The sequence below is a fragment of the Ensifer sp. ENS08 genome, assembly GCF_014852195.1.
Lineage (GTDB): Bacteria > Pseudomonadota > Alphaproteobacteria > Rhizobiales > Rhizobiaceae > Ensifer > Ensifer adhaerens.
In genome coordinates this window covers 1-57,671 of the sequence record NZ_JACVBF010000025.1, presented here as the reverse complement: position 1 = coordinate 57,671, position 57,671 = coordinate 1, and the positions used below count along the sequence as shown (strand labels likewise).

The 57,671-nt window shown below is 63.4% G+C and carries 52 protein-coding genes (1 of these 52 running past the window's edge); 24 read left to right on the top strand and 28 right to left on the bottom strand.

Going from position 1 to position 57,671, the window contains the following annotated elements:
- Positions 1-1,001: the 3' portion of a HAMP domain-containing methyl-accepting chemotaxis protein gene (locus tag IB272_RS32590; protein ID WP_060583439.1), read on the top strand. It extends 925 nt beyond the left edge of the window; 1,001 of the gene's 1,926 nt are visible here — the last part of the coding sequence; its start codon lies beyond the left edge, outside the window; it ends in the stop codon at positions 999-1,001.
- A gap of 108 nt (positions 1,002-1,109) precedes the next feature.
- Here IB272_RS32590 and IB272_RS32585 read toward each other — a convergent pair whose 3' ends face one another.
- Positions 1,110-3,281: a malate synthase G gene (locus IB272_RS32585; RefSeq protein WP_060583444.1), complete on the bottom strand. Its 2,172-nt coding sequence runs from the start codon at positions 3,279-3,281 to the stop codon at positions 1,110-1,112.
- 205 nt (positions 3,282-3,486) lie between these two features.
- Positions 3,487-5,490 (bottom strand): hydantoinase/oxoprolinase family protein, encoded by a 2,004-nt coding sequence (locus tag IB272_RS32580; RefSeq protein ID WP_060583447.1) that lies wholly within the window; start codon positions 5,488-5,490, stop codon positions 3,487-3,489.
- 92 nt (positions 5,491-5,582) lie between these two features.
- Between IB272_RS32580 and IB272_RS32575 the strand changes: the two genes are divergently transcribed.
- Positions 5,583-6,269, top strand: a complete 687-nt coding sequence (locus tag IB272_RS32575) for a hypothetical protein (RefSeq protein WP_143556420.1) — start codon at positions 5,583-5,585, stop codon at positions 6,267-6,269.
- Here the strand turns inward: IB272_RS32575 and IB272_RS32570 are convergent.
- From IB272_RS32570 to hslV, 5 genes are all read right to left on the bottom strand, one after another.
- Positions 6,223-7,617 carry a cytochrome P450 gene (locus tag IB272_RS32570; RefSeq protein ID WP_060521556.1) on the bottom strand — a complete coding sequence of 465 codons (1,395 nt, stop codon included), beginning with the start codon at positions 7,615-7,617 and terminating at the stop codon, positions 6,223-6,225. The genes IB272_RS32575 and IB272_RS32570 overlap by 47 nt on opposite strands.
- 73 nt (positions 7,618-7,690) lie before the next feature.
- Positions 7,691-8,635, bottom strand: a complete 945-nt coding sequence (locus IB272_RS32565; RefSeq protein ID WP_112977271.1) for a DUF1402 family protein — start codon at positions 8,633-8,635, stop codon at positions 7,691-7,693.
- 194 nt (positions 8,636-8,829) lie between these two features.
- On the bottom strand, positions 8,830-10,137 hold the full coding sequence (gene hslU, locus IB272_RS32560; RefSeq protein ID WP_034802146.1) for an ATP-dependent protease ATPase subunit HslU: 1,308 nt from the start codon (positions 10,135-10,137) through the stop codon (positions 8,830-8,832).
- On the bottom strand, positions 10,134-10,658 hold the full coding sequence (locus IB272_RS32555; RefSeq protein ID WP_060583448.1) for a GNAT family N-acetyltransferase: 525 nt from the start codon (positions 10,656-10,658) through the stop codon (positions 10,134-10,136). Before IB272_RS32555 ends, hslU begins: the two co-directional genes overlap by 4 nt.
- A complete protein-coding gene (hslV, locus tag IB272_RS32550) occupies positions 10,648-11,205 on the bottom strand; it encodes an ATP-dependent protease subunit HslV (RefSeq protein ID WP_051659613.1) in 558 nt (185 codons plus the stop codon). Before hslV ends, IB272_RS32555 begins: the two co-directional genes overlap by 11 nt.
- Before the next feature lie 227 nt (positions 11,206-11,432).
- Here hslV and hisB point away from each other — a divergent pair, with 227 nt between their 5' ends.
- The 7 genes from hisB to coaA are packed head-to-tail and all read left to right on the top strand — an operon-like array spanning position 11,433 to position 16,060.
- Complete coding sequence (gene hisB, locus IB272_RS32545; RefSeq protein ID WP_034802151.1) at positions 11,433-12,041, top strand: imidazoleglycerol-phosphate dehydratase HisB; 609 nt, start codon at positions 11,433-11,435, stop codon at positions 12,039-12,041.
- A 24-nt stretch (positions 12,042-12,065) separates the two neighbouring features.
- The gene (locus tag IB272_RS32540; protein ID WP_060521554.1) at positions 12,066-12,536 is read left to right on the top strand and encodes a DUF2628 domain-containing protein; all 471 of its coding nucleotides are present in this window, start codon (positions 12,066-12,068) and stop codon (positions 12,534-12,536) included.
- Complete coding sequence (gene hisH, locus IB272_RS32535; protein ID WP_060583450.1) at positions 12,536-13,186, top strand: imidazole glycerol phosphate synthase subunit HisH; 651 nt, start codon at positions 12,536-12,538, stop codon at positions 13,184-13,186. Before IB272_RS32540 ends, hisH begins: the two co-directional genes overlap by 1 nt.
- Positions 13,187-13,214: 28 nt before the next feature.
- The gene (gene hisA, locus IB272_RS32530; protein ID WP_060583452.1) at positions 13,215-13,952 is read left to right on the top strand and encodes a 1-(5-phosphoribosyl)-5-[(5-phosphoribosylamino)methylideneamino]imidazole-4-carboxamide isomerase; all 738 of its coding nucleotides are present in this window, start codon (positions 13,215-13,217) and stop codon (positions 13,950-13,952) included.
- Positions 13,953-13,955: 3 nt separating this feature from the next.
- A complete protein-coding gene (gene hisF / locus IB272_RS32525; RefSeq protein WP_034802161.1) occupies positions 13,956-14,732 on the top strand; it encodes an imidazole glycerol phosphate synthase subunit HisF in 777 nt (258 codons plus the stop codon).
- 15 nt (positions 14,733-14,747) lie between these two features.
- On the top strand, positions 14,748-15,071 hold the full coding sequence (locus IB272_RS32520) for a phosphoribosyl-ATP diphosphatase (RefSeq protein WP_060583454.1): 324 nt from the start codon (positions 14,748-14,750) through the stop codon (positions 15,069-15,071).
- Positions 15,068-16,060, top strand: a complete 993-nt coding sequence (gene coaA, locus IB272_RS32515) for a type I pantothenate kinase (protein ID WP_060521550.1) — start codon at positions 15,068-15,070, stop codon at positions 16,058-16,060. Before IB272_RS32520 ends, coaA begins: the two co-directional genes overlap by 4 nt.
- Positions 16,061-16,075: 15 nt before the next feature.
- On the opposite strand, the gene IB272_RS32510 is transcribed toward coaA, so the two are convergent.
- From IB272_RS32510 to IB272_RS32490, 5 genes are all read right to left on the bottom strand, one after another.
- Entirely contained in the window at positions 16,076-16,687 is a 612-nt protein-coding gene (locus IB272_RS32510; protein ID WP_060521549.1) for an alpha-ketoglutarate-dependent dioxygenase AlkB, read from the bottom strand.
- Positions 16,688-16,699: 12 nt separating this feature from the next.
- Entirely contained in the window at positions 16,700-17,137 is a 438-nt protein-coding gene (locus IB272_RS32505; RefSeq protein ID WP_060583456.1) for a hypothetical protein, read from the bottom strand.
- Positions 17,138-17,139: 2 nt separating this feature from the next.
- Positions 17,140-17,613, bottom strand: a complete 474-nt coding sequence (gene lysM, locus IB272_RS32500) for a peptidoglycan-binding protein LysM (RefSeq protein ID WP_034802175.1) — start codon at positions 17,611-17,613, stop codon at positions 17,140-17,142.
- A gap of 78 nt (positions 17,614-17,691) precedes the next feature.
- Positions 17,692-18,126: an alternative ribosome rescue aminoacyl-tRNA hydrolase ArfB gene (gene arfB, locus IB272_RS32495; RefSeq protein ID WP_034801693.1), complete on the bottom strand. Its 435-nt coding sequence runs from the start codon at positions 18,124-18,126 to the stop codon at positions 17,692-17,694.
- Between the two features lie 203 nt (positions 18,127-18,329).
- On the bottom strand, positions 18,330-19,940 hold the full coding sequence (locus IB272_RS32490; protein ID WP_034801700.1) for a phosphoenolpyruvate carboxykinase: 1,611 nt from the start codon (positions 19,938-19,940) through the stop codon (positions 18,330-18,332).
- Positions 19,941-20,264: 324 nt separating this feature from the next.
- On the opposite strand from IB272_RS32490, the gene chvI reads away from it, so the two are divergent.
- The 12 genes from chvI (at position 20,265) to trxA (ending at position 38,024) form a co-directional block, all read left to right on the top strand.
- Positions 20,265-20,990, top strand: a complete 726-nt coding sequence (gene chvI / locus IB272_RS32485; protein ID WP_060583475.1) for a two-component system response regulator ChvI — start codon at positions 20,265-20,267, stop codon at positions 20,988-20,990.
- Between the two features lie 239 nt (positions 20,991-21,229).
- On the top strand, positions 21,230-22,963 hold the full coding sequence (locus tag IB272_RS32480; protein ID WP_218685636.1) for a sensor histidine kinase: 1,734 nt from the start codon (positions 21,230-21,232) through the stop codon (positions 22,961-22,963).
- Positions 22,960-23,418: a serine kinase gene (locus tag IB272_RS32475; RefSeq protein ID WP_060583460.1), complete on the top strand. Its 459-nt coding sequence runs from the start codon at positions 22,960-22,962 to the stop codon at positions 23,416-23,418. Before IB272_RS32480 ends, IB272_RS32475 begins: the two co-directional genes overlap by 4 nt.
- Before the next feature lie 156 nt (positions 23,419-23,574).
- On the top strand, positions 23,575-23,976 hold the full coding sequence (locus IB272_RS32470; RefSeq protein ID WP_034801684.1) for a PTS sugar transporter subunit IIA: 402 nt from the start codon (positions 23,575-23,577) through the stop codon (positions 23,974-23,976).
- Positions 23,976-24,266 (top strand): HPr family phosphocarrier protein, encoded by a 291-nt coding sequence (locus IB272_RS32465; RefSeq protein ID WP_043624332.1) that lies wholly within the window; start codon positions 23,976-23,978, stop codon positions 24,264-24,266. Before IB272_RS32470 ends, IB272_RS32465 begins: the two co-directional genes overlap by 1 nt.
- A gap of 166 nt (positions 24,267-24,432) precedes the next feature.
- On the top strand, positions 24,433-25,833 hold the full coding sequence (gene ahcY, locus IB272_RS32460; RefSeq protein ID WP_110819723.1) for an adenosylhomocysteinase: 1,401 nt from the start codon (positions 24,433-24,435) through the stop codon (positions 25,831-25,833).
- A 306-nt stretch (positions 25,834-26,139) separates the two neighbouring features.
- On the top strand, positions 26,140-28,620 hold the full coding sequence (locus tag IB272_RS32455) for a PAS domain-containing sensor histidine kinase (protein WP_051659589.1): 2,481 nt from the start codon (positions 26,140-26,142) through the stop codon (positions 28,618-28,620).
- Positions 28,620-30,131, top strand: coding sequence for a tRNA (adenosine(37)-N6)-threonylcarbamoyltransferase complex ATPase subunit type 1 TsaE (tsaE, locus tag IB272_RS32450; protein ID WP_113135352.1), 1,512 nt, complete (start codon positions 28,620-28,622; stop codon positions 30,129-30,131). Before IB272_RS32455 ends, tsaE begins: the two co-directional genes overlap by 1 nt.
- A gap of 10 nt (positions 30,132-30,141) precedes the next feature.
- Entirely contained in the window at positions 30,142-30,873 is a 732-nt protein-coding gene (locus IB272_RS32445) for a nucleotidyltransferase family protein (protein ID WP_060583462.1), read from the top strand.
- A 2-nt stretch (positions 30,874-30,875) separates the two neighbouring features.
- A complete protein-coding gene (gene addB, locus IB272_RS32440) occupies positions 30,876-34,058 on the top strand; it encodes a double-strand break repair protein AddB (RefSeq protein WP_348646836.1) in 3,183 nt (1,060 codons plus the stop codon).
- Positions 34,048-37,614, top strand: a complete 3,567-nt coding sequence (addA, locus tag IB272_RS32435) for a double-strand break repair helicase AddA (RefSeq protein ID WP_060583477.1) — start codon at positions 34,048-34,050, stop codon at positions 37,612-37,614. The genes addB and addA overlap by 11 nt, the downstream gene beginning before the upstream one ends.
- 86 nt (positions 37,615-37,700) lie before the next feature.
- Entirely contained in the window at positions 37,701-38,024 is a 324-nt protein-coding gene (gene trxA / locus IB272_RS32430) for a thioredoxin (RefSeq protein WP_034801674.1), read from the top strand.
- 93 nt (positions 38,025-38,117) lie between these two features.
- Here trxA and IB272_RS32425 read toward each other — a convergent pair whose 3' ends face one another.
- The 5 genes from IB272_RS32425 to IB272_RS32405 all read right to left on the bottom strand — a co-directional run bounded on the left by IB272_RS32425 (position 38,118) and on the right by IB272_RS32405 (position 43,319).
- Positions 38,118-39,461, bottom strand: coding sequence for a folylpolyglutamate synthase/dihydrofolate synthase family protein (locus IB272_RS32425; protein ID WP_034801672.1), 1,344 nt, complete (start codon positions 39,459-39,461; stop codon positions 38,118-38,120).
- Positions 39,462-39,618: 157 nt separating this feature from the next.
- Positions 39,619-40,533 carry an acetyl-CoA carboxylase, carboxyltransferase subunit beta gene (gene accD, locus IB272_RS32420; RefSeq protein ID WP_034801670.1) on the bottom strand — a complete coding sequence of 305 codons (915 nt, stop codon included), beginning with the start codon at positions 40,531-40,533 and terminating at the stop codon, positions 39,619-39,621.
- Positions 40,534-40,583: 50 nt separating this feature from the next.
- Positions 40,584-41,423, bottom strand: a complete 840-nt coding sequence (trpA, locus tag IB272_RS32415) for a tryptophan synthase subunit alpha (RefSeq protein WP_060583466.1) — start codon at positions 41,421-41,423, stop codon at positions 40,584-40,586.
- Between the two features lie 4 nt (positions 41,424-41,427).
- Positions 41,428-42,648 carry a tryptophan synthase subunit beta gene (gene trpB / locus IB272_RS32410; RefSeq protein ID WP_034801666.1) on the bottom strand — a complete coding sequence of 407 codons (1,221 nt, stop codon included), beginning with the start codon at positions 42,646-42,648 and terminating at the stop codon, positions 41,428-41,430.
- Positions 42,645-43,319, bottom strand: a complete 675-nt coding sequence (locus IB272_RS32405) for a phosphoribosylanthranilate isomerase (protein WP_060583468.1) — start codon at positions 43,317-43,319, stop codon at positions 42,645-42,647. The genes trpB and IB272_RS32405 overlap by 4 nt, the downstream gene beginning before the upstream one ends.
- A gap of 156 nt (positions 43,320-43,475) precedes the next feature.
- Here IB272_RS32405 and IB272_RS32400 point away from each other — a divergent pair, with 156 nt between their 5' ends.
- Entirely contained in the window at positions 43,476-43,670 is a 195-nt protein-coding gene (locus IB272_RS32400; RefSeq protein WP_034801662.1) for a YqaE/Pmp3 family membrane protein, read from the top strand.
- A 25-nt stretch (positions 43,671-43,695) separates the two neighbouring features.
- Here IB272_RS32400 and IB272_RS32395 read toward each other — a convergent pair whose 3' ends face one another.
- The 9 genes from IB272_RS32395 to IB272_RS32355 form a co-directional block, all read right to left on the bottom strand.
- A complete protein-coding gene (locus IB272_RS32395; protein ID WP_034801660.1) occupies positions 43,696-44,448 on the bottom strand; it encodes a M48 family metallopeptidase in 753 nt (250 codons plus the stop codon).
- A 109-nt stretch (positions 44,449-44,557) separates the two neighbouring features.
- Positions 44,558-44,977, bottom strand: a complete 420-nt coding sequence (locus IB272_RS32390; RefSeq protein ID WP_034801651.1) for a DUF2852 domain-containing protein — start codon at positions 44,975-44,977, stop codon at positions 44,558-44,560.
- A gap of 146 nt (positions 44,978-45,123) precedes the next feature.
- A complete protein-coding gene (phaZ, locus tag IB272_RS32385) occupies positions 45,124-46,398 on the bottom strand; it encodes a polyhydroxyalkanoate depolymerase (RefSeq protein ID WP_034801648.1) in 1,275 nt (424 codons plus the stop codon).
- Positions 46,399-46,729: 331 nt separating this feature from the next.
- On the bottom strand, positions 46,730-47,752 hold the full coding sequence (locus tag IB272_RS32380) for a zinc-binding alcohol dehydrogenase family protein (protein WP_060583470.1): 1,023 nt from the start codon (positions 47,750-47,752) through the stop codon (positions 46,730-46,732).
- Positions 47,753-47,778: 26 nt separating this feature from the next.
- On the bottom strand, positions 47,779-48,756 hold the full coding sequence (locus IB272_RS32375; RefSeq protein WP_034801644.1) for an ABC transporter permease: 978 nt from the start codon (positions 48,754-48,756) through the stop codon (positions 47,779-47,781).
- 39 nt (positions 48,757-48,795) lie between these two features.
- Positions 48,796-50,349, bottom strand: a complete 1,554-nt coding sequence (locus IB272_RS32370; protein WP_034801642.1) for a sugar ABC transporter ATP-binding protein — start codon at positions 50,347-50,349, stop codon at positions 48,796-48,798.
- Positions 50,350-50,443: 94 nt separating this feature from the next.
- Positions 50,444-51,433 (bottom strand): ABC transporter substrate-binding protein, encoded by a 990-nt coding sequence (locus tag IB272_RS32365; RefSeq protein ID WP_034801640.1) that lies wholly within the window; start codon positions 51,431-51,433, stop codon positions 50,444-50,446.
- Positions 51,434-51,600: 167 nt separating this feature from the next.
- The gene (locus IB272_RS32360) at positions 51,601-52,620 is read right to left on the bottom strand and encodes an aldo/keto reductase (RefSeq protein ID WP_060583472.1); all 1,020 of its coding nucleotides are present in this window, start codon (positions 52,618-52,620) and stop codon (positions 51,601-51,603) included.
- 35 nt (positions 52,621-52,655) lie between these two features.
- Positions 52,656-54,161: an altronate dehydratase family protein gene (locus tag IB272_RS32355; protein WP_113135351.1), complete on the bottom strand. Its 1,506-nt coding sequence runs from the start codon at positions 54,159-54,161 to the stop codon at positions 52,656-52,658.
- Positions 54,162-54,379: 218 nt separating this feature from the next.
- Between IB272_RS32355 and IB272_RS32350 the strand changes: the two genes are divergently transcribed.
- Both IB272_RS32350 and IB272_RS32345 read left to right on the top strand, forming a co-directional pair.
- Positions 54,380-55,258 (top strand): GntR family transcriptional regulator, encoded by an 879-nt coding sequence (locus IB272_RS32350; protein ID WP_060580845.1) that lies wholly within the window; start codon positions 54,380-54,382, stop codon positions 55,256-55,258.
- A 20-nt stretch (positions 55,259-55,278) separates the two neighbouring features.
- The gene (locus tag IB272_RS32345) at positions 55,279-56,367 is read left to right on the top strand and encodes a D-mannonate oxidoreductase (RefSeq protein WP_060580844.1); all 1,089 of its coding nucleotides are present in this window, start codon (positions 55,279-55,281) and stop codon (positions 56,365-56,367) included.
- Here the strand turns inward: IB272_RS32345 and hpaI are convergent.
- Both hpaI and IB272_RS32335 read right to left on the bottom strand, forming a co-directional pair.
- Positions 56,361-57,167 carry a 4-hydroxy-2-oxoheptanedioate aldolase gene (gene hpaI / locus IB272_RS32340; protein ID WP_060580843.1) on the bottom strand — a complete coding sequence of 269 codons (807 nt, stop codon included), beginning with the start codon at positions 57,165-57,167 and terminating at the stop codon, positions 56,361-56,363. The two genes, IB272_RS32345 and hpaI, sit on opposite strands and share 7 nt — an antisense overlap.
- Positions 57,168-57,294: 127 nt before the next feature.
- On the bottom strand, positions 57,295-57,671 hold a 377-nt coding region (locus tag IB272_RS32335), incomplete at its 5' end, for an aldehyde dehydrogenase family protein (RefSeq protein WP_192445767.1).

Sequence of the window (57,671 nt, the reverse complement as noted above, 5' to 3'; positions counted from 1 at the left end):
TCGCCGTTCAGCTACATGAGCCGTTCGCCGCCGAGTTCGAACAATTGCGGCACGACCTCAACAAGGCGGCCGCGCAGTTGAACGATGCGCTTCTCGCCGTTGCCGACAGCGCCCAAAACATCGGCATGGGCACGCGGGAAATCAGCCAGAGCGCCGACGACCTGTCCAAGCGCACCGAACAGCAGGCCGCGTCTCTCGAGGAAACGGCCGCGGCGCTCGATCAGATCACCGCCAATGTCAGCAATTCCTCAAGACGGACGGAGGAGGCACGCGACATCGCCGGCGAGGCGAAGACCAGCGCGGCCCAATCCGCCGTCGTCGTCGCCAACGCGGTGGAAGCCATGCGTCGGATCGAGGAATCCTCCAGCCAGATTTCCAGCATTATCGGCGTCATCGACGAGATCGCCTTCCAGACAAACCTCTTGGCGCTGAATGCCGGCGTCGAAGCAGCGCGGGCCGGCGAAGCGGGAAAGGGCTTCGCCGTCGTGGCCCAAGAGGTGCGCGAGCTCGCCCAGCGCTCGGCGAAGGCTGCGAAAGAAATCAAGGATCTCATCCGTACATCGAGCCGGGAGGTCGAGAACGGCGTGCACCTGGTGCGCGACACCGGCGAGGCGCTGCAGACGATCGAGGCGCATGTGATCACGATCAACGATCACATGGCGGCGATCGCCACCTCCGCCCGCGAACAGTCGGTGGGATTGAGCGAAGTCAACACCGCCGTCAACCAGATGGACCAGGTAACGCAGCGGAACGCAGCGATGGTCGAGGAAGCCAATGCGGCCTCCGCAACGCTGGCGCAGGAAGGCACAAACCTGCGCAACCTGATCGACCGTTTCACGCTCGCCGGCGAGGCCCAGCCAAAGGGCAGGCCGATGGCGCCTGCCCCGGCAGTCGCCGCAACCACGCGTGACCAGGGACGTCCTCAGCCGGTACGCCGACCAGCCCCCTATGCCACCCACGGCAATGCCGCACTCGCAACGGACGGCTGGGCGGAGTTTTAGAGCGGCACGGGCTGCGATCGTGCCTGGAAGCCCGGACCACCGCTGAAACGAAAAAGCCGTGCGTTCATGTGAACGCACTCTTTCCAATACCCCGACTTCGGTGGCGAATCAGGCGGCGTTGCGCGCCTTCAGCTCCAGGCGGCGGCGGTGCAGGACCGGCTCGGTGTAGCCGTTCGGCTGCTCGCGGCCCTTGAGGACGAGTTCGACGGCGGCCTGGAAGGCAATCGAACGGTCGAAATTGCCGGCCATCGCGACGTAGAGCGGATCATCGGCGTTCTGACTGTCGACGACGGCCGCCATGCGCTTCATCGTCTCGACGACCTGGGCCTCGGTGACGACGCCATGATGCAGCCAGTTGGCCATGTGCTGGGCGGAGATGCGCAGCGTCGCACGGTCTTCCATCAGGCCGACATTGTTGATGTCCGGAACCTTCGAGCAGCCGACACCCTGATCGACCCAGCGCACGACGTAGCCGAGAATGCCTTGCGCGTTGTTGTCGAGTTCGCGCTGGATTTCCTCGGGCGTCCAGTTCGGGCGGACGGCGACCGGCACCGACAGGATATCGGAGAGCTTGGCGCGGGCGCGGCTCTTCAGGCTCGCCTGGACCTCGGCAACATTGACGCGGTGGTAGTGGGTCGCGTGCAGAGTGGCCGCCGTGGGCGACGGCACCCAGGCGGTGTTGGCGCCGGCCTTCGGGTGGGCGATCTTCTGTTCGAGCATCGCCGCCATCAGATCGGGCATCGCCCACATGCCCTTGCCGATCTGGGCGTGACCGGACAGGCCACATTCAAGCCCGATGTCGACGTTCCAGTTTTCATAGGCGCCGATCCAGGCTGCCTGCTTCATGTCACCCTTGCGGATCATCGGGCCGGCTTCCATCGAGGTGTGCATCTCGTCGCCGGTGCGATCGAGGAAGCCGGTGTTGATGAAGACGACGCGCTCGCGGGCCGCGCGGATGCATTCCTTGAGGTTGGCCGTCGTGCGGCGCTCCTCGTCCATGATGCCCATCTTCATGGTGTTGGCGGGCATGCCGAGCGCCTTTTCGACACGGGCGAAAATTTCGCTGGCGAACGCGACTTCCTCGGGGCCATGCATCTTCGGCTTGACGACATACATGGAACCCTCGCGGGAGTTCATGCGGCGACCGCCGTTGCCGACATCGTGGAGGGCAATCAGCGCCGTCACCATCGCGTCCATGATGCCCTCGGGCACTTCCTTGCCGTCGCGGTCAAGGATAGCCGGATTCGTCATGAGGTGGCCGACGTTGCGGACCAGCATCAGCGAGCGGCCGGGAAGGGAAAGCGTGCCGCCGGCAGTTGCCGTGTAAACGCGGTCGGCATTGAGACGACGGGTAAAGGTCTTGCCGCCCTTGGCAACCTCTTCTTCGAGGTCGCCCTTCATCAGGCCGAGCCAGTTGCGGTAGACGACGACCTTGTCTTCGGCATCGACGGCGGCGACCGAATCTTCGCAGTCCATGATCGTGGTGATCGCCGATTCGAGAATGACGTCGGCGATGCCCGCCGGATCTTCCTTGCCGATCGGCGTGGTGGCGTCGAGGACGACGATCGCATGCAGATTGTTGTGCCGGAGAACGATCTCGAAGCGCGCACCTTCAGCCCCGGAATAGCCGGCGAATTGAGCGGCGTTGCGCAGTGCAGTGCTCGAACCATCCTTGAGACCAATCGCCAGCGCACTGCCAGCAACCTTCAGGGAAGTAACGTCCGCCCAGCTTCCATTCGCCAGCGGCGCACTGGCGTCGAGGAAGTTTCGCGCCCAGGCGATGACCTTGGCGCCGCGCTTCGGATTGTAGCCGCGGCCCTTCTCGGCGCTATCGGCGTCCGAGATCGCGTCCGTGCCGTAGAGCGCGTCATAGAGCGAACCCCAGCGTGCATTGGCGGCGTTCAGCGCATAGCGCGCATTCATGACGGGAACGACGAGCTGCGGGCCGGCGATCGTCGCGATCTCCGGATCGACATTGGCGGTCGAAACGCTGAACTCGCCACCCTCGGGCAGCAGGTAGCCGATATCGCGCAGGAAGGCCTGATAGGTCTCCATATCGCTGGGGGCGCCGTTCTGCTTGTACCAGGCGTCGAGCTTGGCCTGCAGGTCGTCGCGCTTGGCGAGCATCGCCCGGTTCTTCGGTGCCAGATCGTGCACGAGGGCGGAAAGCTCAGCAAAGAAGTGCTCTGCATCGACGCCGGTGCCCGGCATCGACTCTTCCACCAGGAAGCGATGGAGGTCCGCATCAATCTTCAATCCATACGTCTCAATGCGGTCCATCTGCCAACTCCTTGAAATAGACGTAAGGAGCGCCACCGATCCGAACGGATGCGATGAAAACGCCCCAACATGTTGATCTTGCGCCTGAAGCGGGTCGCGGACCAGCCCATGCGCAATACGCGCGTGAAACGGCCGCAGTTTCTCACCAATTCATTCCCTGTCAATTCTGCAAGGATGCGAAGAATTGTTTCCGAAACGGAAAAGATCAGCCGTGCGCGATGCGCGGCCGGCCGCTGGCGGACGCAATGAACCGGGCCTCGATCAGCTTGGGGCTGCCCTCGACCTCCGGCGCGTCGATTTCCTCGCGCAGCAACGACGCGGGATCATCGGCACCGTTGGTGCGCGCCGCCTCCAGAGCTGCGGTCTCGGCCCGTCGGCGCGCGGCACCAAAAGCCTTTTCCTGATCGAGAAAGCGTTCGCTGGCCCCGGCCCCGTTGACGACAAAAATGCCCTCCTCCGGCATCGTCACGAAAACGGTGACGGTGGCGCTTACCTGGCCGACCACGGCGCCGACGGCATTGGCGACGCCGGCCTCCTCGGGAATGGCGGCTTCGGTTCCGAGCATCTCGGCAATAGCCGGGTAATAAACCGGCGCCGAAGCGCCAAGACCGACGAGCGGACGATCGAGACCAAGCGAGAACCGGACGATGCCGGGCGTCCGGGTCAGCGCACGATCGACGGCCTGCGACACCGCGGGATCGATCGCGCCGGCGCCGTCCTCGCCGAGGCAGGCCTGCAGGATGACCTCGGAGGATTGCCGCGTCAGCCGATCGACGATCATCTGCGCCAGCGCCTGTGGAGAAGAAGCAATCGGCTGGCCGGAGCCGTCGCGGGTCCGGGCCGCAAGCTGAATGCCAAGCTCGGCCGCTTCGAGGTTCCATTGCGACTGCCGGCCGAGCACATGCATGGCGTCGGACGGCGTCAGACCGCAGATATGGACGAGCCCCCGGGCCACCAAACGATCGAGCGTCGCCTTCTGTGGCGTCGAGACGAGCAGCGTTTCAAGCGAGACGGGGACGCTACCGATGCGCTCGTAGAGCGCCTGCTCCTGTGGCTGCAGGCCGCTTGCCAGATGATCCGGCAGGCCGGTACGCACAGCAAAGCGCCCATTGTTGCGCCCGGTGTGCTGGGCGCGCATCTGTTTTTCCAGCACCGAGATGACGGCGTCGCCGTGGAGCGCTGCGGCGAGGCTCAGCGGCATCAGCCGGCGCGGACCAAGATCGATCTTCGCCTTGAGGCCGCGATCGTTGATGCGCACTTCCGAATCACCGCCAAGGCCGTAGGTCCGCATCGCAACAGCCTCGACCATGGTGCGGAAGCCACCAACGACGGCGCCTTCGGCATCGAGACGCGGGCGGCCGCCATCGAGCACGGCCACGTCGGTGGTGGTGCCGCCGATATCCGAAACCACGGCGTTGTCGAGGCCGGTCAGATGCCTTGCGCCGACGAGGCTTGCTGCCGGACCGGAGAGGATCGTCTCGATCGGGCGCAACCGCGCCTCCTCGGCCGAAATCAGCGCGCCGTCACCGCGCACCACCATCATTGGCACGTCGATGCCGCGCGCCTTGAGGAACCCTTCGCAGGACCCGATCAGCCGGTCGATCATCGAGACGAGGCGGGCGTTGAGCAGCGTCGTCAAGGCACGGCGCGGCCCGCCGAGTTTCGAGGACAGTTCGTGGCTGCAGGTGACTGGCAGGTGCGAGACCTCGCGGATGCGGTCGCGCACGCGCTTTTCATGATCCGGATTACGAACGGCGAAATAGCCGGCAATGGCGAAGGAGGAGACCTGATCAGCCAGCACCGGCAGGACGGCGTCGAGCTCGCTCATGTCCAGCGGGGTCTCACCGCCATGCACATTGTGGCCGCCCGGCAGGAAGACTACCGGATCCGAGCCGAGCGCTTCCTGTAAACCGTCGCGCTTCAGATCCTCGGGGCCGAAGCCGATCATGACGAGGCCGGCGCGGCCGCCCTGCCCTTCAACCAGCGCATTGGTGGCAAGCGTCGTCGACAGGGAGACCATGCTGATCGCCGAGACCGGCACGCTGGCCTGATCGAGCACCGCTTCGACTGCACCGGAAATGCCGACCGCGAGGTCATGGCGGGTCGTCAGCGCCTTGGCCTTGGCGACCACCCCCTTCGTCTCCGAGAAGAGGGCGGCGTCGGTGTAGGTGCCGCCGGTGTCGATGCCGAGAAGAAAATGGGAGGTCAATTCGCGCAGTCCGGAATTCGCGCGGGGCGCAGAGGCCCCGGGTTCAATGGGGATCGATGCGGTGATATGACATATTTCAGGAGAAGACCATCGTGTCGCAGACATCGACGATGAGTTCAGCGACACCGGTGAGAATGGCAGGGGTCCATCGCATGCTCGAACGCCGCCATCCGTTGCTCGTCGCCTTGCTGTCAGCGGGCATCCTGTGTCTTGCAGCAATGCCGTCCCGCGCACAGGACGCGGAGGAAGAGGAATACAAGCCGCAGCTGCCCGAAGTCGCGATCTACAAGGCGATGCTCGATGCCAACAAGCAGACCGGCTGGATCCAGTTTCGCGACTATGACGACCGGCAGCTGATCTATTTCACGGCACTGCAGACGATGCATTGCCGGCTATCGGAAATCCGCTACTCGATCAATTCCGACGCACTCGACCAACGCTTCCCGCTGGCCAAGTGCAATCCGCAGCTGCCCTTCAACCTGCCGGGCGACGAGACGGCCGAATATGTCTACATCTCGCTGCCTGCCAAAACGGCGCAAACGCTGACGATCCAGGCGGTCTGGGACGATGGCGCCGGAAGCGAGATCGTGGTTTACAAGCCCTGCGACAATGTCGGCGACGCCACCTGCGCACAGATCAAGACGATCAAGAAGCCGTCGAAAATGCTACAGCAGCCGAAGCCGGCGGATTCTCCGGTGCGTTCCGTTCAGTCACCGATCCCCGGCAAGACCTTCAGCGAGCCGAAACCCTCATCGGCAACCCGCCCCGCGGTTGAGTAGTGAGCCGCTGCACCGGCCAGGGATTGGTTTCCGCGGTCGTATCGAAGCGGTAGCGGTGCATCATCACTGCCAACGCGATCACCGCTTCCTGCAGCGCGAAAGTCGCGCCGATGCAGACGCGCGGGCCGGCACCGAAGGGCAGATACTGGTAGCGGTTCAGCTTCTCTCGGTTTTCCGGCAGGAAACGCTCGGGCATGAACGCGCGCGGCTTATCCCAGTAGAGCACATGGCGATGCAGCGTCCAGGGCATGATCAGTACGGCGATCCCTTTGGGGATGCGCACCCGCTCGCCAGTCGGTGAGGTCCACGCGTCTTCCTCGATCGCCGCGCGATTGATCGACGGCGCCGGCGGATAGAGCCGCATCGCCTCCTCAAAGGCGGCGAGCACATGCGGCATCAGACCAAGCCATTCGACCGGCTCGGCACCGCTTGCCATCGCGGTATCGATCTCGGCTTCCATGATTTCGCGATAGGCCGGCGTGTTGGCAACGCAGTAGAGCGTCCAGGCGAGTGCCCGGGCGGTGGTCTCGTGCCCGGCACCGATGAAGGTCAGGATGTTGTCCTCGATCTCCGCGGTCGAAAGGCCCTGGCTGCCCTCGATCTCCAGAAGCAACGTCAGGAAATCCTGCGGCGTGCCCTTAGGGTCCTCCGCCATCTTGCGGCGGCGAAGCGCCATGGTCTCCGACACGATCGAGCGGAAGCGGTTCATCACCCTCTTGCCGCCGATGCGGGTCGGGCGCGGGATCCATTCGGGCGCCAGCAGAATGTCCATCGGATCGACGCGGCCCATGCGGTGCAGCAATTCCTCGACGCTCTGGACGAAGCCTTCGCGCTCGACGGCGACCTCACCGGAAAACAGCGTTTCGGCCAGGATGTCGAAGGTCAGTTCCGTCATGTCGTTGGCGACATTGGTGGTAAAGGGAGCTTCCTGGGCTCCGGCATAGCGCTCGACGAACTGCTCCGAACTGCGCAGCATCTGGCCGGCAAAGCCCTTGGCGTGGCGCGGCGTGAACACCGGCGCCATGGCCTTGCGCGAACGCTTCCAGACCTCGCCTTCCGCCGTCAGCAGCCCGTCGCGCAGGATGGGCCGCAGGATCAGCCGGCGCACCTTCGACATTTCGTAATTGGCGACGTTATCGACGAGGATATGGCGGATGAGGCCGGGATCGTTGACGATCAGGGTGCGCTGGGTAACGAACTTCGTCTCGATCCAGGGCAGCGTATAGGATGGCTCGCCCCACAGTTCGAGCGGATTGCGCAGCACGGTCCTGATGATCTTCAGGTAGGAAGGAATGCCGACACGGGGAACGGGAGCCGGCGGTTCGAACGGCTCCGGACGCATGTCCATGGTGATTGCCTTTCTCGATTGCCCCAGGATTTCAGGTTTTTACGGCGCAATCAAGGAAAGTGCTTCACGTGAATCACAGCAGGCTTTCGAGTTCCGACAGCTTGTCGTTGACGAGCCAGCCGTAATAGTTTTCCTCCGGCCATTGCGCCTGACCGCTCTGGATCTTGGCGGCGAGCGCTGCCGCGCGGCCATCCGGATTGCCGACATTATAGAGCGTCGCGGTTACACCGGGGTTGGTCGAAATATCGACCCCTGCGATCGACTTGTAGGCGTCGATCGAGTGACGGATCGAGGCCGCCATATAGGCAAGCGAGACGTCCGGATCCATGATCGCCTCATAGACGCCGGCGGCATTGTTCTCGTCGAGGCGCTCATAGCCCGAGGTCTTTGCCACGATATCGGTCAGCATCAGGGCGGTCAGCGGGTTGATCTGACCAAGGCCGAAGGTCTGGCCGGCGAAGAACGGCTGGAAGAAAACGGCGCTGAAACGGTTGTTCGGGTAGGACTTGCCGCCCACCGATTTGCCGCGGAAGTCGTTGTCCCAGACCCGCTCGCGGCAGCTCCACAGCGCATAGGCGCCCTTCTTGGCGCCGCATTCGGAAAATTGCGGCCGAGCCACGAATTCGGCGACGGTCTCGCCATCGTATCCGAACTGGAAGCTGTTGCCGGCATAGGCAGCCGCCTTGACGTAATAGGACTGCAGCCGATCGTAGGCGTCGACATTGTAGGTGTGTTCGCCGACGATGGCGCCGACCATGTGGATCGGCGCGATGCCATAGGCGCGCGACACGGACTTGATCTTGCTGATCAACTGCTTGTCGGTGGCTAGCAGATCGCGGACCTTCTCGAACTTGGCATCGAAGGACGTGCGGCCGGCCTTGGTGCGGCGCACGGATGCGCCGGGGATCGCCGGTTGCTCGACGTTGCGGTTGCCCGGCGGAACGTCGGTCGCGGCGAATGACTGGCTTGCGCTCAGGCAAAACGTGGCGATAGCGAGCATGCAGGCGGTGAAACGCACGATCTCTTCTTCCTGTGACTGGTGGAGGCTGCCTCGGTCGGCGGGCCGCTCCTACGCCAAGATCATGTCGGAAAAATGCCCGGACCACGATCGATAACCGCGTCCGTGTTAGAAAAAATGCGGCCGCCTGTCGAGAGACAGGCGGCCTGCGTATTCAGGGTTGCGGGCGTTTGCATGGCCCTACGACCGAAATGTCACAGGATATAGCGCGACAGGTCGGTGTTGGCGGCGAGATCGCCGACATGCTTGCGCACATATTCAGCGTCGATCGTCACCTCGTGGCCGGCGCGGTCCGGCGCATTGAACGAGATCTCGTCCAGCACACGCTCCATCACGGTCTGCAGCCGGCGGGCGCCGATGTTCTCGACCGTGGCGTTCAACTGCACCGCCACGTCTGCAAGCGCATCAATTGCGTCATCCGTGAAGTCGAGCTTGACCTCTTCTGTGTCCAGAAGCGCCTTGTACTGGCGGATGAGGCTCGCCTCGGTTTCCGTCAGGATGCGGCGGAAGTCTTCCTTCGTCAGCGCGCGCAGCTCGACGCGGATCGGCAGGCGGCCCTGCAACTCCGGCAGCAGGTCCGAGGGCTTGGCCACGTGGAAGGCGCCGGACGCGATGAAGAGGATGTGGTCGGTCTTGACTGGCCCATACTTCGTCGCAACGGTCGTGCCTTCGACGAGCGGCAAGAGGTCCCGCTGTACTCCTTCACGCGAAACGCCAGCACCCATGCCGCCTTCCCGCGAGGCGATCTTGTCGATCTCATCGAGGAAGACGATGCCGTCGTCTTCGACTGCTTTCACGGCCTCGCGCTGGATCTGCTCGTTGTCGAGCAGCTTGTCGGACTCGTCGTCGATCAGCATGCCATAGGAGGCCTTGACGGTCGTCTTGACCTTCTTGGTGCGGCCGCCGAGCGCCTTGCCGAACATCTCCGAGAGATTGAGCACGCCGATATTGGCGCCCGGCATGCCCGGGATCTCGAAGCCGCCGCCCGGCGCGCCGGTCTCGGCGATGTCGATCTCGATTTCCTTGTCGTCGAGCTCGTTGGCCCGCAGCTTCTTGCGGAAGCTGTCGCGCGTTGCCGGCGACGCGGTGGCGCCGACCAGTGCATCGAGCACGCGCTCCTCGGCATTCTGGTGCGCCTTTGCCTTGACTTCGGCGCGGCGCTTTTCGCGCACGAGGCCGATGCCGACTTCGACGAGGTCACGGATGATCTGCTCGACGTCGCGGCCGACATAGCCGACCTCGGTGAACTTGGTCGCCTCGACCTTGACGAAGGGCGCGCCGGCGAGCTTGGCGAGCCGCCTGGAAATCTCGGTCTTGCCGACGCCGGTCGGTCCGATCATCAGGATGTTCTTCGGCATCACCTCGTCGCGCAGCTCGTCCCCGAGCTGCTGGCGGCGCCAGCGGTTGCGGAGCGCGATCGCCACGGCGCGCTTGGCGTCGTTCTGGCCGATAATGAAACGGTCGAGTTCCGACACGATTTCTCTGGGTGAAAACGTACTCATGTAGTCCTCTCAAACTCGGTCCGCGTCAGCTCCATCAGGAGTGTGCGGCCGGACGTATCAATCCATTCTGCGTAAGCCACGAAGCCGGCCTTGGTGTAGGCGCTGACGGCCCTTCGGTTGCCGGCGTCAGGGTCGATCACGATGCGGGGTGCGCCGGCGGCAAAGAGCCGCCCGGCAAAGGCCCGGACCGCGAGCGATGCGACGCCCCTGCCCGTCAGTTCCGCCGGGCCGATGAAGATGTCGATACCGGGCACATCGGCCGGCATGTCCTTCGCCCAGGGCTCGTCGTCCGGGTACTGGGCCGGCACCCAGGACTGGATGTAGCCCGCCGGCTCGCCGGCCACGTGGAAGATGAAGCCTTCCACTTCTCCTGACGCGCAGCCTTCGCGGATCAGCTCCACTTCCTTGTCCGGGTCGCCCCACCATTGCCGCACATGCGGCTCGCTCAGCCAGGCATGCAGCAGCGGCAGGTGGCTATCGGCCACCGGCACGAAACTGACATGCGCGGGCTCATTGGGCATCCAGTGTCTCCACGACGATATTGTGGTTGGTGTAGACGCAGATGTCGCCGGCGATCTGCAGCGCCCTGCGGGCAATATCCTCGGCCGACTTGTCGCTGTCCATCAGCGCGCGGGCCGCGGCAAAGGCGTAGTTGCCGCCCGATCCGATGGCAATCGTGCCGTGCTCGGGTTCGAGAACGTCGCCGTTGCCGGTGATCGCCAGCGTGATCGACTTGTCGGCCACCAGCATCATCGCTTCGAGATTGCGCAGATACTTGTTGGTGCGCCAGTCCTTGGCGAGCTCGACGGCTGCCCGCATCAGCTGGTCGGGATACTGTTCGAGCTTTGCTTCGAGCCGTTCCAGCAGCGTGAAGGCATCGGCTGTGGCACCGGCAAAGCCGGCGATCACGTCGCCCTTGGCAAGCCGCCGCACCTTGCGCGCGTTGCTCTTCATCACGGTCTGGCCGAGGCTCACCTGGCCGTCGCCGGCCATCACCACCTTGCCATCCTTGCGTACCGTGATGATGGTCGTCGCATGCATCGTTCCGTAGGGATTGTGTTCGCTCATGAAATTACCCGTAGGCCCCTGATACGCGGGGCATTGCGGCTCGTGACTCGAGCCTGGTTGCTTGAGGCCTATGTAAGTACGGCAGACAGGTTTGCAAATGGCAACAGGCCGCCGGCGCAATCTTCATTCGGCGACTGTCACCGGATGATTCGAATCGACCGCTCAAGTTCTGGATATTTCAGCTTTTGCCTGATAAGGAGCCGCGTCAGCGTATACAGGAGAGCCCGATGGCAGAAGCCACGTCCAGCCGCACCGCAGAGGTTTCGCGAAAGACCAACGAAACCGCGGTATCCGTATCGGTCAACATCGACGGCACCGGAATCGCCAAGATTTCGACCGGCGTCGGTTTCTTCGACCATATGCTGGACCAGCTCGCCCGACATTCGCTGATCGACATGGAGATCAAGACGGACGGCGACCTGCATGTCGACGACCACCATACGGTCGAGGACACCGGCATTGCCATCGGCCAGGCGATTGCCAAGGCGCTTGGCGACCGGCGCGGCATCACCCGCTATGCCTCGCTCGATCTTGCGATGGACGAAACGATGACCCGCGCGGCAGTGGACGTTTCCGGCCGGCCGTTCCTCGTCTGGAACGTGACCTTCACGTCGCCGAAAATCGGCACCTTCGACACGGAACTCGTGCGCGAATTCTTCCAGGCGCTCGCCCAGCATGCCGGGATCACGCTGCATATCCAGAACATCTACGGCGCCAACAACCATCATATCGCCGAGACCTGCTTCAAGTCCGTCGCCCGCGTGCTCCGCACCGCAACCGAAATCGACCCGCGCCAGGCCGGCCGCGTTCCCTCGACCAAGGGGACCCTTGCCTAAGCGGCCAGTCACTGGCTTTGACTCATGGCTTCTTACATGATCCTCACCCCGCCGGGTGCGCGCGCCAACGACGAGCGGGCGCGCTTCGTCGCCGACGGCTTTTCCTGGTGGGCCTTCCTTTTCCCGGCGCTCTGGCTTCTCGCCAAGCGTCAATGGGCAATCGGAATCGCAGTTGCTGTTCTGCAGATCTCGTTAATATTCCTGTCGAACCACGAGAGCGGCTTCTTGCCATCTCTCCTGGCGCAGCTCGCGCTTCGGCTGGTGGTGGCGCTCGAAGGGCCGGTTCTGGTGGCGCGCAGCCTGACGGCCCGTGACTGGACGCTGCGTTCCATCGTGCCGGCGCCCAATCTCGAAGCGGCCGAAGAGATCTATTTCACGAGCCTGGCTTCGAACGAGACCAAGCCCGCCGCCCCCTCCCCGGCCGACTGGACCGTGCGCAAGCCCTCAAGTGGCGGCCCCGGCCTCGGCCTTTTTGATTCCTACGGAGAACGCTGATGCGCGTCGCCATCATCGATTACGGCTCGGGCAATCTGCGCTCGGCCACCAAGGCCTTTGAACGGGCCGCCCACGAAGCCGGCATTGCAGCCGAGATCGACCTTACCGACAAGCCGGAACGGGTGGCGAGCGCCGACCGCATCGTGCTTCCGGGCGTTGGCGCCTATGCCGATTGCCGCCGCGGCCTTGCTGCCGTCGACGGCATGGAGCAAGCGTTGACCGAGGCGGTCGAACAGGCTGGGCGACCCTTCCTCGGCATCTGCGTCGGCATGCAGCTGATGTCGACGCGCGGACTTGAAAAGACCATCACCCATGGTTTTGGCTGGATCCCCGGCGATGTCGTCGAGATGACGCCCGCCGACACCACGCTGAAGATCCCGCAGATCGGCTGGAATACGCTGAAGCTCAAGCGCGAGCACCCGCTGTTTGACGGCATCCGTGTTGGCGAAGCCGGTCTGCATGCCTATTTTGTGCATTCGTACCACCTGGCCGCTGAGAACGCCGCCGACGTGGTCGCCGAGGCCGACTATGGCGGACCGGTCACGGCCTTCGTCGCCAACGGCAACAAGGCGGGCTCGCAGTTCCACCCGGAAAAGAGCCAGGCGCTTGGCCTTGCCCTCATCTCGAATTTCCTGCGCTGGAAGCCCTGAGCTTTCGCACGACTGATTGGACAGACCCATGATCCTTTTTCCCGCGATCGACCTGAAAGACGGGCAATGCGTGCGCCTGAAGCTTGGCGACATGGACCAGGCGACGGTTTACAACCCCGACCCGGCGGCCCAGGCCCGCGCCTTTGAAGACCAGGGCTTCGAATGGCTGCACGTGGTCGACCTCAACGGCGCCTTTGCCGGTGAGACGGTCAACGGTACCGCCGTTGACGCCATTCTCAAGGCGACCAAAAACCCGGTGCAGCTCGGCGGCGGCATCCGCACGCTCGACCATATCGAAAACTGGCTGTCGCGCGGGCTTGCCCGCGTCATCCTCGGCACCGTCGCTGTCCGTGATCCGGCGCTCGTGATCGAGGCCTGCCGCAAATTCCCCGGCAAGGTCGCCGTCGGCATCGACGCCAAGGGCGGCAAGGTTGCCGTCGAAGGCTGGGCCGAGGCTTCCGAACTCGGCGTGATCGAGCTTGCCAAGAAGTTCGAGGGCGCCGGCGTTTCGGCGATCATCTATACCGACATCGACCGCGACGGCATCCTGACCGGTATCAACTGGGCTTCGACGCTGGAACTGGCAGACGCGGTCTCCATTCCTGTCATCGCATCGGGCGGTCTCGCCTCGATGGACGATATCCGCCGCATGGTCGAGCCGGGCGCACGCAAGCTCGAAGGCGCCATCTCCGGCCGCGCGCTCTATGACGGCCGCATCGACCCGCAGGAGGCGCTGGAGCTGATCCGCGCTGCGAGAAAGGCTTGAACCATGACGCTTAAAGCCCGCGTTATCCCCTGCCTTGACGTCAAGGACGGCCGTGTCGTCAAGGGCGTCAACTTCGTCGACCTGATCGACGCCGGTGACCCCGTGGAAGCGGCCCGCGCCTATGACGCTGCCGGCGCCGACGAGCTCTGCTTCCTCGACATCACCGCGTCCTCGGACAATCGCGAGACGATCTTCGACGTCATCGCCCGTACGGCCGAACAGTGCTTCATGCCGCTGACCGTCGGCGGCGGCGTGCGCCAGGTTTCCGACATCCGCAAGCTGCTTCTGGCCGGCGCCGACAAGGTGTCAATCAACACGGCTGCGGTAAAGAACCCGGAATTCGTCGCCGAAGCCGCCGACAAGTTCGGCAACCAGTGCATCGTCGTCGCGATCGACGCCAAGAAAGTCTCGACGGATGGCGAAGCGGATCGCTGGGAGATCTTCACCCATGGCGGACGCCAGCCGACCGGCATCGACGCGATCGATTTTGCCCGTCGGGTGGTCGATCTCGGCGCCGGCGAGATCCTTTTGACCTCGATGGACCGTGACGGCACCAAGAGCGGCTATGACATCGCGCTTACCCGCGCCGTCGCCGACGCGGTCCGCGCGCCCGTTATCGCGTCGGGTGGCGTCGGCACACTCGACCACATGGTCGCCGGCATCAAGGACGGTCACGCGACCGCGGTCCTTGCCGCCTCCATCTTCCACTTCGGCACCTATAGCATTGGCGAAACCAAGCGCTATATGGCGGAGCATGGCATCGCCATGCGCCTCGACTGAGCTTCAGGATCTCCCATGGGCGACTTCACACTTTCCGACCTCGAAGCCATCGTCGCGACACGCGCGATGGCGGCGCCGGACGAATCCTGGACGGCAAAACTGGTGGCAAGCGGCCAGCCGAAGGCGGCGAAGAAACTCGGCGAGGAAGCGGTTGAAACCGTGATCGCGGCCATCAGCAACGACCGCGCAAATCTCGTCGCCGAAAGCGCCGATCTCCTCTATCATCTAATGGTCGTATTGAAGATCGCCGACGTTCCGTTGCAGGATGTGCTCAACGAACTTCAGCGACGGACCAACCAATCCGGCCTGCAGGAAAAGGCAAATCGGCAGACCCCATGACGATCGCGGCGAAAGACATCGAAGCAGCCGACCTGCCCGACAACCTCCAGAAGCGGGACTACTCGCCCTATCATTTCTTCACCGCCGAGGAATGGTCGCGCTTTCGCGCCGATACGCCGATGACGCTGACGGCCGACGAGGTACAGCGGCTGCGATCGTTGAACGACCCCGTCGATCTCGGCGAGGTCCGGCAGATCTACCTGTCGCTGTCACGCCTGCTTTCGACCCATGTGGAATCGTCGCAGATGCTCTTCGAGCAGCGCAAGCGCTTCCTCAGCATGTCCGAGACGAAGACCCCCTTCGTCATCGGCATTGCCGGATCGGTCGCCGTCGGCAAGTCGACGACGGCCCGTATCCTGGCGCAGCTTCTGGCGCGTTGGCCGTCGAGCCCGAAGGTCGACCTGGTGACAACAGACGGTTTTCTCTATCCGAACGCCGTGCTCCAGCGCGAAAACATGATGGACCGCAAGGGCTTTCCGGAGAGCTACGACGTCGGCGCGCTCCTGCGCTTCCTGTCGGCGATCAAGGCCGGCCAGCCGAACGTCAAGGCGCCCAGCTATTCGCACCTGACCTATGACGTGCTGCCCGACCAGTTCACGGTCATCGACCGGCCAGATATCCTGATCTTCGAAGGCATCAACGTTCTGCAGTCGCGCAACCTGCCGGCCGACGGCAAGATCGTGCCGATGGTCTCGGATTTCTTTGACTTCTCGATCTATATCGATGCCGAGGAGAGCCTGATCCACAGCTGGTACGTCAACCGCTTCATGCGGCTGCGCGAAACCGCCTTCAAGAACCCGGAATCCTACTTCCACCGCTATGCCACGATCAGCGAGGATGCAGCCCGGGCCATTGCCGAGGGATTGTGGCACAACATCAACCTGAAGAACCTGCACCAGAACATCCTGCCGACGCGCCCGCGCGCCGACCTGATCCTGCAGAAGGGCCCGAACCATCTGACCGAAAAGGTGGCGCTCAGGAAGCTCTGAGCTTTCGGTGCATCCTCAGGGATTGACGCGGCGGAGTGTCAGATTGACTCGCCCGCCATTCTTCAGCAGCGTCGACGTGCTCGGATAGATCCGGTCGACGCCATGGAAGGCGAGACGCCCTTCCCCACCCAGCACCACGACATCGCCGCTTTCCAGCCGGAAGGACATGGTCTGGCCGCCGCGCGTATTACCACCCACGCGGAAGAGGCAGCTGTCACCAAGCGAGATCGAGACGACGGCGGTTTCAAGATCGCGCTCGTCGCGATCCTGGTGCAGCCCCATGCGGGCCTCTTCGGAATAGAAGTTTACCAGGCAGGCCTCGGGCGTCTTGCTGCTTGCGGAAACCGCATCCCAGATATCGAGCAGGATCTCCGGCATGACCGGCCAGGGGCGGCCGGTCACCGGATGCTGAGACTGGTAACGATAGCCGCGATCGCGATCCGTGACCCAGCCAAGCGCGCCGCAATTGGTCATGCGCACCGACATGGGTTTGCCAGTCTTCGGCATTTCCGGCACGAACAGCGGCGCCTCGGCAACGACTGAACGAATGGCCTCGACCAGTTGCTCCTGCCGGGCACGATCGAGATAACCGGGAATATGTCTGATCCCTTTCGGGAGCACCTGCATGAGAAGCAGTCCTTATTGTTCCAGGCCGAGAAGTGCCGCCGGCACGCCGTAGCGAAGCGGCCAGCCGGCATAGGCGATATCCGTCGGCCCGACGACGTGATCGACCAGGTTCCACCGGCCATTCTGGAAGCTGACGAGTGCGAACACCGTCAGACCATCCATCATGTCCGCCTCGTCGCGCAACCCGGTTTGCGAAAGCTCGATCGATCCGCCACCCGGCCGTTGCGGCTCGACCTGCATGAAGGCCCAGTTGGGCGCGGCACGCATGCTGGTGACGACGAATTCGACGGGACCGCGCATCTCGGCTTCGACCGCGGGGCGGATCGCGTCGAGGATGGCGGCACGCTCAGTGCTGCCCTTGGCGGGTTCACGGAAAGGCTGCGCCAAAGAAACGCTGGCAAGCCAGAGGCTTGCCAGCGCGGCAACGACGAGAGAACGACTGAAGGACACGCTCAGGCCGCATCCAGATCCGGAATGCGCAGAACCTGGCCGGGATAGATCTTGTCCGGATGGGTCAGCATCGGCTTGTTGGCTTCGAAGATCACCGTGTGCTTGGCGCCCTTGCCCTTGCCGTACTGCGCCTCGGCAATCTTCCAGAGGTTATCGCCCTTCTTGACCGTATAGAAGACGGGCTCCTTTGCCGGAGCAGGTGCTGCGCCGGCATCGGCGACCTTGAGTTCGGAGGCCTCGACTGCGGACACGCCGAGCGTGTTGCCGACGGCGACGACGGCCTTTTCGAAGACGCTCTGGTCCTTCACGACACCCTTCAGCACGACCTTGTCACCGGCCACTTCGACCTGCACGTCCTTGGTGCCGAGATCGTGGGATGCAAGTTCCTTCTGAACGCTTTCGGCATCCGGAGCATCGTCGTCGCCGCCGATGCCAAGCTTCTTGCCGGCGTTCTTGATAAAGCTGAAAAGACCCATGAATATCTCCTTTTGCGAAAACACTGCTCGATAAGAGAGGGCGCTGCCCGCCAAAAGGCAAGGGAGCCGCAAAAAGAATCAATCGCCTCCAGGCCGGCCCCGGAGCTTCTTGATCTCCCCGCGACCCGACTTCTCCTTGAGACGCCGCTCGACGGAACCGCGCGTCGGCTTGGTCTTCTTGCGCGGCGGCGGCGGGGGTTCGGCAGCCTTCAGGATCAACTCCTTCAGCCGCTCGCGCGCATCCTCGCGGTTGCGCTCCTGGCTGCGAAAGCGGCTCGCCTCGATCATCAGCACGCCCTCTTTCGAGGCGCGCTTGCCGGCGATCTTCAGGGCGTTGGCCTTGATGCGATCGGAAAGCGCCGGAGACGCCTGGACGTTGAAGAACAGCTGAACGGCGGTCGACACCTTGTTGACGTTCTGCCCGCCCGGGCCACCGGCCAGCACGAATTGCTCCGTCAGCTCCCAGCCGGCAAGGACGATATTGTCGTTTATGTAGAGCGGGTCGCTGGCCATGGTTCACCTCGGCCCGATCTATGGCACAGAGCGAACCCGTTGAAAACACTGCGGCGCCGCGCGTCTCATCAGAGGCGCAAAGGTCGCCGTAGCACTTTGGCTCGCCTTAGATCGAAGGGGATTTAAAGGGACACAGAGCGGGCGCGAAAGCGAAAAACCCGGCCACAAGGACCGGGTTTCACGTGAATCATAGCCGACAATGTTTATTCGGCGGCGATCTTCGTACCGGGAGCCGCGTCGCGAACGCTGCCGTCCACATGGCTCTCGAACTTGGCGAAATTCGTGATGAACATGTCGACCAGGCGGCGGGCCTGTGCGTCATAGGCTGCACCATCGGCCCAGGTCGAGCGTGGGTCGAGGATGCCGTCGTCGACGCCCGGGACCGAGACTGGAACGGCAAAGCCGAAGTTGGCATCGGTGCGCAGTTCCGCAGCGTTCAGCGAACCGTCAAGCGCGGCCGCGAGCAGAGCGCGCGTCACCTTGATCGGCATGCGGCTGCCGGTGCCGTAGGCGCCGCCGGTCCAGCCCGTGTTCACCAGCCAGCAGGTGACGCCGTTCTTGGCGATCAGGTCCTTCAGCAAGTTGCCGTATTCCGACGGGTGACGCGGCATGAACGGTGCGCCGAAGCAGGTCGAGAAGGTGGCTTCCGGCTCGGTAACGCCCTTTTCCGTGCCGGCGACCTTGGCGGTGTAGCCGGAAAGGAAGTGGTACATCGCCTGTTCCGGCGTCAGCTTGGCAATCGGCGGCATGACGCCGAAGGCATCGGCGGTCAGCATGATGATGGTGCGCGGCTGCGGTGCGGTGCCGGTGGCGCTGGCATTCGGGATGAAGTCGAGCGGATAGGCGCAACGGGTGTTTTCCGTCAGCGAACCGTCGTCGAAATCAGGAACGCGGCGCTCGTCAAGCACGACGTTTTCCATGACGGTGCCGAAGCGGCGGGTCGTGGCGTAGATTTCCGGCTCGGCGGCTTCCGACAGACGGATCGCCTTGGCGTAGCAGCCGCCTTCGAAGTTGAAGACGCCCTGCTCGCCCCAGCCGTGCTCGTCGTCGCCGATCAGCGTGCGGGTCGGGTCGGCCGAAAGCGTCGTCTTGCCAGTGCCGGAGAGGCCGAAGAAGATCGCGGTGTCGCCGGCCGGGCCAACGTTTGCCGAGCAGTGCATCGGCATGACGCCCTTCTTCGGCAGCAGGTAGTTGAGAACGGTGAAGACCGACTTCTTCATTTCGCCGGCATAGGACGTGCCGCCGATCAGGATCAGGCCGTTGGTGAAGTCGCAGGCGATGACCGTCTCGGTGCGGCAGCCGTAGCGCTCCGGATCCGCCTTGAAGCTCGGCAGATCGATGATCGTCAGCTTCGGCAGGAAGGAGCCGAGCGCTTCGCGGGCTGGGCGAATCAGCAGATTGCGGATGAACAGCGAATGCCAGGCGTACTCGGTAACGACGCGCGTCGGCAGGGCGTTGTCGGCATCGGCGCCGCCAACCAGGTCCTGCACATAGAGCGACATGCCCTTGGCGTGCTCAAGCATATCCTTGCGCAGCAGGGCAAAATGCTCCGGAGACATCGGCTTGTTGTTGTCCCACCAGATCTGATCGTCGGTGTTCGCATCGCGAACGACGAACTTGTCCTTCGGCGAGCGACCGGTGTGCTGGCCGGTACGGGCGACGAGCGCACCGTGTGCCGTCAGCTCAGCCTCGCCGCGGCGAAGAGCTTCCTCATAAAGCTCTGCGGCTTCGAGGTTGTACCGAACCGTTTCCAGGTCGATAAAGCCGAGTTTTTCCAAGCCGTTCGCGAGATTGCGAGTGCCGAGTTGCTCCATGGTCAAGCTTCCTTCGTGTTTGGCCATTGGCGTTGAATTTCGCCGGACCTTACTTGCATGCTCGCTCAAAAACAAGGCGACGTCAAAAAAAGAATAATGATTTCAGTATATTAATCGATTTAAAGAAAATTATCGTTTTTTTAATCGGTTGAAATCGGCCTGTCGAACACCGATCTGACAGGACCTATCCTATCGTCACGACAGGTGCTTTTTGGGCTTCGCCACAATTTGTTCCACCTTTATACTCACTAACGCACCCGTGACTCGCGAATGCCGGAGTTTTCGGGGACGGGACCGGCACCTCAAAAGACGGAGTTGAACACGATGCAGACCATCGCGCTTGTCGATGATGACCGGAATATTCTGACGTCCGTATCCATCGCCCTGGAGGCAGAAGGCTACAAAGTCGAGACCTATACCGACGGCGCTTCGGCGCTCGAAGGCCTGCTCGCCCGGCCGCCGCAGCTTGCGATCTTCGACATCAAGATGCCGCGTATGGACGGCATGGAACTGCTGCGCCGCCTGAGGCAGAAGTCGGACCTGCCGGTGATCTTCCTCACCTCCAAGGATGAAGAGATCGACGAACTCTTCGGCCTGAAGATGGGCGCCGACGACTTCATCACCAAGCCGTTTTCGCAGCGCCTTCTGGTCGAACGCGTCAAGGCGATCCTGCGCCGCGCCGCCAACCGCGAAGCCGCGGCCGCCAATCCGAACAATACCATCAAGGCAACCGACGCGCCGTCGCGCTCGCTCGAGCGCGGGCAGTTGGTGATGGATCAGGAGCGCCACACCTGCACCTGGAAGAGCGAGCCGGTGACCCTGACGGTGACGGAATTCCTCATTCTCCATTCGCTGGCGCAGCGCCCGGGCGTGGTGAAGAGCCGCGACGCACTGATGGACGCTGCCTATGACGAACAGGTCTATGTCGACGACCGCACCATCGACAGCCACATCAAGCGGCTGCGCAAGAAGTTCAAGATGGTCGACAACGACTTCGACATGATCGAGACGCTTTACGGTGTCGGCTATCGTTTCCGGGAGAGTGCCTGAGCCTCGGGGCTTGCCATCGAGCCCAGAGTGGCGCATTTGAAGCGGCGCGATGGTGATGGCCTCATCTGAGGCTCGACACGATCTCCGCCGTCTTCGGATCAAAACCATGGAAGGCGGCGCAACCGGCCGGCAGCGCCGCCGCTATCGAACGATTATGAAGGACAGTCCGCGCGGGAGCGGGACATTTGGTAGAAGTCTTGCACGGCGACATTGAAGACACTGACGGGCGTGCCCAGGCACTGAAGGGCCAGCGCCGCTGGGCGCATCCCTTCACGCTCATTCGTCGTCTCTTTGGCAATGCCGTCTTCTCGAGCCTCACCCGCCGTATCGTCTTCTTCAACCTGGTGGCGCTCGTCGTTCTGGTCGGCGGCATCATGTACCTCAACCAGTTCCGCGAGGGGCTGATCGACGCGCGCGTCGAAAGCCTTTTGACCCAGGGCGAAATCATCGCCGGCGCGATCTCCGCTTCCGCCTCGGTCGATACCAATTCGATCACCATCGATCCCGAAAAGCTGCTGGAACTGCAGGCCGGCCAGAGCATCACGCCGCTGCCGAGCGACGAGGATCTCGACTTCCCGATCATCCAGGAGCGTGTCGCGCCGGTTCTGCGCCGGCTGATCTCGCCGACGCGCACCCGCGCCCGCCTGTTCGACGCGGACGCCGACCTGCTGCTCGATTCGCGCCATCTCTATAGCGGCGGCCAGGTGCTGCGCTTCGACCTGCCGCCGATCGAGCCGGAGGCGACGGGCATCGGCGAAAAGCTCAACAGCTGGCTGAACAAGCTTTTGCAGCCGGGCAACCTGCCGCTCTATAAAGAACCGCCGGGTGGCAACGGCTCGATCTACCCTGAGGTGACCAATGCGCTGACGGGCGTGCGCGGCTATGTCGAGCGCGTTACCGAGAAGGGCGAGCTCATCGTTTCCGTGGCGGTGCCCGTCCAGCGCTTCCGCGCCGTTCTCGGCGTGCTCCTGCTTTCGACCCAGGCCGGCGACATCGACAAGATCGTCCAGGCCGAGCGCCTCGCCATCATCCGCGTCTTCGGCGTCGCGGCGCTCGTCAACATCATCCTGTCGCTGCTTCTGTCGTCGACGATCGCCAATCCGCTGCGCAGGCTTGCGGCAGCAGCGGTGCGCGTGCGCCGCGGCGGCGCCAAGGAGCGCGAGGAAATTCCCGACTTCTCCTCGCGCCAGGACGAGATCGGCAACCTCTCGGTCGCGCTGCGTGAGATGACGACCGCGCTCTATGACCGGATCGCCGCGATCGAAAACTTTGCCGCCGACGTCAGCCACGAGCTGAAAAACCCCCTCACCTCACTGCGTAGCGCCGTCGAGACGCTGCCTTTGGCGCGGACCGACGAATCGAAGAAGCGGCTGATGGACGTCATCCAGCATGACGTCCGCCGTCTCGACCGCCTGATCAGCGATATCTCGGACGCCTCGCGTCTCGACGCGGAACTTGCCCGCAGCGACGCCAAGACGATCGATCTCGAAAAACTCCTCGGCGACCTCGTCGATATCTCGCGACAGGTCCGCAGCAAGAAGAAGGCGGTGCTGCTCGATTTCGTCATCGACCGCAAGGACAGCCCCAAGGCGCGCTTTGCCGTCAGCGGCTACGACCTGCGCATCGGCCAGATCATTACCAACCTGATCGAAAACGCCCGTTCCTTCGTTCCCGAGGACGGCGGGCGGATCGTCGTGCGCCTCACCCGCTCGCGCTCGCGCTGCCTCGTCTATGTCGAGGACAACGGCCCGGGCATCCAGGCCGAAGACATCGACCGCATTTTCGAGCGCTTCTATACCGACCGGCCGGAAGGCGAGGATTTTGGACAGAACTCCGGCCTCGGGCTGTCGATCTCCAGGCAGATCGCCGAAGCCCATGGCGGCACGCTCAAGGCCGAGAACATCGCCGGACCGGATGGCCATATCACCGGCGCGCGCTTCGTCCTGTCCCTGCCCGCCGAGCCGCACGCGTGACAACGGCCCGCGCCAATGTCCACGGCACCGCAATCGTGCTCGGGACACGCGGCTTCCTGCTTACCGGCCCGTCCGGCAGCGGCAAATCCAGACTGGCGCTCGCCTGCATCACGGCCGCCCGGCAGGCCGGACATTTTGCAGCGCTCGTCGCCGACGACCGCGTGGATCTTGCGCTCGAACACGACCGGATCGTGGCGCGCTGCCCGCCCTCCATTCACGGCCTCATCGAAATCCGCGGCGCCGGCATCGGCACGATCGAAACCGTGCCTGCCGCCGTCATGGACTGGGCCATTCTGCCCGTCGCCGCCCCATTCGACCCGCGGCTACCGCCCGAAGACGAGACATTCCCCCTGCCACTCGGGCGCGTATTGCCGATTGTTCGCGTTCCCGTTGAAGAAGGCGCCCAGGTTCTCAATATTTTGCAGGCGCTCATCGCTGAAAAAATAGGTTTCTAGCCCGATTTACCGTCAGCGCGACCGGAATTTCGGCATTTTTGGCTTGCACTTCCCCTTTTCCTTGCCAAGATGCCCTCCCCAACAGGTGGACGAAATTGCTGCATTGCGATATCTGGCCATCAGTGAATTGCGTGTGCAGTTGGAGCGAAGATACCCATGATCGGACTTGTGCTTGTCACCCATGGCAAGCTGGCTGAGGAATTTCGACATGCGCTTGAGCATGTTGTCGGTCCGCAAAAAGCTATAGAGACCGTCTGCATCGGCCCCGAGGACGACATGGACCAGCGTCGGCAGGATATCCTCGACGCGGTCACCAATGTCGACGAAGGCAACGGCGTCATCATTCTCACCGACATGTTCGGCGGGACCCCCTCCAACCTCGCCATCTCGGTGATGCGCAGCGGCACCGTCGAAGTGATCGCCGGCGTCAACCTGCCGATGCTGATCAAGCTTGCCGGCGTGCGCGGCGAGAGCGACATGGACAAGGCACTTGTCGAGGCCTCCGAGGCCGGGCGGAAATACATCAACGTCGCCAGCCGCGTCCTGAGTGGAAAGTAATGGATCACCGCCCCGACATGTCGCTGACGCGCGAACTGCTGATCATCAACAAGCGAGGCCTGCATGCGCGGGCGTCAGCAAAGTTCGTGCAGACGGTTGAGGCCTATGACGCCGAGATCACCGTTTCGAAGGACGGCATGACCGTTGGCGGAACCTCGATCATGGGGCTGATGATGCTGGCCGCCAGCACCGGATGCAGCGTTTGCGTGACCGCCAGCGGCGCGCAGGCCGAAGAAGCCCTGAACGCGCTCGACGCTCTGGTCGCCGACAAGTTCGGCGAAGAAATCTGACGGCAATATAAAGATATAAAGACTTCTTTATATCGAGGTTGCTCTCCACCCTGAATCCTGATAGATCGGTCGCACTCTCACCGCGTCGTATAGGCGTGGGAGGCATAATCGCGCCGCGGAGATGGCCAAGGCCGCGCGGCTTGAAGAGATCAGCCCGGAGAACTCCATGACCACCACTCAGGACTACATCGTCGCCGACATCGGACTTGCCGATTTCGGGCGCAAGGAAATTGCGATCGCCGAAACGGAAATGCCGGGCCTGATGGCCTGCCGCGAAGAGTTCGGCGCTTCGAAGCCGCTGAAGGGCGCGCGCATCACCGGCTCGCTGCACATGACCATCCAGACCGCCGTCCTCATCGAGACGCTGGTCGCGCTCGGCGCCGACGTACGCTGGGCTTCGTGCAACATCTTCTCGACCCAGGACCACGCCGCAGCCGCGATCGCCGCCAGCGGCGTTCCGGTCTTCGCCGTCAAGGGTGAGACGCTCGAAGAATACTGGACCTACACGGACAAGATCTTCCAGTGGGCCGACGGTGGCGTCTCGAACATGATCCTCGACGATGGTGGCGACGCCACCATGTACATCCTGCTCGGCGCCCGCGCCGAAGCCGGCGAGGACGTGCTCTCCAACCCGGGCTCCGAGGAAGAAGAAATCCTCGTCGCGCAGATCAAGAAGCGCCTTGCCGCTTCGCCGGGCTGGTTCACCAAGCAGCGCGACGCGATCAAGGGCGTGACCGAGGAAACCACCACCGGCGTCAACCGCCTCTACCAGCTCCAGGCCAAGGGCCTGCTGCCCTTCCCGGCGATCAACGTCAACGACAGCGTCACCAAGTCGAAGTTCGACAACAAGTACGGCTGCAAGGAATCGCTGGTCGACGGCATCCGCCGCGGCACCGACGTGATGATGGCCGGCAAGGTCGCCGTCGTCTGCGGTTACGGCGACGTCGGCAAGGGTTCGGCCGCCTCGCTTTCCGGCGCCGGCGCCCGCGTCAAGGTCACTGAAATCGACCCGATCTGCGCGCTCCAGGCCGCCATGGACGGCTTCGAAGTCGTCCAGCTCGAAGACGTCGTCTCCTCGGCCGACATCTTCATCACGACGACCGGCAACAAGGACGTCATCCGCATGGACCACATGCGCGAGATGAAGGACATGGCGATCGTCGGCAACATCGGCCACTTCGACAACGAGATCCAGGTCTCGGCTCTGCGTAACCTGAAGTGGACGAACATCAAGCCGCAGGTCGACATGATCGAGTTCCCGAGGGGCAACCGCATGATCCTGCTTTCGGAAGGCCGCCTGCTCAACCTCGGCAACGCCACCGGTCACCCGTCCTTCGTGATGTCGGCCTCGTTCTCCAACCAGGTCCTGGCCCAGATCGAGCTCTTCACCAAGGGTGAGAAGTACAAGAACGAGGTCTACGTCCTGCCCAAAGCGCTCGACGAGAAGGTCGCTCGCCTGCACCTCAAGAAGCTCGGCGCCAAGCTTTCGGAACTTTCCGAAGAGCAGGCCGACTACATCGGCGTGAAGACGCAGGGTCCGTTCAAGGCCGAGCACTACCGGTACTAATCCTTACCCGGGCAATCCACAACATCTTGTGGCCGCGTTCTTGACAAGGGAGCGCGGCCGCTTTTTTGGGCCTCTCCCTTCCCGACGATTCGACTAGGAAGTATGCTCTAACCCATTGATTCGTGATGCCGGTGCGGACCTTGGGCATCGCGGATGGGATGTCTTGTCGAATTAGCGGCAAACAGACGGAGACAGACCGGGGATGCAATCGGAACTGACGCGGACCCTTGAACAGGGCCCCGGTGGAACTGTGCAAGGCGCAGCAAGGCCGGCAGCACCCTTCGGACAGACGGGGATGGCAGCGCCATGAACAAAGACCACACAGATTTTCCGGCCATCCGCCGCAAGGGTCCGAAATTCCTGCGCCGCCTTTTGGCCGGCACCGCCCTTTTCACCGCCACGGATGCTCTCGCCCAGGTTGTCCCGCAAAAGGCCGGCATCTTCGGCTCGTCGGAGGTCGTCACCTTTTCCGTGCTGATCGGCGTCATTTCCGCTGCGATGATCTCGGCGATCTGGCTGATCCGCCAGCGCGGCAACATCGAGGCGGAAAACCGCGAGCTTAGGTCCGACCTTTCCGACGCCAACCAGCGCCTCTCGCGCTACCAGGCGCTGGTCGCCGACAAGAACCGCCGGATCGTCATCTGGGACGGGCTTCTCGAACGCGCCGAACTGCTCGGCCAGCTGCCGGCGGAAACCGGCGCGCCTTCCGACGACCGCGACTTCCTGGCCTTCGGCCGCTGGGTCAAGGCGCAGTCTGCAGGCGAGCTCGAAAAATCGATCGAGGCGCTTCGCACCCAGGCGCGCAGCTTCGATCTCGTCATCGAAACGCAGCGCAATGAAGTGCTGGAAGCCCAGGGACGCGTTTCCGGCGGCCGCGCCTTTGTGCGCTTCATCGCGCTCAACAACATGCGGGCGGAGCTCGCCGAACTGAAGCTCGAACACGACCGGCTCAATATCGCGCTTCGCTCCTTCCATACGCTCCTCGACGCAATCGACCTGCCCGTCTGGCAGCGCGGCACCGACGGCGCGCTCGTCTGGGTCAACGAAGCCTATGCCGACGCCGTCGAGGCACCCGATGTCGCCACCGCCGTCGCGGAAAAGCGCGAGTTGCTTGCGACCGTTGCGCGTGAAAAGATCCGGTCGGTCTCGACGTTCGATACGCCTTTCCACGACAAGGTCTCGACCGTCGTGCGCGGCAACCGCACCTTCTTCGACGTCGTCGACGCCCGCAGCGCCGCCGGTTCGGCCGGTATCGCAGTCGATATTTCGGGGATCGAGGCCGTGCGCGAAGAGCTCAACCGCACGCTCAAGAGCCATGCGGAAACGCTCGACCATCTGGCGACGCCCGTCGCGATCTTCGACGGCAACCAGCGTCTGCAGTTCTACAACCAGGCCTTCCAGCGCCTGTGGAACCTCGATATCGGCTTCCTGGAGCGCAAGCCCGACAATGGCGAAGTGCTCGATCGGCTGCGCGCCGGCGGCCAGCTGCCGGAACAGCTCAACTGGAAACAGTGGAAGGCGAACGCACTATCGGTCTACCAGGCGCTCGATACACAGAGCGACCTTTGGCACCTGCCGAACGGACAGACATTGCGCGTCTTTGCCACCGCCCGCCCGCAGGGCGGCGTTACCTGGGTGTTCGAGAACCTGACCGAGAAGGTCGACCTCGAAACGCGCTACAACACCCTCGTCCAGGTCCAGGGCGAAACCATCGATCACCTGGCCGAAGGCGTAGCGGTGTTCGGCCCGGACGGCCGCATCCGCCTGTCGAACCCGGCGTTTCGCGCGATCTGGGGCATCAGCGAAGCTGAAGCCAAACCCGGTACGCATATCAAGGCGATCGAGCAGGCCTGCCTGATCTCCTACGACCAGCCCGACGGCTGGAAGCGTTTCACCCACATCATCACCAGCTTCGACGACGAGCGGCCCTCCAGCCGCGGCATTCTCGAACTCAGGACCGGGCTGATTCTCGACTACGCGGTCATCCCGCTGCCGAACGCCCAGACGATGCTGACCTTCGTCAACATTACCGACAGCGTCCGGGTCGAGCGCGCGCTCACCGAAAAGAATGAGGCGCTGCGCAAGGCCGATGCGTTGAAGAACGACTTCGTCCACCACGTCTCCTACGAGCTGCGCTCGCCGCTCACCAACATCATCGGTTTTGCCGATCTCTTGAAGACGCCGGCTTTCGGCGACCTCAACGAGCGCCAGGCAGAGTATGTCGACCATATCGCCACGTCGTCGTCGCTGCTTCTGACGATCGTCAACGACATCCTCGATCTTGCGACCGTCGACGCCGGCATCGTCCAGCTCGACCTTGCCGACATCAGCCTCACCGATTTCCTCGACGACATCGCGTATCAGATGGCCGACCGTCTGACCGAAAGCGGCGTGACGCTCCGGATCGCCGCACCCGATAATCTCGGCCGGATGGTCGCCGATCAGCAGCGCCTGAAGCAGATCTTCGTCAAGCTGCTCACCAATGCCGCGAACTTCGCCCCCGATGGCAGCGTCATCGAACTGGCGTGCCGCCGCGAGGGCAGCGACTTCATCTTCTCGGTCTCCGACAGCGGCCCCGGCATTCCGCAGGACGTGCTCGACACGGTCTTCAACCGCTTTGAAAGCCACGGTCAGCGCGGCGGCGCCGGCCTCGGGCTTTCGATCGTCGAGAGCTTCGTCAGCCTGCATCACGGCACGGTCTCGATCCGCAGCAAGGAAGGCGAAGGCACGGAAGTGACCTGCCGCATCCCTTCGGCCGACGTGCCGTCCACCGTCGCGGCCGAATGATGCCGGCGATCGAGCGCCATCTTGCAAACGAGGCGGCAACGATCGAGCTTGGTGAGGACCTGGCGCTCGCCCTGAAGCCTGGCGACTGCGTCGCTCTTTCGGGCGATCTCGGCGCCGGCAAATCCACACTGGCGCGCGCCTTTCTGAGAGCCGTTGCCGATGACGACGGCCTGGAAGTGCCGAGCCCGACCTTCACGCTGGTCCAGAGCTACGACTTGCGCATACCCGTCGCGCATTTCGACCTTTACCGGCTGGCCGATTCCAGCGAGCTTGACGAACTGGGCTTCGATGAAGCCCTGTCGCAGGGCATCTGCCTGGTCGAATGGCCGGAACGGGCGGACGACGCCCTCCCCTCACGTCGCATCACGCTTGCGATCACCCACGAGAAGGACGGGCGGCGCGTCGAAATTTCGGCGCCTGATGACACGCTGCAGCGCATCGCCCGAACGCTTTCGATCCGCGAGTTTCTCGATACGAACGGACATTCCAAGGCGCGGCGGCGGCACCTGAGCGGCGACGCCTCGATCCGGGCCTATGAGCGCATTTACCCGGCGGACGGCTCCGTTAGCCGGATTCTGATGGATTCGCCGCGGCACAAGCCGGGCCCGATCCTTCAGGACGGAAAGTACTATCAGCAGCTGGCGCATATCGCCGAAGATGTCGTTCCCTTCGTCGCCGTCGACCAGATGCTCATTGCCCGCGGCTTCGCGGCGCCTGAAATCTACGCCCGCGACATCGACCAGGGCGTCCTCTTGATCGAAGATCTGGGCTCGGACGGCGTTCTCGATGCGGACGGAGAGCCGATCGACGAACGCTACATCGAGAGCGCGCGGCTGCTTGCTCGCCTGCACGCGGAACCGGCCGAGGCCGAGATCAAGGTCGAGCCGACTGTGATCCACCGCATTCCGGATTTCGACCGGACGGCGATGAAGATCGAGACGCGGCTTTTGACCGACTGGTATCTGCCCTGGAAACGCGGCGCGCCGGCAAGCGACGACGAGAAGCGCGAATATGGAGAGATCTGGGACGGCCTGATCGACCTCCTGCAGACATCCGAAACGAACCTGCTGCTGCGCGATTTTCACTCGCCGAACATCATCTGGCGCGGGGAACGCGAAGGTCTGAACCGGATCGGCCTCATCGATTTCCAGGACGCAATGATCGGTCCGACTGCCTATGACGTCGCGTCCTTGGTTCAAGATGCCCGCGTCACCATCCCGCCTTCGCTCGCAAGCCGGATGATGGACGCTTATTTCGCCGAACGGCGCGGGGGTGGTAGCTTCGACGAGGCAATGTTCCTTCGCGACTGGCACCTGATGTCGGCGCAGCGCAACTGCAAGCTCGTCGGCATCTGGGTGCGACTGATGCAGCGCGACGGCAAGCCCGGCTACATGAAGCACATGCCGCGCACTTTCGCCTATCTTCAGGCGGCGCTTTCACATGAATCGCTGAAACCCTTGCACGACTGGTGTATGAAGACCGGAATCCTCGTTTCCGAATCAGCGAACTGACAGAGAATCAATGTCGATCAGCAATGCGATGGTGCTCGCCGCGGGCCTCGGCACCCGTCTTCGTCCGATCACCAACACCATGCCAAAGCCGCTCGTCGAGATCGCCGGCAAGCCGATGATCGACTACGTGCTGGACCTCCTGGTGGAGGCCGGCGTCAGCACGGCCGCGGTCAACGTGCATCATTTCGCCGACCTGATGGAAGGCCATCTCAGCCAACGCAGCGCCCCGGAGATCGTGATTTCGGACGAGCGCGAGGCGCTGATGAATTCCGGCGGCGGTCTCGCCAAGGGGCTGAAACTGCTGCCGGAGGGGCCGGTTCTTGTGATGAATGCCGATCTCTTCTGGGTCGGCGAGCCCAAGGGCAAGCCCAGCAACCTGACGCGCCTGGCCGCCGCCTTCGACGCGGAGCGCATGGACATGCTGCTCCTTTGCGTGCGCGACGAGGATACGACCGGCCACAACGGCAAGCGGGATTTCTCGCTGGGTGACGACGGCAAGCTCACGCGCTACGCCGAAGGCCTGCCGAACCCGGTGGTCTATGCCGGCGCGATCGCGCTTCACTCCCGGCTTTTTGCCGACGCGCCCGACGACGCCTTCAATCTCAACATCTACTTCGATCGCGCCGCCGAGGAAGGCCGTCTTCACGGCCTGCTGCTCGAAGGTCACTGGATGACGGTCGGAACGCCCGAGGCGATCGGCGAAGCGGAGGCGGCGATCCGCCGCCACCAGCCGGAGGGATGAGCGTGCGTGGCCGCCGGTCCAACGTCTTCACGATCCCGCCCGGCCTCCCCTTCCTGAAGACGCTCGCCGAAAAGCTTTGCGACGGTAGCCTGACGCCGGACTTCCGCTACGACCCGGCCGATCCCCTGCCGCTTGCCGGCGTGACGATCTTCGTGCCGACGCGGCGCTCGGCCCGTGTGCTCCGGTCCGAGTTCGTCGACCTGCTCGGCGGCCGCTCCACCATCCTGCCCACCATCAAGGCGCTCGGCGAGACCGATGACGACAGCGGCTTCTTCGATGCCGAGGTGCCGGCGATCCTCGATCTCGCCCCGCCCCTGCCCGGGACCGCACGCCTGATCGAGCTTGGCCGGCTTATCCTCGCCTGGCGCAACCGGCTGCCGAAGGTGGTGCTCGACATCCATGCGGAGAGCCCGCTGATTGCGCCGGCAAGCCCTGCCGATGCGATCTGGCTCGCGCGCAATCTTGCCGACCTCATCGACGCGATGGAGACGGAAGAGCTCGACTGGGACAAGCTCGACAAGCTCGATGCCGGCGAGCACGCCCTCTGGTGGCAGCTGACCCTCGAATTCCTGAAGATTGCCCGCAGCTACTGGCCGGAACGGCTGGAGGAACTGAAACAATCCTCGCCCGCGCGCCACCGCAACGCGATCCTGCAGGCCGAGACGCAGCGCATCGCCGCCGGCAAGATCGAGGGCCCGATCATCATTGCCGGTTCGACCGGCTCCATTCCCGCAACGGCCACGCTGATTGCCGCCGTGCAGAAGCTGCCCAACGGTACGATCGTGCTGCCTGGCCTCGACCAGACGATGAGCGAGGCCGAATGGGACATGATCGTCGCCGACGCCGCCCTTGACGGCAGGCCGGACCCGGCAAGCCGCAGCCACCCGCAATACGGCTTTTACAGGCTGCTGAAACGCATGGGCGTACTGCGGCCCGACGTGACCGCCCTGGCTGTCGCCGAGGTCGACCTCGACGTCCGTGCCGAGATCCTGTCGCACGCTCTTCTGCCGGCCAAGGCGACCAATGCATGGACCGCGATGCGCAGCGAGCTGGATCCGGCGTTGCTGCAGCAAGCCTTCCAGGATGCAGCCCTCATCGAAACCGCCAACGAACGCGAGGAAGCGGCCGCGATCGCGGTCGCCTTGCGGCTCGCGCTCGAAGGCAGCGACGAGAGCCAGGCAGCGCTGATCACGCCGGACCGCAATCTCGCACGGCGGGTCGGCGCCGAGCTTGCCCGCTTCGGCATCGAGGCCGACGATTCCGCCGGTACGCCTCTCATCGCGACGCCGCAGGGCAGCCTGCTGCGGCTGCTGCTAGAAGCATGCCTGCGCCCCGGCGATCCCGTGCCGTTCGTCGCGCTGCTCAAGCATCCGCTGGCGCGCTTCGGGCTTTCCCGCGACAGGATGCGCGAAGGGGCCGACGCGCTGGAACGCATGGCACTGCGTGGCAGCACCGCGACGGTCGATCTGCTGGCCCTCGGATCCGTGCTCGACGCGGCGATCGTCCGGCACAAGACCGATCGCCATCCACCGGAATGGCGCATCGGCATCGGGAATGACGCGCTTCAGGCGGCCCGCGACGTGGCGGCGAAGATCGGTCTCGCGGTGGCACCGCTCGCCTCCGCGCTGACGCGCAGCCGGGACGGCAGCCGCATGTTCTCGGACGAATTTACCTTTGCCGACTGGGCGATGCGCACCGGCGAGGCCCTGGAAGCAGCCTCAGCCGACGAGCGTGGCGACCTCGGTGGGCTTTGGTCCGGCGAGGCCGCCGATACGCTCGCAACTCTCCTTCGCGGCATCATCGAAACCGACGGCCAGATGACCGCGGACGGGCCGCAATGGTGCGATGTCGTCGAAGCCCTTTCGGCCAGCGCCGCGGTCAAGCCGCGCTCCATGCGCCATCCGCGGGTGTTCATCTTCGGCGCGCTGGAATCGCGCCTGCAGAGCATGGACCTGGTGGTTCTCGGCGGCCTGAACGAAGGCAATTGGCCGGGCCAGACGGCCAACGATCCGTTCCTGTCGCGCACCATGAAGACGGGGATCGGTCTTGAGCCGCCTGAACGACGCATCGGCCAGCTTGCGCACGACTTCCAGATGGCCTGCGGCACAAGGCGGCTGATCTTCACCCGCTCGATGCGCCAGGGCGCAGCACCCACCGTCGCCTCGCGCTGGCTGCAGCGGCTGCTGGCGCTCGGCGGCGAACGGCTGACGCGAGCGCTGCACGCCAATGGCGCCGACTATCTCGCCTGGGCCCGCATGCTTGACGACGGCGGCCGCCAGCCGCTGGCCGAGCGCCCCGCCCCCAAGCCACCGGCGGACCTGCAGCCGCGCAAGTACTCTTTCAGCGAAGTGTCGCGGCTACGGCGCGACCCCTACGCGATCTATGCGCGACGCATCCTTCGGCTGGATCCGCTGCTGCCGTTCAACAGCGACCCCGGCCCGGCCGAGCGCGGCACGCTTTACCACCAGATCGTCGAACGTTTCGTACGCGCCGGCGTCGATCTGATGTTGCCGGCGGCGGAAGAGGTCATGCACCGGCTGCTGAACGAGGCTTTCGACGAGGCGCGACTGCCCACCCATATCGACACGATCTGGCGGCCGCGCTTTGCCGCCGTCGGCTTGGCCTTCATCAAATGGGAACGGGACCGCGCCCGCTTCATCCGCCGGTCGCGCACCGAAGTGGCGGCATCGATGGAGCTCGGCGTCGCCGACATGCGGCTGACCGGCATTGCCGACCGGCTCGATACGCTGACCGACGGCAGCGTCGAGATCGTCGACTACAAGACCGGCTCCAGCCCATCGACCAAGGAAGCGCGCGTCCTGCTCGACCCGCAGCTCGCGCTGGAAGCCGCGGCCCTCAAGGCCGGCGCCTTTAAGGACGTGCCGCCCAGCCACCCACAGTCGCTGCTCTATGTCCGGCTCAAACCGGGCGCGCGCTTCAAACCGGAAGCGGTCAACAACGAAGGCAGCAAGTCGAAGGAGACGAAGTCGGCCGATCAGCTTGCGGACGAGTCGCTTGCCGAACTCAGGAAGCTGCTAAGCGCGCTTCTCTCGGGCAAGCATGGCTTTGCCTCGCGCGTGATTGTTCAGAAAGAGCGCGATTATGGCGGCGAATACGACCATCTGGCACGCGTAGCCGAATGGTCGACGGCCGACAGCGAAGAGGAGGATGGCGATGAGGGATGACAACCTCGGCCCCGAACAGGCGACGCCTCAAAGCTGGCTCGACTGGACCTCGCGCCGGCAGTCGCTAGCTTCGGACCCGGACCGCTCCGCCTGGGTGTCGGCCAATGCCGGCTCCGGCAAGACCCACGTGCTGACCCAGCGGGTGATCCGGCTGCTGCTTGCCGGCTGCCGCCCCTCGGCGATCCTCTGCCTCACCTATACCAAGGCGGCGGCCTCCGAAATGTCGAATCGCGTCTTCGAACGGCTGGCCGAATGGGTAACGCTCGACGACGCGACGCTCGAAAAGCGGATCGAGGCGATTGAGGGCGAGCGGCCCGGGCGCTTGAAGCTGCAGGAAGCGCGGCGCCTGTTCGCCCGCGCGCTGGAGACCCCGGGCGGCCTGAAGATCCAGACGATCCATGCCTTTTGCGAGGCGCTGCTGCACCAGTTTCCGCTGGAGGCCAATGTTGCCGGCCATTTCTCGGTTCTCGATGATCGCGCGGCTGCGGTTCTGCTTGCCGATGCGCGCCGGCTGCTGCTGACCGCGACCGCGGCCAAGGACGATCCGGCTCTTGCCCACGCCTTTGCCACCGTGCTCGACATCGCCGACGATACCGGCCTGGAAAAGCTGCTGGCCGCAATCGTCGAAAACCGAACCGCGATCCAGGTCTTCCTCGAACATGCCGACGGGCTCGGCGGCACCGAGGCCGAGCTGCGCCGGGCGCTGAAGCTTTCGCCGGGGGAAAGCGTCGACGGCGCCATGGCGACGATCTGGCCCTTGGCGGGCTTGAACGGCGCGGCGCTCGAACGGTACTTCTCGCTCGCCACCAGCGTCGGCGGCACGAAGGTGCTCGACTTTGCGGAGGGGCTGAGGACCGTTTCGAAGATGACGGATCTCAGCGCGCGCTATGACGGGCTCAGGCATCTGTTCTTCACCGGCACGGGCAAGCCGCGGGCGCAATCCGCCTTCCTCAACAAGGCGATGCAGCAGGCTGCCCCCGATCTCATTGACCTCGTGGACGAGGCCTACCGGCATGTCGTCGCCTGCATCGATCACATCAGCATCCTCAGGATGTTCGAGGCGACGCTGGCGGCGCTGACGCTCGCCGAGCGGCTGAATGCCGACTACGAGGAACTGAAGCGACGCCGCAGCCAGCTCGATTTCGAGGACCTGATCAACCGCACGGCGGCGCTCTTTGCCCGCGGCGACGTCAGCGCCTGGGTACACTACAAGCTCGACCAGGGCATCGACCATATCCTCGTCGACGAGGCGCAGGACACCAGCCCGGCGCAGTGGACGATCATCCAGGCGCTGGCTTCCGACTTCTTCTCGGGCGAGAGCGCACGCGGTACTGCCCGCACGATGTTTGCCGTCGGTGACGAGAAACAGTCGATCTACTCCTTCCAGGGCGCCCGTCCGGAGCGGTTTTCGCGCGAGAGCCAGGAGACCGAACGGCGGGTGCGCGACGGCGGCAAGGCTTTCGAGCCCATCCGCCTGCAGCTCTCCTTCCGCTCGACCGTCGACGTGCTTTCGGCCGTTGACGCCGTCTTTGCCAATCCGGCGCATGCGCGAGGCCTCAGCGCCCGCAACGAGCCCGTGGTGCATGCTTCGAACCGCATCGGCCATCCCGGCGCCGTCGACATCTGGGACGTGATTGCCGCCGAACCGGTGGATACAGACGAGGAATGGACCGCCGCCTTCGACGCAACGCCGGAGAGTGCGCCGGTCAACATCCTCGCCCGCCGGATCGCAGCCACGCTGGAAAGCTGGATCGGCAAGGAGACGATCGTCGAGAAGGGCGTTCGCCGGCCGATGCGCCCGGGCGACGTGATCGTACTGGTCCGCAAGCGCGACGCCTTCGTCAATGCTCTGACGAGAGCACTCAAGCGCCGCAACAACATTCCGGTCGCCGGCGCCGACCGGTTGGTGCTCACCAAGCATATTGCCGTCCAGGACCTGCTCGCCCTCGGGCGGTTCGTGCTGTTGCCGCAGGACGACCTGTCGCTGGCCGCGCTGATGAAAAGCCCGCTGTTCAACCTCGGCGAGGACGCGCTGTTCGAACTCGCGGCGCGGCGCGGCGAAGGCGAAAGCCTCTGGGAGAGGCTGCAGCATGAAGCCGATGACGGTATCCTGTTTCACCAGACGGCGCGAACGCTGAAATCCTACATGGCGCTCGCAAGCCAGCTGGCGCCGCATGACTTCTATGCCCGCGTCCTCGGCGTGCATGGCGGACGCGCCGCCTTTCTCGCGCGCCTCGGCACCGAGGTCAGCGACATTCTCGACGAGTTCCTGACCTTCGCGCTCGACCAGGAAAGAAGCGGCCTGCCCGGCCTGCAGGCCTTCGTCTCGACGCTGGAAATGGAAGCGCCGACGGTCAAGCGCGAGCAGGACAAGGAACGCGACGAAGTTCGGATCATGACCGTGCACGCGGCCAAGGGCCTGGAAGCGCCAGTCGTCTTCCTCGCCGATGGCGGCGGGGCGGCGTTCAGCAACCAGCATGTGCCCTCTCTTCGCTTCCTGGAGCTTGCCCAGAGAGACGGCACCGTCCTGCCGCTTCCGGTGTGGCGCGCGCCGGGCGCGGAATCGAACTCGCTCATCACCGCCGACGGCGAGAGGCTGAAGACGCTGGCTGAGGAAGAATATCGTCGCCTGCTCTATGTCGGCATGACCCGCAGCGCCGACCGCCTGATCGTCTGCGGTTATCGCGGCCAGCGGGCCGCTGCCGATACATGGCACGCTATGGTTCAGGCGAGCCTTGCCGGAGACGAGAGCGGCCGCGGCCACCCGACCAGTTTTCACGCCGGCGGCGAGGAATGGTCCGGCCATGCCTGGCGCGAGAAGCAGCTCGAACGCGATCTGCCCTCCGGCGACGCGCGCTCGGCCGATTCGGGCCGTCCCGCCACCGCCCTGCCAAAGGCGCTTTCGACGCCGCTGCCGCCGCAAAAGCGGCTGCCGCGGCCGCTCAGTCCTTCCGGCGTCGGCATCGCGGTTGACGAGGACGATGGCGATGCGCTCGTCGGCTCGGCTCTTTTCTCGGAAAGGGCCCCGGCAAACCTCTCGATGCTGCGCGGCGCCATCTTGCACCGCCTGCTGCAGGTTCTGCCCTCGATGGCGGGAGACGATCGCCGGGCCGCGGCCGAACGCTATCTCGAGCGATCCGTGCCCAGTTGGCCTTCAGAACAACGCGCTGCACTGATCGCCAGCATCGAAACCGTGCTCGACCATCCGGACCTCGGCGCAGTTTTCTCGGTGAGCAGCCGGGCCGAGGTTTCGGTCATGGGTACGCTGACGCTCGGCAAGCGCGAGCACGCGGTTTCAGGCCGGATCGACCGGCTGGCCGTCCGCGATGGCGTCGTGACGATTGCGGACTTCAAGACCAACAGGCAGGTGCCGGCATCGCCTAACGACATTCCCTTCGCCTACACGGCGCAGCTTGCCATCTACCGCGCGCTCCTGCAGCCGCTTTATCCGGCACATGCGTTTCGATGTGTACTGATCTTCACCGAGGGGCCGGCAATCCACGTCGTTCCCGATCAAGCGCTCGACAGGAGCCTTGAAGACCTCGCGACAAAGTGAGATACCCGATATTGAAAATCCAGCGGTGCCTTCTCACATGAGACACAACATCTGGATACTGCCATTCCGAACGCAAGGAGCAGCCTATGGCTACTGTAAAGGTCGATACGTCCAATTTTCAGCAGGAAGTGCTGAACTCCGCCGAGCCGGTGGTTGTCGATTTCTGGGCTGAATGGTGCGGCCCGTGCAAGATGATCGCCCCGAGCCTCGAGGAAATCTCGAACGAACTCGCCGGCAAGGTCAAGGTTGCCAAGCTCAACATCGACGAAAACCCGGAACTGGCCGCCCAGTACGGCGTTCGCTCGATCCCGACGCTCGCCATGTTCAAGGCCGGCGAAGTAGCTGACATCAAGGTTGGCGCCGCCCCGAAGACGGCCCTGTCCTCGTGGATCTCCACGGCGGTCGCTTAAAGCAAGTTCACTGCTGAAAACGTTGAAAGCCCGGCATGCCGGGCTTTTTTCTTGTCTTAAATCTGAGAGCTGGATGACGGTCCCAGCTGCCGATCACTTCGGCGGCGTGCCGTTGTCGGCAAGCACATCGCCCACCAGATAGAGCGAGCCACCGATCAGGATGCGCGGCGGCGCCGGATCTTCGTCGACCAGATTGGCGATGACCGTCAGCGCCTCGGCAACGGACGAGACCGCCGAAGCCTCGAAGCCGACCGATGCGGCATCACTGGCCAGCGCCACAGGATCAAGCCCAGCATCGGAACCGCGGATCGGAACGGTGAAGACCTGTTCGGCGAGATCGAGGAAGGCGCGGAAGTAGCCGATCGGCTCCTTCGTGTTGATCATGCCGATGATCAGGAACAAGGGGCGCGATTCGCGCTCCTCGAAGGTCGCCATTGCCTCGGCGATCACCTGACCGGCGCCGGGATTGTGGCCGCCGTCGACCCAGATCTCCGCGCCATTGGGCCCGTAATGCGTGAGCTTACCGCTGGTCAAGCGCTGCAGGCGTCCGGGCCATTCGACGCCCGCGAGGCCCCTCTCGATCGCCGCTTCGGAAACATCGAAACCGGCGGCCCGCACCGCGCGGATGGCGGCCGCGGCATTGGCATACTGGTGGCGCCCCGGCAGCTTCGGCAGCGGCAGATCGGCGAGCCCGCCTTCGTCCTGATAGACGAGGCGACCGAACTCCTCATGCGCCATGAAATCCTGGCCATAGACAAACATCGGGCAACCGAGGCGTTCCGCCGTCGAGACGAGCACGTCACGGGCGGCCTCTTCCTCCTGCTGGCCGATTACCACGGGGCAGCCACGCTTCATGATGCCGGCCTTTTCGGCGGCTATCAGCTCCACCCGATCACCGAGATAGGCCTGATGGTCGAGCGAGATCGGCATGACGACCGAGACGGCCGGCCGCGCAATAACGTTAGTCGCGTCGAAGCGGCCGCCGAGACCAACCTCGATGATCGCCACGTCGGCCGGGTGCTCGGCAAAGAGCAGGAAGGTGACGGCGGTCAGGATCTCGAAGACGGTGATCTTCTCGCCGCCATTGGCTTCGGCGACGCGGCGCACGGCATCGGCGAGAACGGGATCGCTGACGAGCCTGCCCTTGCCACCCTTGACGCCCAAGCGATAGCGCTCGTGCCAGTTGACGAGATGCGGCGACGTGTGGACGTGAACGCTGAGGCCGGCTGCTTCGAGGATCGCCCGCGAAAACGCGGTCGCCGAGCCCTTGCCGTTGGTACCGGCGACATGGATCACCGGCGGAAGACGATCCTGGGGATTGCCGAGAGCGGCGAGAAGCCGGGTGATCCTGTCCAGCGACAGGTCGAAGCCCTTGGGGTGAAGGGCGAGAAGTTTTTCGATCTCGTAGCCCGCTTCGCTGGCTTCCACCGCTGCCATCTCTTAACCCCGCCCCGACACGCTCGGCTGCTACAGCGCGCGCCTTATAGGCCGTCTACCGATCGCTGTAACGCCTTGAGTTGCAGCATCCCCACACACAAGAAATTGCGGAGATGCATCATTTTGTTCTACGCAGTTCGACCAGCCCAGCGCTTATTCAAGCGCTGGCAGCGACCGGCAAGGCGGCCGGCTGCGTGCCGCCGTTGAGCTTCGAGGCTTCCGCCGGCTTCTTCATCAGGATTTTCAGGACCCGAGCGAGCGTCGACGGCAGATCATGGCGCTTGACGACCATGTCGACCATGCCGTGTTCCAGCAGGTATTCCGACGTCTGGAAACCTTCCGGCAGTTTCTCGCGCAGCGTCTGCTCGATCACGCGCTTCCCGGCAAAGCCGATTTCCGCACCGGGCTCGGCCATGTGAATGTCGCCGAGCATCGCGTAGGATGCGGTGACGCCACCGGTGGTCGGGTTGGTGAGTACGACGATATAGGGGAGGCCGGCTTCCTTCAGCATGTTGACGGCAACCGTGGTGCGCGGCAGCTGCATCAGCGACAGGATGCCTTCCTGCATGCGTGCGCCACCCGAAGCCGGGAAGATGACCAGCGGGCACTTCTCGGCGATCGCCCGTTCGAAGGCCTTGATGATCGCCTCGCCGGCAGCCATGCCGAGCGAGCCGCCAATAAAGTTGAACTCGTGCACGACGGCGACGAGCTTGACGCCCTGGACGCGGCCGAGACCGGCGACGATCGTGTCTTCGAGTTCAGTCTTGGCGCGGCTGTCGCGCAGACGATCGACGTATTTCTTGGAATCGCGGAACTTCAGCGGGTCCTGAGCGACCTTCGGCTGCGGAAACGCTTCAAAGATGCCGCCGTCGAACAGGTCCTTCAACCGCGCCTTGGCCGGCATCTTCATGTGGAAGCCGGACTGCGGGATGACCCACTTGTTCTCCTCGAGATCGCGGTGGAACACCATCTCGCCGGTTTCCGGGCACTTGATCCAGAGATTTTCCGGAACTTCCCGGCGGCCCAGCATCGAGTTGATCTTCGGCCGAACGTAGTTTGTGATCCAGTTCACTTAGTAACTCCTGAAGATTTCCTTCGGGTTGTGCGCGCTAATATAGGCAATTATTCGGCTGCTGCGAGACGTGCGGACCGCACGCCTGCCGAGAGCCCTCTCACCAGCGCTTCGACACCCGGAACCGTCGCATCGGTCGCCTTGCCCTCTTCGGTCAGGCTCGACGCGATCTGGTTGACGATCGCCGTACCGACGACCACGCCATCGGCAGATGCTCCGATGGCCCTTGCATGTTCCGCCGTCTTGACGCCGAAACCGACGCAAACGGGCAGATTGGTGTGTGACTTGATACGCCCGACGGCGCCGGCGATCAACGACGGATCGGGCAGAGCCGAACCGGTGATGCCGTTCATCGACACGTAATAGACGAAACCGGAGGTGTTTTCGAGGACCTTCGGCAGGCGACGGTCGTCCGTGGTCGGCGTCGCCAGGCGAATGAAGTTGATGCCCTTCTCCAGCGCCGGGATGCAGAGTTCGTCGTCCATCTCCGGCGGCAGGTCGACGACGATCAGGCCGTCAATGCCGGCGGCCAGCGCATCCGTCAGGAAGCGGTCGACGCCGTAGATATAGATCGGGTTGTAATAGCCCATCAGCACGATCGGCGTGCGCTGGTCGTCCTCACGGAAACGGCGGGCGATCTCAAGCGTCTTTGCGAGCGTCTGTCCGCTTTTCAGCGAGCGTTGACCGGCCAGCTGGATCGCCGGGCCATCGGCCATCGGGTCCGAGAAAGGCATGCCGAGTTCGATGACGTCGGCGCCGGCCTTCGGCAGCGCCTTCATGATCGAGACCGACGTCTCGAAATCCGGATCGCCGCCCATGAAATAGGTGACGAGGACCGGACGTCCTTCGGCCGCGACATCGGCAAATCGCTTGTCCATGCGTGCGGTCATGATCTTACTGCCCCATTCCCAGTAACTTGCCGACGGTGAAGATGTCCTTGTCGCCGCGGCCGGAGAGGTTCATCAGGATGATCTCGTCCTTGCCCATTTTTGGCGCGCGCTTGATGACTTCGGCAAGCGCATGCGACGGCTCGAGCGCCGGAATGATGCCTTCGAGACGGGTCAACGTCTGGAACGCCTCAAGCGCTTCGTGGTCCATGATCGGCACGTATTCGACGCGGCCGACATCGTTCAGCCAGGCGTGCTCCGGGCCGATGCCGGGATAGTCGAGACCGGCCGAAATCGAATGGCCTTCCTTGATCTGGCCGTCGCCATCCTGCAGCAGATAGGTGCGGTTGCCATGCAGCACGCCGGGCGAACCGGCTGTGATCGAGGCGCAATGCTCGTCGCCTTCGATGCCCTTGCCGCCAGCTTCAACGCCGACGATCTTGACGCTCTCGTCATCGAGGAACGGATGGAAGATGCCGATTGCGTTGGAGCCACCGCCAACGGCGGCAATGACGAGATCCGGCAGCCGGCCTTCGGCGGCGAGCATCTGCTCCTTGGCTTCCTGGCCGATCACCGCTTGGAAATCGCGGACCATCTCCGGATAGGGATGCGGGCCGGCAGCCGTGCCGATCAGGTAGTAGGTGTTGTCGACATTGGTGACCCAGTCACGCAGCGCCTCGTTCATGGCGTCCTTGAGCGTGCCGCTGCCGGCCGTCACCGGCTTTACCTCGGCACCCAAGAGCTTCATGCGGAAGACGTTCGGCGCCTGGCGCTCGACGTCGGTCGCGCCCATGTAGACGACGCAGGGCAGGCCGAAGCGGGCAGCGACGGTTGCCGAAGCCACGCCATGCTGGCCGGCACCGGTTTCGGCGATGATGCGCGTCTTGCCCATGCGCTTGGCAAGCAGGATCTGGCCAATGCAGTTGTTGATCTTGTGCGAGCCGGTGTGGTTCAGCTCTTCGCGCTTGAAGTAGATCTTGGCGCCGCCAAGCTCCGCCGTCAGCCGTTCAGCAAAATAGAGCGGGCTCGGACGGCCGATATAATGCGCGCCGAGATGCTCCAGCTCCGCCTTGAAGGCCGGATCGTTCTTTGCGTTGTCCCACTCGTTCTGGAGATCGAGGATCAGCGGCATCAGGGTTTCGGCCACGAAGCGGCCACCGAAGATACCGAAACGGCCGTCCTCGTCCGGGCCACCCCGGAAGGAATTCAACTTTGGCGCCTGGTTCACGTCCTGCTCCCTGACCGTGGCATGCCCGCCTCCGCCTGGCGAACGGCATTGAAAAACGATTCCATGAGCTTCAGATCCTTGACGCCCGGCGCGCTCTCGACGCCGGAGGAGATATCGATGGCACGCGCGCTGGTCTGCGCCATGGCCTCGCCAATGTTGTCGGCGTTAAGACCACCGGAAAGCATGTAATCGACGCTTCCGTCAAGCGCATCGAGCAGCTTCCAGTCAAAGGAAACGCCGTTGCCACCGGGCAAATCGGACCCTTTTGGCGGCTTGGCATCGAAGAGGAAGCGATCGGCAATGCCGATATAGGCATCGATCTTTTCAAGGTCAGATGCTTCGCGCACCGAAAGGGCCTTCATAACGGGAAGGCCATACATCGCCCTGACCGTCAGCAGTCGCTCCGCATCCTCGCTGCCGTGAAGCTGCAGGATATCCGGATTGAGGGCCGAGACGATCTCGTCAAGCTCGTCATTGTCGGCATTGACCGTGACGGCGACGATCTTCGCTTGGCCGCGAATCCTGTCGGCGATGCGGCCGGCATCGTCGGGCTCGATGTTCCTGGGGCTCTTCGGGAAAAAGATGAAGCCGACATGGGATGCGCCGAGCGCGACAGCACGCTCGGCCGCTTCCGCGGTCTTCAGCCCGCATATCTTCACTTGGGTTTTCATGAGAAGCGACCTTGCATGAAATGCCGCGCGAGTCGAGCCAAAAACAGACGCAAAAGCGGTCACTCAGCGCCCCTGCACCCGTCCTTTGGCGGGTGCGCGCCCCTTGCGCGGCAGGCGCGCTTTCACCATATGCATTTTACCACAACGGAGAGACTGATGCGCCTGTTGCTCGCGCTTATCCTGCCCTGGCTGCAGTTTTTTACCATCGGCCGCCCCTTTGCTGGCCTCATTTGCCTGATCCTGCAGTTGACCCTGATCGGCTGGGTTCCGGCGGCGATCTGGTCGGTCTATGCGCTCAGCCAATACAAGACCGACGAGAAGATCCGTGAAGCGCTGCGCCATCGCGCATAACGCGCCGCTCATCGCCCTTCAAGATTCAATCAAAGTCGATCGCGTGAAGCATCGTGCCGTTGCGGCGGAGCCATCGCTTGGCATCGTCCGTATCCGGACACAGCCTCCCGCACAGCGCCCAGAAGTCGGGCCCGTGGTTCATTTCCTGCAGATGTGCCACTTCATGCGCAGCGAGATAGGCGATGACCTTTGGCGGCGCCATGACGATGCGCCAGGAAAAACTCAGCGCCCCGTCGGCTGAGCATGATCCCCAGCGGCTGCGCGTGTCCTTGAGCGAAAGCGACTTTGCCCTCCGGCCTATACGGCCGGTATAGATCGCCACCAACCGGTCGAGATCCTGGCGCGCTTCCTTCTTCAGGAAATCGACGATGCGCCGGGTGAGATGTTCCTCGCCACCGCTGACGCGCAGCACCGGTTCGTCATCGATCACGATCGCTTCCGTGAGCCCACGGATCTTGCCGGTGCGCTCGATGCGGTGGGCAACGCCGCGGATGAGGATGGAACCGCCCTCCTCGATCTGGCTTTCGCCGGAGAAGCGGGCGAGCTTGGTCATCAGCCAGCCCTGGTGCCGTGTCAGGAAGGCATTCACCTCGCGCTCGGGGAGGCCCTGCGGCACCGTCATCTTCAGGGCCCGCCCGCCTGGCTCGATGCGCAGCGTCATGCGCGTCGCGCGCGCGTTTTGCTTGATCGTCAGCGGCAGGGACTTGCCGGCGACCTCGATCTGCCGCGTTGTTGCGGGTGGTGCAGGTTGAATGCGCCGCTTGAAGGAAGGGAACATGCAGGCTTTCTAACCGATTCGCGGGGCTTTCGCCTACTGTTCGCTGGTTGGATGCGTGCCGAGAGTGATCCGGCGTTTCATGTGAAACGCCGGAAGCGGTTTCGTCAGGTTAATGGGCTTCGACAATCGGACCCGAGCCACCATTCTTGCGATCGCGCATGAAGCGGTCGAACTCTTCCTGGTCCTTGGCGCGGCGAAGCTCGCGCACATAGGTGTCGAATTCTTCGCGCATCTCGTCGAGCTTGCGGCGCTCCTCTTCGAGGCGAGCCAGTTCAGCTTCGCGCCAGTCGTCGAAAGCGACGTTGCCGGTACGATGCGTCCAGTTGGAACGGCGGCCGCCGCGCTTGAAAGCCGAGCACATGCCATCCACCGTATCGTTTGCGTCTTTCTTGAACGTCTTGAGCTTTTCGCCAAAGAGAATGTACGCGAGCATGGCCAGGCCGAGCGGCCAGAAGACCACAAAGCCAAGCACCATCAGAGCGATGGTCGCGGGCGTCCAATCCGGACGGATCATTGCAGATTGGTTCATCTTCAGGATTCCTCGCAATCATCCGGGCCGCCCATGCGACCCGATGAAAACGATGTGGGAAGGCGCCCTTGGCTCTGCAAGACGCCTCCCTCCGGAATCCGACAAACCCTTGACTCTACGCGGTCAAAACGACCCAAGAGCCGGGATCAGGCCGACTTTCCGCCCTTGATCAGCTGCTTTACCGGTTTTGCGTGGCGCGCATGCTCGCGGTGGAACGCGACGATGCGCGGCGCGATTTCGCGGCGGAAGCGAGAGCCGTTGAAGACGCCGTAGTGACCGACATCCGGCTGCATGTAGTGCATGCGCATATGATCCGGGATGTTGGTGCAGATGGTCTGCGCCGCCTTCGTCTGGCCAACGCCCGAGATATCGTCGTTCTCGCCTTCGACCGTCAAGAGCGCGACCTTCTTGATCGCGGTCGTGTCGACGCGCTTGCCGCGATGCATCATCTCGCCCTTCGGCAGCGCGTGCTGCATGAACACCACCTGCACGGTCTGCAGGTAGAATTCGGCCGTCAGGTCCATGACCGCGAGATATTCATCATAGAAGTCACGGTGCTTCTCGGCGGCATCGCCGTCGTTTTTCACCAGATGGGCGAAGAACTCCTTGTGGGCGATCAGGTGCCGGTCGAGATTCATCGACATGAAGCCGGAAAGCTGCAGGAAGCCCGGATAGACCATGCGCATGAAACCTGGCTGCGGCCACGGCACCGGCATGATGACATTGTCACGGAACCATTCGATCGAACGTTCTTCCGCCAGCTGGTTGACGCCGGTCGGGTTGATGCGGGTGTCGATCGGGCCGCCCATCAGCGTCATCGTCGCCGGCGACAGCGGATCGTCGGCAGCTTCCATCAGCGCGACGGCGGCAAGCACCGGCACCGCGGGCTGACAAACGCCGATCACATGCGTGTCGGGCCCGAGGAAATGCAGCATCTGGATGACGTAGTCGATGTAGTCATCCAGATCGAAGGTGCCTTCGCTGAGCGGCACCATGCGGGCATCGATCCAGTCGGTGATGTAGATATCGGAATGCGGAAGCAGGGCTTCCACCGTGCCGCGCAACAGCGTCGCATAGTGGCCGGACATCGGCGCGACGATGAGCACCTTCGGATCGGGGGCGCGGCCCTTGGGAAGCGCACGCTCGAAATGAATGAGATTGCAGAATGGCGCCCGCCAGACGATGCGTTCGTAGATCGAAACCGATTGACCATCGACCACAGTCTCGGGAAGACCGAACTCCGGCTTGCCATAACGGCGGGTGGAGCGCTCGAACACTTCGAGACCGGCGGCGGCGGCGCGACCGAAATAAGTGTGCGAGACGGGGTTCATCGGATTGCTGAACGCGAGCCGCATGGCGTCGGCTGCCGTGCGCCACGGCGCCATCATTGCGTGGTTCAGTTCATAGAGCTGGTAGAACATGGGAAGCGTACCCCTTGGTTCAATCAACGACAACGCCGCTCCCGGTCGGACGCAAGCTTGCGATTGTTTGTCTTGGTGTCCGCAATCGCTGCCAGACTACCATTTTTCTTGTGCAGTGCAACAAATATACCCGTCTCGCCTCGATACAAGGCCTGAAGCCAGAATGAATCTGGATTCCTGACGATTTGCAAACGAGCTTGCTCGAAACTGGCCGTTTTCCGCTGTTTTCGTGCATTGAGGCGCGCTGCCTGACGTTTTCAGGGGAATCTGGCGCCTCGCCGCAGCAAAATGGGTACGCTCCTCTGTGGCGATGCAGCAAAGCCGCCATCACTCAGGTGGCCGCCACTTGGATGACTGCCTTCACCAGACCCGTCTTTTCCTCCGCCCAGCGCGGCAGATCGGCAACCGCGCCATCGAGCGTGGTGCGGTGGGTGATCAGCGCGTCGATAGGCACAAGGCCGGACGCGATCGACGCGACGACGTGGTCGAAATCCTGCCGGGTCGCGTTGCGGCTGCCGATCAAGGTCATCTCGCGCTTGTGGAACTCCGGATCGGAGAAGCGGATCTCGTCCTTGACGACACTGACGAAGACCAGGGTACCGCCATGGGCGACGTGGGCGAAGGCCGCCTGCATCGAACCACCGTGCCCGGTGGCGTCGAAGACGACATCGAAACCGTCGCCATCCGTCGCAGCGGCAATGCGCGCCGCCGCATCAACATCCACGACGATGCCCTTGGCAAAGCCGAGCTTGCGAACGGCAAAGTCCAGCCGCTCGGTACTGGTGTCGGCGAGCACCACGTCATGGCCGGCGATGCGCGAGAAGATCGCCGTGCCAAGTCCGATTGGCCCGGCACCGATAACCAGCGCCCGTGACCCGGCATCCGTCGATGCCCGGCGCACCGCATGGGCACCGATCGCCAGGAACTCAACGGTGGCGGCCGCCTCCGGCGACAGACCCTCCGCCGGATAAAGATTACCCTCCGGCACGACAATCTCCTCGCAGAACGCACCGTCGGTATGGACGCCGAGAACCTTGATGGCCGTGCAGCAGTTCGGTTTGCCCTTTCGGCAGGCAATACAAGCGCCACAGGAGAGATAGGGGTTGACCACGACCGGCGTGCAGGGCGCTATCGTCGTCCCTCGCCCGCCAGAAATCACCGTCGCCGAGATCTCGTGGCCCATGACCCGCGGATATTCGAGGAACGGATGTTTGCCGGCGAAGATATGGTAGTCCGTGCCGCAGATGCCGACATGGCTGACGGCAAGGCGGACCCAACCGTCCGGCACGGTTTCGATTGGCGTGCGATCGACGACCTCCAGCCGACCGGGTTGTGGGCAGAGCACGGCTTTCATGGCAATTCTCTCGAGTACGGCGGCGCCTAGCGGGCGCTGCGGCGACGCAATTGGTCGAAATAGACGATGACGATGATCAGCGCGCCGGTGATGATGCGCTGCCAGAACGAGTTGACGTTCAACAGGTTGGCGCCGTTGTTGATCGTTGCGAGGATAAAGGCGCCGAGCAGCGGCCCGTGCACCGAGCCAACGGCCCCAAAGAGGCTGGTGCCGCCGATGACCGACGAGGCGATCGCCTGCAGTTCCCAACCCTCGGCCTGGGTGGCGTTGCCGATGCCGATGCGCGAGGCAAGCAGCAGGCCAACGAAGGCGGCGCAGGTCGACGACAGGATGTAGGCGAGATAGATCGTGCGGTGGACGTTGACGCCGGAGAGGCGGGCGGCCTCACTGTTGGAGCCGACGGCGAAGAGATAGCGGCCGAACCGGCTCAAATGCAGGAAGACATAGGCCGGGATCGCCACCACGATCACCATCCAGAACAGGCTGGGAACGCCCAGGAAATCCGCCCGCGAAAAATTGGTGAAGGCCTCATTGGTGATCGAAATGGTCGAGCCATTGGTGATCAAGAGGCCGATACCGCGGAGCGAGGTCAGGGTCGCCAGCGTGATGATGAAGGGCGGCAGGCCCATGCGCACGATGCCGAAGGCGTGGAATGCGCCGATCAGCACACCGAAGGCAAGCGTCAGGATGATGGCGATCCAGAGCGGCACGCCGGCGGCCAGCAGCCAAGCGACGATAACGCTGGTGAAGCCGACCACGGCACCGACCGAAAGGTCGATGCCGGCGGTGATGATGACGAAGGTCTGGCCAACCGCAAGGATCGCCGTCATCGCCCCCTGGCGCAGCAGGTTGCTGATGTTGTTGGGCGTCCAGAAACTGTTGGTCGCGAAGCCCAACAGCAGCCAGAGGAACAGAAGCAACCCCAGGAGGGTAAGGCCGAACAGAATGCTCACGCCCTTGCGTGGTGCCGCGCTGGCGCCGCTCTCCACCGTTTCCGCACTCATCGTCTACCTCCCTGCATCCTCAAGTTTGTTTTTATCGGTTCAAACGCCAATTGCCTGCGTCAGCACTTCCTCATGGCTCGCGGCGCGATAGTCGTGGCTGGCGACCAGCCGCCCGCGCCGGAACACGTGCAGCCGGTCCGCCAGTTCGTAGACCTCGGGCAGATAGGACGAGATCAGGATGATGCCCGCCCCGTTCTCCAGAAGCCGCGCGAACAGGCGATAGATTTCCGCCTTGGTTCCGACATCGACGCCGACCGTCGGCTCGTCGAAGATGAAAAGCTTGGCGCCGTGGCTCAGCCACTTGCCGATGACGATCTTCTGCTGGTTGCCGCCGGACATGGCGGAGGCCAGCACCCGGCGTGACGGCGTCTTGATCTTCAGGTCGCGAATCTGGCGGTCGGCGTTTTCCCGTTCCTGCTGGCCATTGATCGTCAGACCGCGTGTCAGCCGGTTGAAAACCGGCAGATTGATGTTGAGGCCGATTGGCAGGTTGAGGCAGAGGCCCTGGTCGCGCCGGCTTTCCGGCGCAAGCGCAATGCCGAGGTCCATGGCCTTACGCTCGCTGGCGATCTCAACCTTGCGGCCCTGCCAGTAGATCTCTCCAGCCGTTGGTCGGTGCCGGCCGTAGAGGCCGAGCGCAAACTCGCTGCGTCCCGCGCCGATCAGCCCATAGAGGCCGACGATCTCGCCGGCGCGCACCGTCAGCGATACATCCTGGAAACCGGGACCGCTCAGGTTCCGCGTCTCGACGATCATCTCGCCGGGCGGAAAATGCTCCTTGTGATAGATCTGCTCGATCGTGCGGTTGATCATCAGCGCGATCAGTTCCGCCTCATTGGTCTCGCCGATCTTGCGGGTGCCGACATGGGTGCCGTCACGCAGCACCGAGACACGGTCGGCAAGCTCGAACACTTCCTCCATGCGATGGCTGATATAGACGATCGTCACGCCTTCGGCCTGCAGCCTTCGGATCAGCCGGAAGAGCTGTGCCGATTCCTGGCGGGTGAGATAGGCGGTCGGCTCATCGAAGATCAAAAACTGCGTGCCGCGCATGGCCGCGCGTGCCGTGGCGACAAGCTGCTGCTGGCCGATCGTCAGGCTACCAAGCACGGCACCGGCCGGCAGGTTAAAGCCGAGATCATCCAGCACGCTTTGTGCCGCATCGGTCATGGCGCGCTTGCGCATCAGGCCGTTGCGATTGATCTCGTCGCCGAGAAACATATTGGCCGCGACCGACAGGTGCGCGCAAAGTACGACCTCCTGGTGCACGGCATTGATACCGCGCTCAATCGCCTCCTGCGGCGTGCCAAGCTGAACGGGTTTTCCGCACCAGAAGATTTCACCGGATGTGCGCTTGATGACGCCGGTCAGAAGCTTGATCAGCGTCGACTTGCCGGCCCCGTTCTCACCGACGATCGCGTGAACTTCACCGGAAAGAAAGGTCAGCGACGCCGGCTTCAAGGCTTCGACGGCGCCATACTTCTTCTGCAGGGCGCGCAGCTCCAGGATAGGCTCGCCTTTCGGAACCGGATGGCGTGTCGCCACATGCAGTCCTTCGGTCCTCCCGTCGCGTGCCTCTTGCAAATCGGTCATCTGCGCATTCCTCCCATCGCAGAGATCGCTTGCGGCCGGTCCTCGTTCCGGCCGCAAGCGGGTGCGGCGGGCTCAACGCCCACCGCAGCCGTCGTCACTTGACCTTCGGGTTCAAGAGAGCGTCGATCTTCGGCTCGGCCATGTTGGCCTTGGTCACCAGATTGGCGCCGGTATCGACATTCGCCTCGACCTTCTCCTTCTTCGAGACCGCGAGCGCCGTCTTCACGCCATCATAACCCATGCGATAGGGATCCTGAACGACGAGACCGGCCAGAACGCCTTCCTTGAGGAAGCCGACCGTCTTGTCGTCGCTGTCGAAGCCGATCACCTTGATCTTGTCGCCGAGCTTGTTTTCGGCAATTGCCTGGCCGACACCCTGCGCCATGATCAGGTTGGACGCGAAGACGCCGACAAGGTTGGGATTGGCGGTGATCAGGTCGGTCATGATGTTGAGGCCGGTGGTCGCCTGGCCGTCGGCATATTTGTCGACGACGACCTTGAAGCCCGGATACTTGGTCTTGACCTGATCGAGGAAGCCTTCGCGGCGCTGGTCGAGCGAGCCGACGCCCGGAAGGCTGGTGATGATGGCGATCTCACCCTCTTCCTTGCCGCTCATTTCCTTGACCGCCGCAGCGAGACCATCGGCAGCGATGCGGCCGCCCTGGACGTTGTCGGTGGTGAGGAACGACGAGAAGGCCTTGGAGTCGGCACCGGAGTCGATGCCGATGATCGGAACGGCCTTTGCCGCCTCGTCGATCGGCTTGCCGAGCGCCTTGAATTCCGTCGGCGAAATGACGACGGCAGCCGGCGCGCCCGCAACCGCATTCTCGAGAATGCTGATCTGGCCGTTGATATCGGATTCGGATTGAGCGCCGAGTTCCGGTACGTTGACGCCGAGATCCTTGCCGGCGGCGCGGGCGCCAGCGAGCACGATCTGCCAGTAGAAGGACGTGGTATCCTTGACGATGATCGGGATCGTCACGTCCTGTGCGAAGGAGGCGACCGGCGACATGCCGGCGATCATCGCGGCGCCGGCCAAGGCGGTAAAGGCGCGACGGGTAAGGCTGCTTTTCAGAATGCTCATCCCAGGTTTCTCCTCTTGGTGCACCGTGTTCCACTTCTTGGAGATCGATCGCAGGTGCTGGCTAATCGACCTTTTATCGATAAAAAACATATTGGAATGCTAATACGACAATCCCGGCTTGGCAAGCTGCCGGAACAGCATTTCAGACGGCGCTTTAGTGCCGTCCGTTAAACCCGAACCGGCTCGTCCCCGAGCTCCGGTGCGACCAGTGTGAACGGCTCGAAGGCGGCGAAATCGGCGGCGGAAAACCGGTGCTCGACGAGCGCCATGTTCCGCGCCAGGCTCTGCGGCTTGGCGGTGCCGAGCAGCACCGAGGCGACCTGCGGACTGGCGAGCGGAAACTGCATGGCGGGTGCGGCAAGCGGCACGTTCATGCCGCGGGCGACCGCGTCCATGGCACCGACCTTTTGCCGGATATCTTCCGTTGCCGGCATGTAGTCGAAATGCGCGCCTTCGACCGGTCCCGTCGCCAGGATGCCCGAATTGAAGACCCCGCCGACGACGAGCGAAGTCTGCTTCTTCTCGCAGAGCGGCAGCAGTTCGGCGACAGCCGACCGGTCGAGCAAGGTGTAACGCCCGGCGAGCAGGATGCAATCGAGATCGGCCTGGCGCAGGACGTCGAGACAGACCGGCACCTCGTTGACGCCAAGACCATAGGCCGCAATCGTTCCCGAGGATTTCAGCTCCTCCAACGCCTTGAGGCCGCCCTCCAGCAACTGCCGTAAGTAGATCGCATTGCGGGCGGCGCCATGGGTATAGACGCCGATATCATGCACATAGAGGATATCGATGCGGTTGAGCCCGAGCCTGGCGTAGCTGAACTCGACCGAGCGCATGATGCCGTCATAGCTGTAGTCGTAGGTGACGTCGAAATTGAGCGGCTTCACATAGGAATAGTCCGGCACCTTGTCTTGCGGCACCGGATGCAGGAGACGGCCGACCTTGGTGGAGAGCACGAACTGGTCGCGCGGCTTATCGCGCAGGAAGTCGCCGACGCGGCGCTCGGCAAGGCCGAGGCCGTAGAAGGGCGCAACGTCGAAGTAGCGCATGCCCGACTGCCAGGCAGCGTCCAGGGTCGCCATCGCCGACTCGCGGGTGCATTCGCGGTAGAGGCCGCCAAGACCGGCGGCGCCGAAGCTAAACTCGGTCACCGATAGGTCGGTTCGACCGATCCGTCTCGTCTGCATTTCCCCGTTTCCTCCTCCAAGGATGCCTTACGTACTTAGAGCGTTGCGCCCAGATGCCAGGGCACGAACTCATTATCGCCGTAGCCGAAAAGCTCGCTCTTGGTCTTGCGGCCCGAAGCGGTCTCGATGATCAGATCGAAGATCTCGCGGCCAAGCCCGGCAATGCTCGCCTCCCCCGAAGCGATCAAGCCGCAATCGATATCCATGTCCTCTTCCATCGCCCGGTAGAGCGCCGTGTTGCTGGTAAGCTTGATCGACGGCGCGGGCCGACAGCCGAAACAGCTGCCGCGACCGGTGGTAAAGGCAATGACATTGGCGCCGCCGGCGACCTGGCCAGTGGCCGATACCGGGTCGTAGCCAGGCGTATCCATGAAGACGAGCCCGTGCTCGGTGACGCGTTCGGCATAACGGTAGACCGCGTTCAGCGGCGAGCGGCCGCCCTTGGCGACGGCGCCGAGCGATTTTTCGAGGATCGTGGTCAGGCCACCACGTTTGTTGCCCGGCGAAGGATTGTTATCGAGCGAGGCGCCATGCATCGCCACATAGCTCTCCCACCAGGCAATCAGCCCATCAAGTTTCAGCGCCACCGCTTCGTTGACTGCACGGCTGCGCAACAGGTGCTCGGCGCCATAGATTTCCGAAGTCTCGGAGAGGATCGCCGTGCCGCCGGCCGCGGCAAGGATATCGACCGCAGCACCCAGCGCCGGATTTGCGGTGATGCCCGAAAGCCCATCCGAACCGCCACATTGCAAACCGACGATGATCTCGCTGACCGGGATCGCAATACGGCGTTCCTTGCCGACTTCAGCCGCGATTTCCTCGAGAATGCCCAGCGCCTTTTCAACGGATCGACGCGAGCCGCCGGCTTCCTGGATGTTGAAATGACGTTTCCCCGCGCCGGCGCCGCTCTGACCATAGAGCGTCAACTGGTTGACCTCGCAGCCGAGGCCGACCATCAGAACGCCGCCGAAATTGACATGGCGGGCGTAGCCGGCGAGCGTGCGGTGCAGATTGGCCATGCCGTCGCCGGTCGAGGACATGCCACAGCCCTGATCGTGCACGATCGGCACGAAACCATCGATACCCTCATATCTCGGGAGAATGCGCCTGTTCGCCTCCTCGGCAATGGCGCGACAGACCGTGGTGGAACAGTTCACGCTGGCGACGACACCGATGTAGTTGCGCGTCGCTGCCCGGCCATCACCTCTTCGATAGCCCATGAAGGTGCGGGCCTTGTCGGCATCGCTTGCCGCTTCCGGCACCCCCTGTGGGCTGATCGCTAAGCGATCCTTGTCGAAGGCAAGGTTGTGGGAGTGCACGTGGTCGCCCGGCGCGATATCGGCGGTCGCCCGGCCGATCGCCTGGGCGTATTTCACGACCGGCTCGCCGGCGCGGATCGGGCGGATCGCGATCTTGTGGCCGGCATCGACTTTCGCTGCTGCATGAACATTGTTCGGCAGGGCGTCGCCAGCGGCAATCGCCAGCGTCGCCACGACGACATTGTCCTCCGGTGCGAGCAGGATGGTGGACGGCGCAGACACCCGGTTTCTCCCAAATGATTTTCGTTCTGTCTTTTATCTACAATAGACAGATAGCCGTCAATGGGTATTATAGCGAAAACATCGGCGGCAGGCCGAGACGCCCCGGAGCGACTTGGGAGGAACAGATGTGGATGACAGACGCAGACAAAACCGGAGCGACGGGATAGAGGAGCCTTCCGCGTAAGCGCAGAAAACTTCGAACGATCCGGACGTCGCCCATGGCAAAGCAGAACACCGTCTTCAAGGATGCCTATAACCGCTGCCTGAAGTTGCTGGCGGACACATCCTCGCTGCCCTCCGAGCCAGAACTCGGACAGATGCTCGGCGTCAGCCGGACGACGGTGCGCGCGATCCTCAGCCGCTTCGAGGAACTGCAGCTGATTGCCTGGGACAAGCGCAAAAAGAGCGTGCTGCGACAACCCCGGCCCGACGATTATTTTCCGACGGAAGAGACGGATTCACTCGCCGAGATCATCGAGCGCAGCTTCATGCGCCGGATTCTCGCCGGCGGCGCCGAGCCGGGCATGCAGATCAACGAGTTGGAACTGGCGCGCGACATTGGAACCGGCACGACCAGCGTGCGTGAATTCCTGATCCGCTTCAGCCGCTTCGGCCTGATCGAGAAGCGGCCGAACAGCCATTGGATCCTCAAGGGTTTCACTCGCGAATTCGCGCTGGAACTGACGGAAGTGCGCGAGATGTTCGAACTGCGCTCGGCCGCGCGCTTTGTCTCTTTGCCCGACAACCATCCGGCCTGGGATGAGCTTCGGGAGATCGAGGCTCTGCACCGGGACATCCTAGCCGACATCGACAATCGCTACCGGGAGTTCTCCGAGCTCGACGAGCATTTTCACCTGCTGGTGCACAAGGCATCGAGCAACCGGTTCATCGTCGATTTCTACGACATCATCGCGATCGTCTTCCACTATCACTACCAGTGGAACAAGACGAATGCCCGCCAGCGCAACGCCCGCGCGCTCGAAGAACACCTCGCCTATATCGAAGCACTGCGTTCGCACGACCCGGCCAAGGCGGAACAGGCCTGCCGGCGACACCTTCAGTCCGCTCGCGAAACCCTTCTCCAATCCATTCCATAGCCAGCTATCGGAGCCTATGCATGCCGACGCCGATCGTGCAATTCGGGACGAGCCGTTTCCTTCAGGCGCATGCCGACCTCTTCATCAGCGAAGCGTTGACGAAGGGGGAAGCGCCCGGTCCGATCGCGATCGTGCAAACGACAGGGTCGAGCGAACGGTCTGGACGCCTTGCAGCCCTTGCCCGGCCGGAAGGCTTTCCCGTCATCATCCGTGGCATCCAGGAAGGCGAGACGATCGACGCGACGCAGCAAGTGACAAGCGTGGCGCGCGCGCTTTCGACCGCCCAAAACTGGAGCGAGATCCGGGCGATTATCGCCGAGGAAGCCGAAATCCTGATCTCCAACACCGGCGACACGGGTTACCAGGTCGGCGACAACGACATGATAACCGACATTCCGCTTTCCTTTCCGGGCAAGCTGCTCCTGCTCTTGAAGGCGCGTTTCGACGCGGCCCGACGCCCGCTGACGATTCTTCCTTGCGAGCTCGTGTCGCGCAACGGCGACGTGTTGAAGGCGCTGATGCTGCGGCTCGCGGCGGAGAGGATGGGAAACAGCGCCTTTATCGACTGGCTGGACAAGGATGTCGTCTGGGCCAACACACTGGTCGACCGCATCGTGTCCGAGCCGCTCGAGCCTGCCGGTGCAATTGCCGAACCTTATGCGCTCTGGGCGATCGAAAACCAGTCCGGCCTGCGGCTCCCTTGCATCCATCCGTGCGTGAAGCTCGTGGATGACCTGACGCCTTACGAGAAGCTGAAGCTTCACATTCTCAATCTCGGCCACACGGTGCTCGCCGAGCTCTGGCTAAGGCAAGGTCGCGACCAGAACGAGACCGTTCGGAAAATCCTGGCCGACGCCGGCATTACCGCGCACTTGGACAAAATCTACCAATCCGAAGTGATCCCCGCCTTTGCCGCAAAAGGCCTGGAGAGCGAAGCGGCAGACTACGTGACCGCGACGCTGGAACGCTTCAGAAACCCGTTCCTCAACCACCGCCTAGGCGATATCGCCAATCATCATCGCGAAAAGATCGAACGGCGGATCGTCGATTTGCGGCGCTGGAGCCCCGGCGTAGCCATGCCTGAGCTCCAGGCAATCTGCGATCAGTAGCCGGATTCCTGCTTTTTCGGAGTCGACGTCGCCTCGCCGAGAAACTCCTGGCGTAATGCCGTCGTCGCGCGCACGAGCGACGTGACATCCGTGCCGATCGCCATGAAATCGGCGCCCATCTCGCGATAGTCTCGCGCCTGCTCGAGATCGAGCGTCATGATGCCCCGCGCCTTGCCGGCCTTCTTGATGCGCTCGAACGCGTCGGCGATCGCCGCGCGCACCTCCGGATGACCCGGCTTGCCGAGGTAACCCATGTCGGCCGCCAGATCGGAGGGGCCAATGAACAGGCCGTCGACGCCATCGAGCGCGGCAATCTCGTCGATGGCGGCAAGACCTGCGCGGCTCTCGATCTGCAGGATCAGGCAGATTTCGTCGCCGGCGGTCTGAAGATAGTCGCCGATGCGGCCGAACTCCGAGGCCCGCCCGAGGGCGGCGCCGACGCCGCGAATACCATGGGGCGGATAGCGGGTGGCGCGCACCAACTGCTGCGCCTGCGCCAGGCTCTCGACCATCGGGATCAGGAGGGTCTGCACGCCGGTATCGAGGATCTGCTTGATCAGCACGGTATCGCCCACCGGCAAGCGAACCATCGGGTGGCTCGCCGATGCGGAGACGGCACGAAACTGTGCGGACAGCAGCGGGATATCGTTCGGCGCATGTTCGCCGTCGATGAGCAGCCAGTCATAGCCGCTGCCGGACACCACTTCGGCCGCATAGGGGCTGGCTAGCGCCACCCAGAGCCCAAGCTGGAAGCGGTTTTCGCGCAGGGCTGCTTTGAAAGGGTTCTTCGGTGCCGGCATGGGTCGTCTCCTCCTGCTATGCGACGGGACGAGCGATGCCTCAATCCCGCAATCACGAGATTTCTACCGGCAAAGAAAAAAACCGGCCAGAACTTTCCGGCCGGTTTTTCAGATTGGGTACCGTATCTTACGCAACGCCGCCGAGGCAGACGTATTTGATCTCGGTGAACTCCTCGATGCCGTAGCGCGAGCCCTCGCGGCCGAGGCCGGAAAGCTTGACGCCGCCGAACGGCGCTTCCGCCGTCGAGATCAGGCCGGTGTTGACGCCGACCATGCCGTATTCCAGCGCTTCGGCGACCCGGAACACCCGCGCCAGGTCCTTGGCGTAGAAATAGGACGCGAGACCGAACTCGGTGTCGTTGGCCTGCTCGACCACGTCCGCCTCGTCGGTGAAGCGGAAGAGCGGGGCGACCGGCCCGAAGGTTTCCTCGCGTGCAACCGCCATCGCCTGGGTGACGTCGGCCAGAACCGTCGCCTCATAGAAGGTGCCACCGAGCGTGTGGC

What these genes read in the sequence shown, in the direction of transcription:
- IB272_RS32585 (WP_060583444.1), bottom strand. Translation starts at nt 3,281, where the DNA reads ATGGACCGCATTGAGACGTATGGATTGAAGATTGATGCGGACCTCCAT.
- IB272_RS32570 (WP_060521556.1), bottom strand. Translation starts at nt 7,617, where the DNA reads ATGGACATGCGTCCGGAGCCGTTCGAACCGCCGGCTCCCGTTCCCCGT.
- hslU (WP_034802146.1), bottom strand. Translation starts at nt 10,137, where the DNA reads ATGAGTACGTTTTCACCCAGAGAAATCGTGTCGGAACTCGACCGTTTC.
- IB272_RS32555 (WP_060583448.1), bottom strand. Translation starts at nt 10,658, where the DNA reads ATGCCCAATGAGCCCGCGCATGTCAGTTTCGTGCCGGTGGCCGATAGC.
- hslV (WP_051659613.1), bottom strand. Translation starts at nt 11,205, where the DNA reads ATGAGCGAACACAATCCCTACGGAACGATGCATGCGACGACCATCATC.
- hisB (WP_034802151.1), top strand. Translation starts at nt 11,433, where the DNA reads ATGGCAGAAGCCACGTCCAGCCGCACCGCAGAGGTTTCGCGAAAGACC.
- IB272_RS32540 (WP_060521554.1), top strand. Translation starts at nt 12,066, where the DNA reads ATGGCTTCTTACATGATCCTCACCCCGCCGGGTGCGCGCGCCAACGAC.
- hisH (WP_060583450.1), top strand. Translation starts at nt 12,536, where the DNA reads ATGCGCGTCGCCATCATCGATTACGGCTCGGGCAATCTGCGCTCGGCC.
- hisA (WP_060583452.1), top strand. Translation starts at nt 13,215, where the DNA reads ATGATCCTTTTTCCCGCGATCGACCTGAAAGACGGGCAATGCGTGCGC.
- hisF (WP_034802161.1), top strand. Translation starts at nt 13,956, where the DNA reads ATGACGCTTAAAGCCCGCGTTATCCCCTGCCTTGACGTCAAGGACGGC.
- IB272_RS32520 (WP_060583454.1), top strand. Translation starts at nt 14,748, where the DNA reads ATGGGCGACTTCACACTTTCCGACCTCGAAGCCATCGTCGCGACACGC.
- coaA (WP_060521550.1), top strand. Translation starts at nt 15,068, where the DNA reads ATGACGATCGCGGCGAAAGACATCGAAGCAGCCGACCTGCCCGACAAC.
- IB272_RS32510 (WP_060521549.1), bottom strand. Translation starts at nt 16,687, where the DNA reads ATGCAGGTGCTCCCGAAAGGGATCAGACATATTCCCGGTTATCTCGAT.
- lysM (WP_034802175.1), bottom strand. Translation starts at nt 17,613, where the DNA reads ATGGGTCTTTTCAGCTTTATCAAGAACGCCGGCAAGAAGCTTGGCATC.
- arfB (WP_034801693.1), bottom strand. Translation starts at nt 18,126, where the DNA reads ATGGCCAGCGACCCGCTCTACATAAACGACAATATCGTCCTTGCCGGC.
- IB272_RS32490 (WP_034801700.1), bottom strand. Translation starts at nt 19,940, where the DNA reads ATGGAGCAACTCGGCACTCGCAATCTCGCGAACGGCTTGGAAAAACTC.
- chvI (WP_060583475.1), top strand. Translation starts at nt 20,265, where the DNA reads ATGCAGACCATCGCGCTTGTCGATGATGACCGGAATATTCTGACGTCC.
- IB272_RS32470 (WP_034801684.1), top strand. Translation starts at nt 23,575, where the DNA reads ATGATCGGACTTGTGCTTGTCACCCATGGCAAGCTGGCTGAGGAATTT.
- IB272_RS32465 (WP_043624332.1), top strand. Translation starts at nt 23,976, where the DNA reads ATGGATCACCGCCCCGACATGTCGCTGACGCGCGAACTGCTGATCATC.
- ahcY (WP_110819723.1), top strand. Translation starts at nt 24,433, where the DNA reads ATGACCACCACTCAGGACTACATCGTCGCCGACATCGGACTTGCCGAT.
- IB272_RS32455 (WP_051659589.1), top strand. Translation starts at nt 26,140, where the DNA reads ATGAACAAAGACCACACAGATTTTCCGGCCATCCGCCGCAAGGGTCCG.
- tsaE (WP_113135352.1), top strand. Translation starts at nt 28,620, where the DNA reads ATGCCGGCGATCGAGCGCCATCTTGCAAACGAGGCGGCAACGATCGAG.
- IB272_RS32445 (WP_060583462.1), top strand. Translation starts at nt 30,142, where the DNA reads ATGTCGATCAGCAATGCGATGGTGCTCGCCGCGGGCCTCGGCACCCGT.
- addA (WP_060583477.1), top strand. Translation starts at nt 34,048, where the DNA reads ATGAGGGATGACAACCTCGGCCCCGAACAGGCGACGCCTCAAAGCTGG.
- trxA (WP_034801674.1), top strand. Translation starts at nt 37,701, where the DNA reads ATGGCTACTGTAAAGGTCGATACGTCCAATTTTCAGCAGGAAGTGCTG.
- IB272_RS32425 (WP_034801672.1), bottom strand. Translation starts at nt 39,461, where the DNA reads ATGGCAGCGGTGGAAGCCAGCGAAGCGGGCTACGAGATCGAAAAACTT.
- trpA (WP_060583466.1), bottom strand. Translation starts at nt 41,423, where the DNA reads ATGACCGCACGCATGGACAAGCGATTTGCCGATGTCGCGGCCGAAGGA.
- IB272_RS32405 (WP_060583468.1), bottom strand. Translation starts at nt 43,319, where the DNA reads ATGAAAACCCAAGTGAAGATATGCGGGCTGAAGACCGCGGAAGCGGCC.
- IB272_RS32400 (WP_034801662.1), top strand. Translation starts at nt 43,476, where the DNA reads ATGCGCCTGTTGCTCGCGCTTATCCTGCCCTGGCTGCAGTTTTTTACC.
- IB272_RS32395 (WP_034801660.1), bottom strand. Translation starts at nt 44,448, where the DNA reads ATGTTCCCTTCCTTCAAGCGGCGCATTCAACCTGCACCACCCGCAACA.
- IB272_RS32390 (WP_034801651.1), bottom strand. Translation starts at nt 44,977, where the DNA reads ATGAACCAATCTGCAATGATCCGTCCGGATTGGACGCCCGCGACCATC.
- phaZ (WP_034801648.1), bottom strand. Translation starts at nt 46,398, where the DNA reads ATGTTCTACCAGCTCTATGAACTGAACCACGCAATGATGGCGCCGTGG.
- IB272_RS32380 (WP_060583470.1), bottom strand. Translation starts at nt 47,752, where the DNA reads ATGAAAGCCGTGCTCTGCCCACAACCCGGTCGGCTGGAGGTCGTCGAT.
- IB272_RS32375 (WP_034801644.1), bottom strand. Translation starts at nt 48,756, where the DNA reads ATGAGTGCGGAAACGGTGGAGAGCGGCGCCAGCGCGGCACCACGCAAG.
- IB272_RS32370 (WP_034801642.1), bottom strand. Translation starts at nt 50,349, where the DNA reads ATGACCGATTTGCAAGAGGCACGCGACGGGAGGACCGAAGGACTGCAT.
- IB272_RS32365 (WP_034801640.1), bottom strand. Translation starts at nt 51,433, where the DNA reads ATGAGCATTCTGAAAAGCAGCCTTACCCGTCGCGCCTTTACCGCCTTG.
- IB272_RS32360 (WP_060583472.1), bottom strand. Translation starts at nt 52,620, where the DNA reads ATGCAGACGAGACGGATCGGTCGAACCGACCTATCGGTGACCGAGTTT.
- IB272_RS32350 (WP_060580845.1), top strand. Translation starts at nt 54,380, where the DNA reads ATGGCAAAGCAGAACACCGTCTTCAAGGATGCCTATAACCGCTGCCTG.
- IB272_RS32345 (WP_060580844.1), top strand. Translation starts at nt 55,279, where the DNA reads ATGCCGACGCCGATCGTGCAATTCGGGACGAGCCGTTTCCTTCAGGCG.
- hpaI (WP_060580843.1), bottom strand. Translation starts at nt 57,167, where the DNA reads ATGCCGGCACCGAAGAACCCTTTCAAAGCAGCCCTGCGCGAAAACCGC.